This window comes from Cellvibrio sp. PSBB023, from assembly GCF_002007605.1.
Classification (GTDB): domain Bacteria; phylum Pseudomonadota; class Gammaproteobacteria; order Pseudomonadales; family Cellvibrionaceae; genus Cellvibrio.
On the sequence record NZ_CP019799.1, the window covers coordinates 4,608,870 to 4,666,540 of the forward strand.

Consider the following 57,671-nt stretch of genomic DNA (forward strand, 5'->3'; position numbering starts at 1 on the left):
TCAGCAAATCTACATCATCACCTAATACCACTGTTTGGGCGGCAAATGCTGCCGAACGTAACGCTCGTCTTAGGCTTTGGGGATTTTCACCGCCACCAACAACAATATTTTCACGTGTCGAAATGATGTCGAAGTTTGCATGACTAACGAACTGCAAAACCTCGTCCAGCGGATGATGATACATCGCCAACGGAGCATCTTTCAGACGGTTTCGCCAAGCGGGACGGTCAAAGACTTCCTGCAAGGTATCCCGCAGGGCAAATCCTTGTGCACGGGGTTGGCCACAGCTCCACTGCAACACCAAATGGCCATCAGGCGCTACGGTATTCGTTAATTGCTGCAGGGTGGGGCGCACATCCTCCAGCCAATGAATCATCCAACAAGTTGTAACCAGCTCGTAGTGGCGCGGAGTAAGATTGAGTTGGCGTGCATCGCATACATTAAGCGTAACAGGTAAGCCATGGCAGCGTTTCCGTGCCGCCAAAACCATTGATTCAGATACGTCATTCCCATCGACTTGCCAACCGCAACGGGCAAGCGCTTCAACAAGCCGCCCGCTGCCACAACCGACATCGACTGCGCGACCTGGTGGTAGATCACTCCAAACGCCAATAGAGGCTAGTGCCTGATAGGCGGCTTGAAACTGACCATCGTTACCTGCTTCATATTCATTGGCGAGCCACTGCGGTGCGAGACTGGTTGGTTCGCTCGCAGATTGATGGTGGGTATTATTTGTGGGTTCGCAAAGGGCATCTTCAGTCATGATATTAATATTCCTTGTGTGTTGGTCTGCTGGCGGGATTGTTGAATGTGAGTGATAAGTTGTTGGCGCGCGATCTTGCCAACTGCGGTTAGTGGCAGTTGATCTACAAATTCCAACCGGTCTGGCAACATGAATCGTGCAATGCCTTCCTCGGTAAGAAAGGCGCGTACTTCGCTCAATGTTGGTTTTGGTGTGGCTTCATCAAGTACCAGAACAGCACATACTTGCTCGCCAAGTCGTTCGCAGGGTAAGCCGATGACTGCGACATCCCGAATCGCATCCAGTTGTGCCAGCAATGCTTCCAGCGCTTCTACGGATACAGTTTCGGCGCCACGACGAATAACTTCTCGGAGACGTCCTTCGACTACCAAATGCCCGGAACTGAGTTGCCGCACTAAATCGCCTGAGCGGTAATAACCATCCTCGGTGAAGCTGCGGCGATTAACCTCGTCTGCTTTGTAATAGCCTCGCAAGGTGTAGGGGCCGCGTGTCCAGAGCTCTCCTTGTTTCCCGCGAGGAACATCTTCACCATCGGCATCAACTATGCGGATTTCATCAAGTGGTGAGAGTGGGTGGCCTTGTGTTCCCTGTATTAACAGATCAGGATCCGAGGACCGTGTGTAGTTAAGAAGCCCCTCGGCCATCCCGAATACTTGTTGTAACGCACAGCCGAGTTCAGGGCGGATGCGACGAGCTGTGCCCATATCAAGCCGTGCGCCACCCACTTGCAACAAGCGTAAGCTATTTGGTGGCGGGCCCATTTTACTCGCGTATTCAAGCCAGACTCGCACCAACGGCGGTACGAGAGCTGTTACCGTCACACCGGCTCGTGCTATGTATTCAAAGGCTGTTTCCGGGCTTGGGGAGGGACACATGACTATGCTTGCTCCGCTATTTAATGCGCCGAGCAATCCAGGGCAGGCCAGCGGAAAGTTGTGCGCTGCTGGTAGTGCCACCAGATAACAATCACTTGGGCCAAGTTCGCAAACCCCGGCACTGGCGGCCGCGTTATACAGATAATCGCGATGGGTGCGAGGAATCAGCTTGGGTAGGCCGGTTGTGCCGCCGGAACACAGCAATAATGCGATGCCTGCAGGATCAACAAAATGTCCGGGCAGTTTTTCATTGCTGATATTGTCTTTGAGTAAAGAGGCAAGTGTGAGGTGAGGCCCTGCGTCAGTCGTGTCGATGATAATGTGTTCGAGCTCTGGAATTGCATGGCGCAACTGATTGCCCAGCGCCTGAAAATCCATACCTGCTTCACCTTCACTGGCGAGCCAGGCACGCGCATTGGTCAGGCGAACAAAATGTTCAATTTCACGGCGTCTGTGTCCCGGCAGGGCCATCACTGGAATAACCCCCAGTTCAAGTAATGCAAAGAGGGTGACAATAAAAGCATTGCTATTACCCATTTGCAGAACAACGCGGTCACCGCGCGATAAGCCAATATCCGCTAGCCCAAATGCCAGACGTTTAATCTGCTGTAATAATTCCCCGCCTGATAATACTTGCCATGGTGTTGCTGCGAATCCCGGGCCGCTCAATACAGTGTCTTGTTGACGACACAATAATTTGGTTTCAAGCCATTGCGTCAGATTTGCTTCGCCCCAAATGCCGTTGCGACGATAATGTTCAATCAATGCTGGTGGCCAGGGCGTCAAACCATCGAAAGCTGGATCTGTATTTTTCATGATGCGGCCTCATCAAATTCAGCGATCAGTGCTTCATCATCAAGCGCCATAATTTCACAATAAATGGTAGCAATATGGGCGATGTGCTCAGGGTCTCCGCTGGTGCTGATGACCTCTGCCAGGCCGGCAATCGTGGGTGAGTTAAATAAGCGTTGCATGTCCAGTGCGGCAACACCAAAAATTTCACGCAGTTGTGCAACCAGGGTATTCGCCAGCACCGAATCTCCCCCTGCCGCAAACAAATTCTGGTGAATATTATTGCCATCACCGCCAATAACAGCGCACCAAACGGAAGCTACTGCTCGTTCTATTGGCGTCCTGGGGGCTGCAGCAGGTTTATTTTGTAGTGTCGGGGCATAACAGGTGACTTGCGGGCGCACGCGTTCTGTTGGTAATGCGTCTGCAAGGCAGTTCGACCAGGCTACTTCCGTAGCGGCAAGTGCCTCAACCGATTGACGGAAAAATGTAAACATTACATCCAGAACGCCATCGACAAATGCGTCTTCACGGCAATCCCAATTGAGTAACAATCCATCATCCAGTTCGGTAACTTGGGTATCGAGTAAAACCTGTGGGCCTTGCGAGATAATCCATATTGGATCACCAAACACACGTCTGACGGCAGGATCGAATAATTCCCCTAAATTAAGCGCGCTAGTAAAAACTACTGGTGCAATTACCTGCCGTCCTTTCAGGCGGCCGAGATCGCGCAGCACTTGTACGCCGTTATATTCAGCGTGAGTGACATCCTGATGCAGCCGGTGTTGAACATGTTTGGCTCGCTCATGGAATGCATCGCGTCCGCTTAGATCAACATCGAGCATCACTGAACTACTGAAGTCACCAACGACACCTGATAAATCCTGATTGCCCATTGGGCGGAGGAAGAGTGGAACATTGAGCAGGAAACGGGGTTCGCTGCTCCAGCCCGCCAGTGTTTCGGCTAATACGGTTGCCAATACTGCTGCCGGCGTCAAGCCGCGCTGAAGGCATTGTGCGTAGAGCTGGCTACGCAGCTCAGGCGAGAAATAAAAATGACGTCGTGTGGTCTGGGGGTGGCTATAGGGCGAATTATTCAATGGTAGCTGTGGCCCCTCCGGTAGCTCACTCAAGCGATCATGCCACCATTTTCCATCGGTTTCTTTGACGGTTGGCCAGCGCTTTTCACTTGCTTCGCGAAAATCCCGATAGGTAGCAACCAGTGGTGGTAAAACGGTATCGATATTTTCATAAAGCAAGGCTAATTCACGTAGCAGCGTTCGGTAGCTAACGGCGTCGGCGGCAATCATGTCCACATCCAAATGCAATCGACTGCTGCCGTCAGGTAGCAGGCTGAGCGCAGCGGCGAGCACTTCGCCTGCCTCAATGTTAAGCATTTGTGATGAATAAAGATGGCGTGTTGCGTCAAGTTGTTCGTTGGCTTTTTCTGTCGTTGTTTTGCGCAAGTCGTTAACTTTTAGCGGTATTACTTGCTCAACAGGTAAGTGAAGTTGTTTGCCGTCGGTTGTCACTTTCAAGCGTAATGATGGGTGACGTTCTGCTAATTTTCGCAAGGCACTCGACAGGCGTTCCGGATTGATACTGTGTCCGTTAGTTGTATCGATACGGCGTTGAAATTCGGTGTAAAGGTGAGCAGATACTCCACCGAGTGGTTGCTTTGGATCGCGCCCCAACCAATAGGCGTATTGCATGGGGGCCAGGGCAAATGGCTCATTATGTTGTGTGGGTTTGCGTGTTGTTAGTTTGTTGTTTATTGAGCCCTGCGTATGTGCAGATGGTGTCAATGGTAAGGAGAGATGACGTACCCACGCGTTAGCACGTGGCTCATGAGCCAGTGTTGCAAAATCGACTTGGTGCCCGGCTGAACGCCAAAAGGCGACGAACCCCATGAGTGTTATGGAGTCCAGACCTGCAGCAAAGAGGTCGGTATCGGCAGACAGGGTATCCGCATCGACATTCAGTTTTACGGCAACCAGCGTGAGTATTTCATTCAGTAATTTTTGTGACACTAATGCATCATTCATACAGGCAATCTCCTTCTCTATTTTTCGTGTGTGATGATTGGGTTGTAACGGTCAGTCGCGCATGCAGCAAATCCAGTCGTCGCTGATGTGAGTTCTGGTGTTGTTGCGATCGCCAATGTTGTAGCAACGCCGATTGATCGAGTTTTCCATTGACGGTTAATGGCAGAGTCTCGAGATAAAGAAATGTGGAAGGCAAGCAGTGCACAGGAAGTTGTGCGGTGAGGTAGTGACGCAGTGTTAATGCATCGGGCAGGGCACTCATGTTTGGCTTGGCAATCAAGAATGCGATTAGTCCATCAGCAGTTTGTGCATTGTTGGATGGTTGAGGGAGTATGGCGCAGCGTTGAATCGCAGGGTGTGTTTCAATGGCGGCTTCAACTTCGGCGGGTTCAATGCGAAAACCACGAACTTTCAATTGTCGATCAGCACGCCCAACATAAAATAGTTGGCCTTCACGCCTTATGGCTAAATCTCCAGATCGGTATAAGCGCTCTCCTGGTTGGAAGGGGTTGGCAATAAAGCGGCTTGCTGTCAAATCCGGTCGCCCTAAATAACCCAATGCCAGTTGTTGTCCTCCAACATACATTTCGCCGGGCTCTCCGTCGGCAACATGGCTCAAGGTGTTATCCAGCAAATAAACGTCAAGCCCCGGAATCGCTTCACCGATTGGACTGCCATCTGTCTCAGCCATGTTTGGTGTCAGTTCAATCCAGGTGACATGAACGGTTGTCTCGGTAATACCATACATATTAATCAGTCGAGGTTGCCCCGGTGAATAACATGTCCACCAGCGCTTGATCTGGTGCATGTTGAGCGCCTCGCCGCCAAAAATGACGTTGCGTAATGCCAGTGCTGGCGCACCTTGTGCACCTATGCGACTTTCGGTTTGGGTTAACGCATAAAATGCAGAAGGCGTTTGATTCAGAATTGTGACCTGTTCTTCGCGCAACAGTGTGGAAAACGAATCAGGTGACCAGGCAATATCTTGAGGGACTATGCACAAGCGTCCGCCAGTCGTGAGCGCTCCCCATATTTCCCACACCGAAAAGTCGAAGGCGAGTGAATGGAACAGTGTCCATACATCAGTGTGATCACAGCGAAGTTTGGGGATCACCGCATCAAGTAGGCTTATCACTTGATGGTGGCCTACAGCTACACCTTTTGGTTTGCCGGTGGAGCCGGAGGTAAAAATAATATAGGCAATGGTTAATGGATTACCGGTGTCTGTGTTGTTCAGTGATGGAAGGGCGCTGCGCTCTGAATCAGCTATTGTTCGTGTGATGGATAAGCTCTCATGGGTATCTACCCATAAAACCCGTTTACTCAAGGACTCTGGAAGCCCTGTCTCCCATAAACGATCACAGATATCGGGCTGTGTGAGCAGGCAAATGGGGTTGCTGGATTCAAGCATCCATTCGACCCGCTCCACAGGATAATTGGGGTCTATAGGCACGTATCCTGCCCCCGCTTTCAGTATCGCTAACAGTTGGATTACCTGATCCAAACCGCGAGGTAGCATCAGCGCCACTAAATCGCCAGGACAAATACCGGCTGAGCGTAATTGTTCCGCGCTTGCATTCGCTTTCTGATTGAGTTGCTGATATGTCAAATGTTGGTTTCGGTAGCTCAGCGCAATCCGTTGTGGCCAATGTGCTGTTTGCTGTTCAAAACGGCCATGCAAACTATCGTTGTGTGCATATAAGGTTTTTTTATCCTGCGTCATGATGCCTTGGCTCCATCTGTTTGCCGCAGGGAATAGGGGCGTAAATCTGTCCAGTGAGTGGACAGCCAGTCCAGGCAATGCTGGCGCGATGTTGGCCCCAAGGTGTGGTGCCAACCATTGGGAATGGGCAGCATGTCCGGCCATAGTGAGTACTGGTATTCATCATTGACTAAAACCAGAAATGTAAGCGAATCATCGTCAAATACACTGTCACTCATGCTCAGTCTCCATGTGAGTTGTAAGTAGCGTCGGGGGTGTGCGCGTTGTGGGCCGGAGAATGGGCTGCGCTCATGGCGTTTGATGAGAGTCCATTAACCAGTTGTTGAAGCTGGTGTTTGAAGCTATCCAGTAAATTGCTGGCATCACGGGGTGTGATGGCGAGTGGGTCATAACACAGTCGAAGAGTGATTGAGTCTCCGGGGTAGATGAACAAGCCTGCAACCTGTCCGATGGAATCTCGCCAGCGCTGTTCTCGCACTAAGGACAGGGGATTTCTGGGTGAGATAGCTGCAGGCACAGGGGTTATGGATGCATGGGCTTCCATTTTTGCGTCGGCGTCGAGCGCATTTTCGATGATGAGCAAGGTATCGAAAAACTCACCAAAACGATGAGCGACTGCCAGGTTATCCAGCCTTACAGGTGCTTGTGCCTGCCATTCAAACTGCCGGGCTTGCAGCGCTTGCAACTGCGCTTCAATCGATTGTGGATTTGCCGTATCAATACGCAAAGGAAGTAATTGCGTTACCAGACCAACAAGAGATGTCACACCATCAATAGGGATAGCGCGCCCGGAATCAAATAAGCCGAAAACAACATCGGCGTGGCCAAGCTTAACTGCCAATGTTTTTGCCCAGGCTAATTGATAGAGCGATGCAGACGATACTCCGGCGGCTCTCACGGCATTAATTAAATCCCTGCTGTGGTGCGGAGAGATTGCAGCGCACACATCCTTGCTGGGGCTGCGTGTATGGCGAGAGGGGCGTAATAATGATGGGAGGGCTAATCCTTGCAAACTGTTGTTCCAATAGCACTGGGCGAGATGGCGCTCTTGGGTTTGTAACTCATCAAGATAATTTGTCCACCTCAATAAGGGTTCTTCTGTTGGGGGCATGCCACAGGCGCCGCCCAGCCATTCATTCAGGATGCGAGGTACGGACCAGCCATCCAATAACAAATGATGGCTGTTGACCAACAATCGCCAATGATTATCTGTGTGGCGTATTGCCATAAAGCGCAATAGTGGTGGCCGATGGAGTTGGAAGCGGTGCTGATACCACTCTTCGCGCAACGGAATGAGCAGCTCCTCTTGCTCTGCTATTGGTTTATGGCGCCAATCCAGACTTTGCCAATCAAGGTTTACTGCGTGTGGAATAAAGGTTGCTGCCTGATTAGGCAAAAATCCTGCGCGCAATGCCTGATGCCGGACGAAAAGTTGCGCGGCACTTTCCTGCAACGATAGGTTGGTAATTGGCAATTCGGGTGTTGATACAAGGTGCAGCTCCAACTGCGTTGTCCAGGGGTCGTTTTCTTCGTCGCATTGCCGCAGCATTTCATATTGCAGTGGCGTCACTTCCTTGAGTTCGGTGTGTTGGGTATCGATGGGTATTGAGTGCGGCGATTTTTTTTGCGTGCTGTCCTCGTCGGCTAGCTGATCAAACAATTGCTGTAGTGTTGCGAACAATGTTTGTAACGATGCAGAGTTGATAGTGGCGGCAGGTCCCATTGCATCAAATTGCAAGACACGGTAGTCGTCACGGTAACAATAGTGTGCACTGACATCCAGGTCATGGAGTAATGGCCAATGATCTCCGCAGGACTCTACCAACACATCCATACGTGGTTGTGGTGTCCAGCAGGTTGGTTTGCCTGAAGTTCCAATATCACCCAGGAAATTAAAACCCAGTTGCCATTCACGCGTTGTTGATGATTCCGCTAACCCTGATTTGTTTTTTGTGCTGTCAATTTCACTGCACCATTGACGCAGGAGTTGGCTTAAGGATTCTGCATCTTCACTGGATGTGTCGAGCATAGGCAATGGCAGCAGATGCTCCCTGGCAAACCATCCTACCGTGCGTGACAGATCCTGATTGGGTGTATTGGGAACGCGCCCATGATGCTCCAATACCAGGTTAAGAGACGATTGTTCGGGAATCAGCCTGGCCTGCATCACGGCTAATGCCGTCAGAGCGGGTAGCAGGCTGGATAATGGCAACCCGAGGCGCCGTGAAATTGCAGCGGCAGGACATTGCCCCTCATGCAGGGGGAGTTCCCAGCTCATCCGCTCTGCGGTGGCGAGCGTGCCATGGTATATGGCGGGGACTATTTGCGTGTGAAGGGCGGGGTCTAATCCGGCAGACCAATTTCTCCATGCCGTGGCAACTGGTGGCAAATGAATTGGTTGATGCCGCTCTTGCGCTAAACGTCCCAATGCAAGATCGCTAGCGAGTATATGCCAGGAGCTGGCATCCATGACCAGATGGTTGATTGCCAGCCACAGCGTGGATTGATTGTCTGGTCCATCGTATAAGCGTGTTGCGGCAAGCATAACGCCTTGTGTTGGATCCAGTGCATCGCACAACTGCCTTGCCAGTCTGCCTGCGTGTGTATCGTCACGATTGGTTGCTCCTTGCAACTGCTGTAACTGCACCGGGGGCGAATCGTCGATGGCAGGGATTGCTAATACGGGCAGTGAATCTGCAGGCCTGATCAAACGCGCTCGCAACAAGGCGTGACGTTGCAGCAATGCATTGAGTAATGCTTCCAGTTCATCGTCGGTGATGGTGGATGGCAACGGCAGGCTGACAATTTGGGCAAAGCGCTGTAGCGGAATATCCAGTGACAGGTAGCGCGCCATCAAGGGGGTTGGCAGGGCCAGGCCTGTATCGGCATTGTCGTGTGTATTGGTAAATGATATTCCTTGGCTATCGGGTGATACCAATAGCGGCGCGAGCCTGGCAACCGAACGCGAGTCGAAAACTTGCCGTGCAGTCAAGGTGATGCCATCGCGGCGGGCAAGGCTCACCAATTTAATCACAGCAATACTGTCGCCGCCCAACTCGAAAAAACCGTCATCGATACTCACCTGTTCCAGCCCCAGCACGGTCGCAAAGAGTAGGCAAAGTTTTTGCTCAAGTGCAGTGCGAGGCATGCGCCCGGGTGCAGTGTCCAATCCCTCCGGCATTACCAGCGCCCGGCGATTAATTTTGCCGTTAGGTAAGTGGGGGAGTTTTGGTAAGGGGATGACAAATGCAGGCAGTAAGTGCGCTGGAAGGTTGTTGGCAAGCCGTTGAAGTAAAGTATCGGCATCAAGTGCGCGTGTTGATCGTTCTGCTTGATTTGCGCTATCGCCGGTTTCGACAAAACACAGCAATTGCATTGTGCCCACACTATTTTTTCGCGCGACAACCGCACAGGGGAGCTGCACCAATTTTTCTACCGTGGCTTCCACTTCCAGTGGCTCTACCCGGAATCCCCGAACTTTTACTTGCTCATCGATGCGCCCAATGTAATCCAGTCGACCGTCCGGCAACCAGCGCACACGATCACCGGTGCGGTACAAGCGCGTGCCGGGCTGACCATGTGGATTAGCAATAAATTGCGTGGCTGTGAGGTCGCCGCGCTGCAGATAGCCACGCGCCAAACCTGCGCCAGCAATTGCCAATTCACCCGCTACTCCGGGAGGGGCAAGTTGTAAGCAAGAATCCAGAACATAGACTTGTGCACCCGCAATGGGCCCACCAATATTTGGCGGACTACCTGTGTCTGCCTTGGCAATCATCGAGTCTACACATGCCTCTGTGGGACCGTAGAGATTAAAACCCGCGGTGTTTTCCAGTGTGAGGATGCGATCCCAAAGAGCTTGTTTTACCGATTCGCCACCAAAGGCGAGGATGGTGGGTAGGTGAGCTGGCAGGTGTTGCCCACTGGCATCGGTAAGGCCGGATTGTAACCACGGCAACACTTCATCCAGCATGCCCGGCGTCAATTCAATAAAATCCAGACGACGTAAAATAATTTCACGAGCTAATGCAATCGGATCCTGCATGGTATCAACATCCAGCAGATGCAATGTATGGCCGTCAATCATCCACAAGGTTGGTTGCCATGAAGCATCAAATGCCAATGACCAAGCGTGACCAATTTGTAATGGAGCGTTGGCAGTCCGTCGGTAGGCTTCGTGATACAAATCATTGCGATGGCTAGTGAGCAAATTAACAAAGGCAGAGTGAGGGACAACAACGCCTTTAGGTGCTCCAGTGGAGCCGGATGTAAATACAATGCACACCGGGTGAGCGGATTGTAATGGGCTGCGACGTTCAGTGTTGGAGAGATCATTATTTGCCAGCCCTAACGCTTCAGCGGCCTTTTCCGCTACCGCCAGGCTAATAGAGTTCTCCATTGCAGAGTGCTCTAGCGCGTCTACAAACTGTAATACAGGCTGCGCCAGCGTGATGACGCGATGAATGTATTCGGCTGGGTAGGATGGATCGATAGGGACGAAGGCCGCGCCCGCTTTGAGTATTGCTAACATCGCAACAAACCATTCAGACCGACGGGGTAAAGCAATAGTAATGCGATCTTCAGGGCCGATGCCTTGAGCAACGAGCCAGCGCGCCAATTTATTGGCCCGTGCATTCAATTGCGCAAACGATATTCCCCGTTGCGGCAGCTGTTGATTTTCTACACCGAGCGACAAGCTAGCCAATGCTATGGCATCGGGTAGTTTACGAACCCTATTCTCAAAACATTCGACTAATGTTTTTTCACTGCTTGGAAGAGCAGCACGTGTGCCCCAGGAAATTAATTGTGAGTATTCTTCGGGTAATAGCACACTGTGTGCTGACAATCGTGTGTCGGGTGTTGTCACACATGTCTCAAACAGGCGCACCAATCGGCGCATATGGTTTTGCACCGTGCCCTGCTGGTATAGGGCGCGACGCCAGGTGGCTTGAAGCTGCAAATTGCCATCGTGAAGTAATGCATCAAACGATAAATCGATTTGCGAGGTGCCATTGAAATGTTTTTTCCAATGTACTTCCAGACCATCCATGGTTGGTGATTCCATTCCATGGCTAAGAAAGGTCACCATGGTATCCAATAACGGATTGCGCGTTGCGCCGCGAGCAATATGCAAATGATCCAGTAAATGCTCAAAAGGAATCTCGGCATGCGCAAATGCTAAGCGACATTGTTTTGCGCAATGATGGGCAAGCTCGCGAAAACTCCAGTGGCTTGCAATCGAAAAACGCAAGGGCACAACATTGCCAAAATTGCCAATAGCGTTATTGAGCTCAGGCAGGTTTCGATGAGAAGCAATGGTTCCAATGGTGATTTCCGAAGCGCGAGACAGGCGTGTCATCAATAAAGCAATAACAGCGATGATGACTTCAAACGGCGTTAATTGTTCTTGTGTAGAAAATGTGAGAAATGTTGCGGTTACATTTTTATCTAAAGATTCAGTACACCATTCGCCAGATTCATCATCAACAATGCCTCGTTCAAAATCACGGGGGAAATCCAATGGTTCAGGTAGGGGCGATAGTTGCAATTCCCAGAAAGCCAATGCTGCTGCACGTTTTTCTGAATTAATGTCCCATTGCAATCTATGCCAATAGGCAAAGTCCACATATTGCAATGGAATTGGTAGGGGGTGGTCGTGCTGCGCTCTGAGAAAAAGATTGTAACCAGTGGCCAGCTCATGTGAAAAAATGCCAAATGAAGGCCCATCCCAAACAATATGCTGGCCAACCATCACCAATACATGGTGTGCATGATTTAGCTTTACAAGCACCAGCCTTAATGGGCTTTTAGACATTAGATCAAAAGGTGCTGTGCTGGCTTGTTGTGCAATCGCTTGTAAACCTATTTCCTGCTCGGCAGGTAAACATTTACTGATGTCTTCTGTATGCCAATCGGGGGGAAGGTGCGGCAGAATTTTTTGCCGTGCATTACCATTCTCATCAACATAATAAGTCGTTCGAAATATGCTGTGCCGCTGTGTGATTTTCTCCGCACTGTGCTGTAGGGCGACGGCATCCAGATTGCCGTGTAAATGCCACAAGACACAAACATTATAGGCCGAGGCGGCTGGATCCAGTCTGTGTAAAAACCACATTCTTTCTTGTGCATTTGAAAGTGGTATCTCCCTATTTTCAGGTGCAACGGGAATAGTGCGCCCAGCGATTCCATCGTTTTTTCCAAGTGCATCATTAGCCAAAAGCAGCCCGCGTGATGCTGCCAAACGCTGTGCCAGTTTCCGTCTTAATTCATCTGTTGCCATTGTCACATCCCGTTGCAAAAACAATCTTAATCTACATGAAAAATTGTGTCATTTAATAAACTTAATGCTAGTTGTAATTAAAATAATAATCATTTACATTTGAAAATGTACACAAGATTTTCAAAAAAATATTGTTTTGTCGCTTAAATCATTAAGGAGCCTTGCAGAGATGACAGTTGATATATTGGAACCATCAAAAAGCTTCGTATTTACCCAATCACAACGGCTCGAATATGCCGCCGCTCTCGCCAACAGTAATATGTTTCATGATTATTTAATTTATGAGCAGGGTGGCGAGTGTTGGTTTGGTGGTGGCGTAGTACGTTCAATTACTTTGTTTGCAGATCGCTTGGAAAGTCGTGATGGCGATGTAACAACAACTCATAAAGTGAATAGCGAAGATCTCTGTCAGGCACTTTCCAAAGAATTGGCAAGGTGGCCTGGCCAATGGCAGGCCGGTGGTTGGGCGTGCTTTGAGTTGGCATACGCACTGAAAGCTCCTCATTTATTGACAGAGGAGGAGCGGATGGGAGCTGTTCCTCTTCTGTATCTTTGTCAGCCTGAAGTTTCTGTGTCATTAAACAAAGATGCCACTCGTGTTGTAACAGAGAGTCCGCATTTGGAGCGACAAGTGAAAGCGTTGCTAAATCGCTTGCCATCCCAGCCTGGGTACTCCGCCGCAAGTGTGGAAATTACAGATGACCCAATGTATCTGGATGCTGTTAGCAAGGCATTGGATAGCATTCATGATCGAACACTTGAGAAAGTAATTCTCTCACGAAAGTTAATACTTGATTTTACACCGGATTTTGTCACTACCTGGTTGCTTGGCCGTCGGCAAAATAATCCGTCGCGCTCATTTTCATTACGCCTTGCAGGTTGGCAGGCGAGTGGATTTAGTCCTGAAATTGTCGTGTCTGTTGACAGGAATGGCTGCGTCACTACTGAGCCGCTTGCTGGAACCCGGCGTATGGATGGTTTAGCCAATGAGGATTTGTTGCGTTTTAATGAATTGTATAGTGATCCAAAAGAAACTCATGAACATGCAATTTCAGTGCGTTTGTCGTTTAGTGAAATGCAGGAGGTGTGCACATCATCAACCGTGGCAGTTCGTCAGTTTATGGAGCGAAAAGAGCGCGGTTCAGTGCAGCATCTTGCTTCAACAGTGTGTGGCGAATTAAAAGCTGACTTCAACGCATGGCACGCATTTGCCAGTTTGTTTCCTGCCGTTACGGCTTCTGGTATTCCAAAGCGAGAGTCATTTGCAGAAATTCGTCGTCATGAAAATGAGAGTCGTGGTCTTTATGCCGGGGCCGTTTTACGTGTTGGTCATGATGGCGCGTTGGATGCGGCACTTGTATTGCGCAGCTTATTAGGCCATAAACAAAAAGCATGGTTACAAGCTGGTGCTGGTGTTGTTGGTGCCTCTCACCCTGAACGAGAACTGATGGAGACAACAGAAAAACTAGGCAGTGTTGCTCCTTGGGTTGTGAAACCTGCCCAATAATATTATGGGGTGATTAGGAAATAATCGAGCTGCAGAATATTTGATTTCGGTTTTACAAAAAAACATAGGCAGAGATAATGGAAAATTCTAAGGAATCAGTAATTTATGATCTGGTTGGCGTTGGATGCGGCCCATCAAATCTTGCTTTGGCTATTGCTTTGGATGAAAAGAAAGAACGTTATCAAGCATTGAATGCGGTTTTTCTTGAGAAGCAAGCCAGTTATTGCTGGCATGGCAATACCATGACAAGCCAAAGTGATTTGCAGATATCCTTTTTGAAGGATTTGGTTTCGTTGCGCTCTCCTACAAGTCCATTTTCATTTATTAATTATTTACACGCACATGGTCGGTTGGTTGATTTCATCAATTTGGGAACGTTTTATCCAAGCCGCCTTGAGTTTAATGATTATCTGTGTTGGGTTGCCCGCCATTTCTCCCGACAATGTTGTTATGGCGAAGAGGTGATCTCGATAGTGCCAGTGATATCACATGGAGAGGTAAAAACATTGAATGTACTTTCATGTGATAGTCACGGTAAAAAAACGGTGCGTGAAACACGATCTTTGGTGGTTAGTGCAGGTGGATCACCTAATATTCCGGAGATATTTCAGCGTTGCGGGACGGATAAACGAATTTTTCATCACGCTCATTATTTGTCTGCAATGACTGATATAAAGCAGAGCGGTATTGCTCCTTTGAGAGTAGCAATTGTTGGTGCTGGGCAGAGTGCTGCTGAGGTGTTTTTGGATTTGGATAACAACTATCCTTCTGCCAAGGTGGATTTAATTACCAGAAGTTTCTCACTAAAACCTGCCGATTCCAGTCCCTTTGTTAATGAAGTGTTCGCTCCTGCTGCGACTGATCTCGTATTCAAGCAATCCTCTGCCGAGCGTGAGCAGTGGTTGCGCGAATACCGGCACACCAATTATGCCGCTGTAGATATGCCTATGATTGAGCAGATATATCGCATCCTTTACAAGCAAAAAGTATCTGGTGTTATTCGTCATTCATTTCGCAGTTCAAGCGTGATTGATGGTGTGAACACCACAAACAAATGTGTTGAGTTATCGATTAATAATCTTGCTACCGGTGCGCGAGAGCACCATGAATATGATGTCGTGATATTGGCGACCGGTTATCAACGCCAGAAACACCGCGAATTGCTTGCGCCGTTAGGCGAATTTATGAATGGCTGTGAGGTTGATCGTAACTATCAAGTAAAAATGAGGGAAAACTTCCATGTACCTATTTTCCTTCAGGGGTACTGTGAGTCCACTCATGGATTAAGTGACACATTGTTGTCTGTGCTGGCTATTCGCTCAGATGAAATATCATCTTCACTCTATGCTTTGCTGGGAAAGGCAAGGCACAACTCTAAAACCTCTACCCACAATCTGGATGCGATAGAGTTACTTTGATGGCAGTTGACCTTAGCAACAGCGAATCTGATCGCTAGCGTCGTTTAAACCGAATCGCCGTGCCGCCGCCGGGCTTTAAATCCAGCTCTAGCGTCGTTTTGGCGGTGACGTTCATGCGTTTAATTTCATAGGACTCAGGGTTGGTTTCCCAGTCGGCATCTTTGCCGTCGCGGTAGATCTGCGCTTCATAGCGCGCCTTGGGGTCAAGGAAATCCAGTTTGACCTTGAGCTGGCGTCCGTCCTGATTGGTGATGGCGCCCAGGTACCAATCCGGGCTGCGTTTGTCCTGTCGCGCGACTACCAAATACTCGCCCGCTTCACCTTGTAATGCGCGGCTCTGTTTCCAGTCGGTGGGGACATCGTCGATAAATTGGAAAGCGGGGTGACCGGCATAGTTCTCGGGTAAATCTGCCACCATTTGCAGCGGGCTGTAAATCACCACGTAGAGCGCCAGTTGATTGGCAAGGGTGGAGGGCACGCGGTTGTGGGGGCGATGTTTTTTGTAGTCGAAGTTGAAAATGCCGGGGGTGAAATCAGTCGGGCCGGACAGGCCACGGGTGAAGGGGATAATAGTCGTGTGGTCGGGCAGGTTGCCGGTGTCCGGGCTGCCGCCGTTGTACTCCATGCCGCGTACACACTCGCGGGTCATGAGGTTGGGGTAGGTGCGGCGCAAGCCGGTATCGGTCACGGTTTCATGGGCGTTAACCATCACCTTGTGCTGCGCGGCGCTATCCACCACGCGTTGGAAATGGTTGACCATGTATTGGCCGTGGTGCCATTGGTCGCCGTCGATACGCGTGCCCACGTAGCCCATTTTCACGCTGTGGATGCCGAGTTTTTCGTAGTAGTCAAAGGCCGCGTCCATCTGTTGTTCGTAGTAGGTCACACCGGCAGCGGTTTCGTGGTGGCCGATAATTGCCACGCCTTTATCGCGGGCGTAACGGGTGACTTCCTCCAGATCCAAGCCGACTACCGGTTCATCAAAAATAAAGGTCGGTGCACGTTTCCACCACTCGCCTTCCCAGCCCTTGTTCCAGCCTTCGATGAGTACACCGCTAATGTCGTGCTGTGCGGCAAAGTCGATGTATTCCTTGGCGCGAGCGGTAGTGGCGCCTTGTTTGGGGCCGGGGCTCCAATCCTTTTCGCCAATGTGCATCTCCCACCAAATGCCCATGTATTTACCGGGTTTAATGTAGCTGTTGTCGGCTGTAAGACTTTCCGGTGCGGGCGCTTCGTTCAGGTTTAAGGTCAAGTAAGAGTTGAGCAGGTCGATGGCCTTGGGCGCAATTTGAATCGTGCGCCAGGGGGATTGCATGGGAGCGGCGGTGCGTACCTTGTCGCCATTGGGCCAGGGCACCAAATCCACCTTCAGGGTTTTGGTGTTATCGCTCATCAGGCGCAGGGTCATGCTGGCGTAGTTCACCAGGGCGGCCTCGTGAATGGCCAAGGCATAGTGGCGCGCTTCCAACGTAATGGGCGTGAAGGCGACATCCACCGAGCTGAGGGCCGATTTCAAATACTGGTATTCCGGCCCCCAGTTGCGATAAGCGGGCAACCACCAGGTGTGGCTGTTTTCAGCCAGCGCAAATTCAGTGAGTTCATCCTCAATCACAAATTGTGTGAGGTTTTGTTGGGCGGGAATTTCGTAGCGCAGGCCTATGCCATCATTAAAGGCGCGGATGACCAGTGTTAATCGCCGCTGGCTGGCGGTGGTTTCAATCAGTTCCAGCCGCAATTCGCGGTAGTGCTCGTTGATGGTTTGCTGTTCGCCCCAAGGCTGTTGCCAGTTCTGGTTGTATTCGCGCTCGTGTTGTTTGAGCAGCGCCATGTGCTCGCCCAATGCCTGTTGCCCTTTGATTTTCAGCCCGAGCCGGGAGCTATTCATCACCGCTCTGCCGACGTAATCAACTTGGTAAAACAGCCCGTCGGGGCGCAGATCTACCTGCAGTTGGATCTGTTTATCCGGCGAGCTAAGCGAATAACGGGATGCGGTTTCGGCGTGAGTCAGGCTTGCCAGCAGGGCAAGGGCGCAGCCAAAAAAGATAAATGAAAAGCCGTTGCGCATCTGGATATCCTCGCGGCAAGGGGGATGTGTCGTCCCGTTTTTATGGTTTAGGTTGTTTTCTGTAAATTATTAAACCAATGTTATTAAGTGTGGGCAAGTGAATCTGCAACCGGTTGTATGGTTATTGTTAAAAAAACAACTTATGATGCCAAATGGCTTGGATAAGACTTTCACCTGTGACGACTTTTGCTATGACCACACCGGAACCACCCGTAAAGAAATCGACGCTGAAGATGACCGACCTTGCACGTATGGCCGGAGTGTCCAAATCGACTGTATCCCGCGCCCTGCAAAACAGTGAGCTGGTGAATTTGGAGACGCGTGAAAAAATTCAGGCACTGGCCAAAGAGCATAACTATCGCCTGAACACCCAGGCGCGCAATTTTCGCCTGAAAGAATCGCTCACTATTGGTGTGGTTATCCCCTCGGCCGAGAATGCCCGCTGGCAAATTACCGACCCCTTCTTTCTGGAATTGCTGGGTTCTATCTCCTTCTGTTTGATTGAGCAGGGGCACGAAATGCTGCTGTCAGGCTTGAGTCTGCATGCTGTCGCCAGTGGTCACGACGGCCTGCGCCGTATTAACTGCGACGGGTTGATTGTGATGGGGCAGGCTGACTGCCATGAGGATTTGAACCGCATTGCCGATGGGCATACGCCTGTGGTGGTGTGGGGTGCCAAGTTGCCGGATCAACGCTATTGCACTGTGGGCGGGGACAATGTGCGAGGTGGTTTTATTGCTACCCGCCACTTGTTGGAGCAGGGCTGCAAGCAGGTGGCGATTATCGGCGATTGGGGTTCACCTGAAGGGCAGTTGCGCTATGAAGGCTACCGTCAGGCCTTATTGGCGGCAAATATCGCTCCGCAGCCCGCGTTGGAAATGGGGGTTGGCAACACACGTGACGCCCATCGCCAGGCCACCTTGAAACTGCTCGCCAGCGGCCACCCGTTTGACGGGCTATTTTGCCTGAGCGACGCCATGGCCATGGCGGCGATCAGTGCGCTCAATGAGCATGGGGTGGCCGTACCCCATAAAGTGGCAGTTGTGGGGTATGACGATATCTCCCTGGCGCGCTACTACACCCCATCCATCACCACGGTATATCAGGATCGTGAGCTTGGTGGTCGTTGGCTGGTAGAAAAACTGCTGAAAATTATTGATGGCGATAATGTGGAATCTGCACTCTTGCCTACCGAATTGGTGCCGCGCAATACAAGTCTTCGCGAAGCATTGAATAGAAATATTTAAGATTCACTAGCCCAGAGTCGAGCTAGTGAATATCACTTGATTACTGTCTATCAATAAAACGTTTGAAGCCTGTTGCAGCATCATCGTGATAATTTTTTACAATTTGAGGGACTGAATTATCGAAAGGGCCAAGACCTAAGGATTTTCGCTTTTCCTCCAGTTCAGAATATATTTCTGCACCTCTCGCTTTGATATATTCATCATCTTCAGGCGTTAATTCGAGCTTTGATCTGGTTCGGTTAACTTGCTCCAATACCTCTCTATCACCACGAATCAAAGCCACTTGATAAATCGAAAGCGCCTCAAGCATTTCCTTTTTATAAAGTTGCTCACCATCTTCACCTTGGAACCTTGAAAAGCTTGGGTCAGTTGAAGCCATGATTCCAGCCCACTCTAACGCCTGCGAAGACCCGAGAACGGCTGCCTCAAGATATATGTTGACGATATCTTGTTTTTTGCCGGTACCTTCGGAAACTTTCAATCTGGCAAGTTGATAGAGAGCCTTAATATCACCGCCTTGAGCTAGTTGTTTAATAGTCTCAGCACTGTAACTTTTGTACATGTCCAAATCAGCGGCTGAGTAATATCCTCTACTTTCCTTCCACTTCTCAACCTCTTCAAAATTAGCTGGCGAATGCCATGGATTTACAGCATTCGCTAATTTCTCAGTCTCGATAGGATCAGCTTCTAATTTTTCCTGATCATCGTTGGTTTCGCGGCTGATATTTTCTTTTTCAGGATTTTGATTAAATACTGTATTACTTGGATTTAAAGCTTCAGTCGTTTCTGTAGTTTCATATTTAGGTTTGAACCAAAGATAACTAGCAAAAGCGACCATGGCTACAACAATAATGAGCACTGTAGTTTTTAGATTTTGCATGGCCTTTCCGAAAAAATTCTGATTTTAATTACACTGAATTTGTTTAATACAGAGTGATTTGTTTGTGGCGAGAAACAGATCGCAATTGGAAACAAAAAATATCAAATTGATCCATTAGTCTCGCATAGCAAAAAACCTGCTGGATTGCCAATCTCCATATTTTATTAATTAATAGATGCTGACAACGAAAAATATTTTCGCTTTTCAATTGAGAAAAACGAGGTTTTTTTAAATTTAACCCAGATAGGAGAAGTGTTGGCAGTGAGAATGCCGGTCAACGCTATGCCAGGGTGTAAGGCTCCTACCACAGGAATGAGCTCTTAACACTCAGTATTCTCCGAAACGGGTAAAAAGCCCCTGCAACAATTCTGCAGGGACTAATTAAACTGGAGCTGGTACTACAGGCCGAGCTCCGACAGACCGGGATGATCATCCGGGCGGCGCCCCTGTGGCCAGTGGAATTTGCGCTCGCTTTCTTTGATGGGCATGTCGTTCACGCAGGCAAACCGGCGATGCATCAAACCATCTGCTTCGAATTCCCAGTTTTCATTTCCGTAAGAGCGGAACCAGTTACCGGAATCATCGTGCCATTCGTAGGCATAACGTACGGCGATGCGGTTCTCCGTGAAGGCCCAGAGTTCTTTGATCAGGCGATAATCGAGCTCTTTCTTCCATTTGCGCGTGAGGAACGCCTTGGCTTCTTCACGGTTGGTGGCGAACTCGGCGCGGTTGCGCCATTTGGTATCCAGGGTATAAGCCAGCGAAACTTTCTCGGCGTCGCGGCTGTTCCAGCCATCTTCAGCAAGTCTCACTTTTTCAATCGCAGTTTCGCGAGTGAAAGGCGGAAGTGGTGGGCGAGTTTGGGCATTAGGCATGATAGTGCCTCCAGTAATTTGGATGGATAAGTTAGGGAGTGTCTTTTGGAGCCCAGGCCTTTATCAGGCCTGTTTTAACAGCATCTGCGCAACTTCCCGTGCGCTGTCGGCGGCACTGTAATCGCCCATGACTCGCGCCATAGTGATTGCACCTTCGATCAGAACGAGCAACTGTTTAGCTAATGCCTGCGGTTGCCCAATATTCAACTGCTCAGTTAATTCGAGCGTGTACTCCAACAACTTTTCTTTATGCAGTTTTGCTAGCTGACGAATGGGGGAGTCAGGATCGCCAACTTCCCCAGCCGTGTTGATGAAAGCGCAGCCGCGAAAGCCGTCTGATTCGAACCAGCCTTTGAGGACGGTGAACATACTCAGTATGCGATCTTGCGGCGTATCTGCTTTGTTGCACTCAGTTTTAAACCAGTACATCCAGCGTATATCTCGCGCCTTAAGTGCGGCTTCCGCTATATCGTCTTTAGTTACGAAATAGCGATAAATGCTTTTCCGGGCTACGCCTGACGTTCTCACTAGAAGATCCATGCCTGTTGCATGAATTCCATTCTGGTAGATGAGCTGTTCAGCGGTTGCGAGGATTTTTTCTCGGGTGTCGGTAGTTGTCTTGTTCATGGGTCTAATGTAGAACGATCGTTCTCCCTCGTCAAGCGATATTAACAAGCTAGGGGGTATCCCACTCCCCCAACAGGTTGCGCAACGCCGCCGGCTCCATAAATTGCTCAATAATTGTTCTCAAATAGCAACTAATGTAACCACTGTGGCTTTTTGTCGCTTAATGCAACCGGTTGTTTCTTTGCGTAGCACTGGATTAGTCGCTTTCATGGATAGCCCTGTAACCTTCAGTAGCATCGATAAATATTTTTTGAACTTTTTTGGCATTCCCCTTCATTTGCTCTAAATTACAACCGGTTGCAAAGCATTTTTGCAGCCTATAAAAACATCGGGAGAGAGACATGAAACACAGCACATTATTCAGGCCGGCGTTGTTGTCATTAGCAGTTGCAGCAGCGACGGCGGGTTCAGGAACAGTTTTAGCGCAGGAATCGAAGGCTCAAGATAACTCTAATCTGGAAGAGGTGATGGTCACCGGTATCCGCGCAAGCTTGATGCGCGCCCAGTCGATGAAAATGGAGAACACCTCCATTTCCGAGGCGCTGGCTGCGGAAGATATTGGTAAGTTGCCAGACTCATCTATCGCCGAGTCCCTGGCGCGCTTGCCCGGTTTGGCCGGTGAGCGTCGCGGCGGACGCGTGAGCGGTATTTCTGTTCGCGGCTTTAAGGAAGACTTTGTGGGCACCACCCTGAACGGCCGCGAGCTGTTGGGCATTGGCGACAACCGCGGTGCAGAATACGATTTGTATCCCTCTGAAATTATGTCGGGCGCGGTGATTTACAAATCGGCCGAAGCCAAGTTAACCACCACCGGTATCGGCGGTACCGTGGATTTACGCACCGCGCGCCCACTGGATGTATCGCCCACCGTCACCATCAATGGTTCCTATGAATTGAACTCACAGGGTTCCGATAACCCGGAGTTCGATGACAATGGCAGCCGCTATGCCATTGGCTTCTCGCAAAAGTTTGCCGACGACACCATTGGCCTGGCCATGGCCTATGCCTCTACCGAATCGCCCACCAACCAACGTAAATACGGTGTGTGGGGTTACAGTGAAGACGAAGATTCCGGCCGCTTTGCGCCAACGGGTCTGGATATTATGGCTATCTCCTCGGTGTTGGAGCGCGACACTGTGTCTGCGATTTTCCAATACCGTCCCAATGAAGATCTGGATATCGTGATCGATGCTCTGGATATCGATTACAAAGATTACGGTGTGATTCGCGGTTTCATCGAACCCTTCTCCATCGGCACCATCACCGCCGGTTCTGGCCCCTTTGACGCCACTGGTACCCAGGTGAATGCCAACCCGGTATTGCGCACCGACCCCAAAGAAATTCTAGGCGATCTGCAAACCGTAGGCCTGAACCTCAAGTACAAACTGAACGATGTCTGGTCGATTCATTTGGATGTGGCAGACAGCGAATCCAGCAAAACCGATACCCGTGGCGAAAGTTATGCAGGCTTGGGGCGCTCAGGTTCTTTGACCAACAGCCAACTCGGTTCACGTGACTTTGTGATGAGCCAGGGCGGTGTGTTCTTTACCGGTATTAGCGGTATGGATTTCAGCGACTTCGATGCCATCAAACTTACCGGCCCACAAGGTTGGGGCGGTTCATTGGCTGCCGAGGCGGATGTATTTGCCTCTAACGTGCAAAAAGCGGCAGGCGGTGGCGTCTACACCTATGAAAACGCGCAGGACGGTTTCCTGAATAGCGGCCGTTTTGATGAGTCTCTGACTACGGTTAAGTTTGAAGTAGCCGCCGAGCTTGATACCAATTTCCTCACTGGCGTGACACTGGGCGCCTACTACAGCGACCGCGAAAAGTCCAAAGTGAACGACGGCTTCTTCGCCACCTCGCCAACCTATCCCTATGGCAATGGTACGGGCGTAGTGGATGAAGTGATTCCTGAGAAATACCGTTTGGGTCTGGCAGATTTAACTTGGGCTGGTTTGGGCATGGTGGTGGCCTATGACGGCTACGCGCCCTATAAAGATGGCTACTACTATCAAACCTCTGCGGCAACGCTGGAGCCGGATCGCTTGGGCGATACCTACATCATCAACGAAAAAGTCACCACTTTTTACGTACAGGGTGATTTCAACACCGATGTAAACGGCTTCAATGTGTTTGGTAACGCCGGTTTGCAAGTGGTGGATACCGACCAATCATCCAGCGGTTATATCGGCCTGGTGGATGAAACCTTCTCGGTTGACCCCAACAGAACCGCCGAAGGTGGCGCCAGCTACACCAAAGTGTTGCCCAGCTTAAACCTGAGTGTGGAAGTGGCTGAATCCCAGTTTGTGCGTTTTGGTGCATCCAAAACCATCAGCCGCGCCCGTATCGACCAGATGAAAGCCTCGGGCTTTGTGAAGTACGACCAAAATATCGACATCTTGCTGTCGGAAGACTACACCGCCGAAACCCCATGGTCCAAGTTCCAGGGCGCGCCTACTTTGCGTCCTTTTGAATCCAACAACCTGGACTTGGCCTATGAAAAATACTTCGCGGAAGACGGTTATGTATCGGTGAGCTACTTCTACAAAGACTTGGTGAACTGGACACGTGAAGGTCAAACCGTTATTGATTTCACTAACGATGCCACCAACGGCGGCGCTAACTATTACATCCCGGCGTTCCACAATAAAACCGTGCAAACCGACGGTACCTATGGCCCGAATGATGTATTCCTGACGGCAGGCACCGTGGTCGCACCGGCGCAATTCCAGGGCTATTCCTCCTCCTTTGAAGATGGCCTGAAAGGCAAGGTGGATGGTTGGGAGTTAACGGCTAACGTGCCGCTGAGCCTGGTGAGCGATATGTTGGACGGTTTTGGTTTTGCCGCGTCTGGCTCCTTCATCGATGCCAAATTGGATGACGGCTCTGCCATTCCCGGTCAATCCGACGAGGTTTACTCGCTGACGGTTTACTACGCTGTGAACGGTTTTGAAGTGCGTGTGGCCGGTACTGACCGCAGTGACTTCTTAACCTATCAGCGCGGTGGCAGTAACAAAATCGAAAATGCCAATCGTAAAGGCGTGCAGTTGATTGACGCCCAAATCAGTTACGATTTCTCGGAATCCAGCATCACTTATCTGAACGGTTTGCGCGTGTCGCTGCAAGGCACCAACCTGACCGATGAAGACGAAGAAGATGTAGGTGAAGACGGCATAGTTAGCGCGCGTCGCGAGTTTGGTCCAACCTATATGGTTAACGTGAACTACTCCTTCTAAGGTTGGCGCGCGTTACTGGTCAGGAAAACCTCACAGAGCAATCTGTGAGGTTTTTTTGCAAACAGCGAATAAAAAAACATCTGCCCGAGAAAATAGCCGCTATGTTTAAGTGGTGCACATACGCGCAATATCATTAACTTATTAGTAAAAAAACAATGAATAAACCTATAAAAAAAATAGTGATTGCCGGTGGCGGTACCGCGGGTTGGATGAGTGCAGCACTGTTAACGAAAGTGCTAAAACAACGTGTGGATATCGAACTGGTTGAGTCGGAAGAAATCGGCATTATCGGCGTGGGCGAAGCAACCATTCCTCCCATCCAAACCTTTAATTCGGTGCTGGGGGTGGATGAAGCGGAATTCCTGCGCGAAACCAAAGCTACCATTAAAATGGCCATCCGCTTTGATAACTGGAAGCAGCAGGGCCACAGTTATTACCACACCTTTGGTGCGCCCGGTGCCACCATCGGTTTTAGTGCATTCCAACACCACTGGCTGCGCGCACGCCAGCAGGGGTTGAACACCACAATTTGGGATTACGATTTAAATTATCTCTGCTGCGAAGCCGGTGTGTTTGGTAAATTCGACGGCAAAGATCCAATGTACCAAATGCCCTATGCCTATCATTTTGATTCGGCACTTTATGGCCGCTACTTGCGCAAGCGCAGCGAACAGGCCGGTGTGGTGCGTACCGAAGGAAAAATTCGCGCCGCACACCTAAATCCCGACACAGGTTTTGTGCAGTCACTGTTAATGGAAGATGGCCGCGAGATTCACGGCGATTTATTTGTCGATTGCAGCGGTATGCGCGGCTTGTTAATTCAAGGTGCATTGCACACCGGTTACGAAGACTGGAATCACTGGCTGCCCTGTGATCGCGCGCTGGCTGTCCCCTCGGAGCGCTTCGAAAAAACCTTACCCTATACTCGCTCGATTGCACACAAAGCGGGTTGGCAATGGCGCATACCGCTCACCCATCGCAATGGCAATGGATTAGTTTACAGCTCACAGTATCTAAGTGACGATGAAGCAACGAATACCCTATTAAATAATCTGGATTCTGCGGCGCTTGCTGATCCCAAACCGATAAAATTTCGCACGGGTCGCACCCTGCAGCAGTGGAACAAAAATGTGATTGCGGTGGGGTTGTCGAGCGGATTTTTAGAGCCGCTGGAATCCACCAGCATTCACTTAATTCAATCGGCGGTTGTGCGCCTGTTAAAAAATTTCCCCAATCGTGGCATCAGTCAAGCGCAAGTGGATGAATACAATCGCGAGTCCAAACTTGAATACGAAACCGTGCGCGATTTTATTATTCTTCACTACCATGCCAATGAACGCGACGATTCGGATTTTTGGCGCAACCTGCGCACCATGGATATTCCCGATCGCCTCGCACACAAGCTCGCACTTTTCCGTGAAACCGGCACGCTCTTCAATGATCACGGCGATATTTTTCTGGATTCCTCCTGGCTGCAGGTAATGCTGGGGCAGGGCATTATGCCGCGCGATTATCACCCCTCTGCCGACATTCTGGACGCGGCGCAATTGCAATCCATGTTGGCGCGTATCGCGGCGGCCAAGCGTCAGCCACTGACACAATTACCCACTCACGATGCATTTTTGCAACACTACACCGGCGTGGTCTCCGCAGGAGTGCATCGTGGATAAACCTGTGCGCCTGGTGGTTTTAGGTGGCGGCACTGCCGGTTGGATGGCTGCCAATTTATTTGCCAAACGCTGGTCGCGCACGCAGGTGCACATTACCTTAATGGAGTCGCCGGAGATTCCTATTATCGGCGTGGGAGAAGGTTCAACCCCCTCGTTAAAACGCTTTTTTAAACAGCTGGATTTGACGGAGCAGGAATGGATGCCCGCCTGCCACGCTACCTACAAAACCAATATTCGATTTGCTGGCTGGAGCCCCGCATCGGGTGTGCAGGAATATTCCCACCCCTTTTATTCCCAACCCGATGTGTTTAATGAGCGTACTTTTTTTACCAATTGCCGCACACGCCGTCTGGGGTTGGATGTAATCACAGATCCGGAAAAGTTTTTTATCAACGGTGAATTGGCGCGGCAAGGCAAAATGCCCATCGCACCACCTAACTTCCCCTTTCAAATGGAATACGGCTATCACTTTGACTCGCAATTATTAGGGCGCTACTTGGCAAATGTGGCAAGGGCGCGCGGAGTTGTTCATCACCAAGCCACATTGGCAGAAGTATTGCGCAATGATCGCGGTGAAATCACTGCCTTGCAAACTGATGCCGGTGATTTGCTTGCCGGTGATTTTTTTATCGACTGCACCGGTTTTGCATCGCTGTTGATGCAGAAAGCATTGGCGGTTCCATTTCATTCTTACCAGCAACAATTATTCAATGACAGCGCCGTTGTTATGCCAACACCGGCATTGGCACAGCCACCGGTAGAAACCCGCTCCACCGCGTTAAGCGCGGGGTGGTGCTGGCAAATTCCGCTCACCCATCGCACCGGTAATGGCTATGTTTACAGCAGTCAATTTATCAGCCGTGATCAAGCGGAAACCGAATTTCGTGCGCACATTGGCATGAGTAATAGCAGCGAATCCTGCCGTCACTTAAGCATGCGTGTAGGGCAATTGGCACAGCACTGGTCGCACAATTGTGTGGGCTTGGGTTTGTCGCAAGGTTTTATCGAACCGCTGGAAGCCACAGCTTTGCATTTAGTGCAGCTCACAGTCGAAGCCTTAATGGATGCATGGGACGATCACCAATTTACCAGCAATGGGCGAGATCATTTTAACCGCACTGTTACCAATCACTTTGATGGTGTGCGCGACTATATTATTGCGCACTACAAATTAAATACGCGCGGCTTGAATAACACCCAAGGTAGCGACTACTGGCGCGCTAATCGCGACAACACTCAACTGCCGGAATCGCTATTACAAATTCTGGATGTCTGGTATCGCTGCGGTGACCTGACTGCCGAACTTGCCCAACGCACCATCAAGCCCGCGTTTAATAGCGCTTCCTGGCACTGTTTGCTCGCTGGCTATGGTGCATTTCCTCCGCTTGCTACTAATCAACCGGGGCAGGGCAAGGGCGATTTATACCGCGAGTGCAAGGTCGCCGATTTTGTAGAAGGCTGCGCAATGAATTTTCCGTTGTTTTTATAAATCTATCGTCGGGATAACACTATGAACCCTTCCAGTGAAAGTAAACGGTGTTTAACGCGTATTCTCCATGCCATCGATTTATCCTCGCTTTCAAAAACCGATCACAAGCTGTTGTTGTCCCGACTGGATCAACACTTTCCGGCACTGTTTGATTTGCTCTTGCAGGTGTACGACAAACACTACGACTTGCATTATCACCTGCAACAATTGGTGAAAACCCTCGCCAGTCAATTTGCCCAGCGCAATGCGCGCCTGAAAAAGAAAGACAAACAGCGCCTTGCTGATCCGCTCTGGCACAAATCGGAGCAGATGCTGGGTATGGCCTGTTATGTGGATTTAATCGCTGGCGATTTAAACGGTGTGCGTGAAAAAATTCCCTATTTCACGGAATTGGGGCTGACCTATTTACATTTAATGCCGCTCTATAAATCTCCAGAAGGGGATAGTGACGGTGGATATGCGGTATCGGATTATCGCTGCGTCAACCCGGTATTGGGCACAACAAAAGATTTGCAAATGTTGGCACAAGCTTTAAACGAAGCGGGCATTAGCCTGGTGTTGGACTTTGTGTTTAATCACACGGCTGACGATCACGCCTGGGCCAAGGCAGCCCGTGCGGGCGATGAGAAATATCAGGATTATTATTTAATGTTTGATGACCGGCAGCTTCCGGATCAATACGATGCAACCCTGCGTGAAATTTTCCCCAGTGTACGGCGCGGCAGTTTCAGTTATTTGCCAGACATTCAAAAATGGGTGTGGACAACCTTTAATAATTTCCAATGGGATTTAAATTACGGCAACCCCGCGGTATTTCGCGCAATTGTGGATGAAATGTTATTTCTCGCCAATCTGGGGTGCGATTCATTGCGGCTGGATGCATTGGCCTTTATTTGGAAAGACCTGGGCACTATGTGTGAAAATCGCCCCAAGGCCCATGCATTAATAAAAGCCTTTAATTGCTGCTTGCAAATCGTGGCACCGGCAGTGGTGTTTAAATCCGAAGCGATTGTGCATCCGGATGAAGTGGTGAAATACATCGCGCCCAACGAATGCCAACTCTCTTATAACCCCTTATTAATGGCGCTGTTGTGGAATAGCCTTGCCACGCAAAAAACGCGGTTGATTACCCAAAGTTTAAGCCACCGGTTTGCGATTAATCCGCAGTGTACTTGGGTGAATTATGTGCGCTGTCACGATGATATAGGTTGGACATTTGACGATGGCGACGCGGCGCATTTAGGTATTAATGGCTACAACCATCGGCTGTTTTTAAATCAGTTTTACACAGGCCGGTTTGAAAATTCATTTGCCGTTGGGTTGGGCTTCCAGGAGAACCCGGAAAATGGCGATTGCCGTGTGTGTGGTTCGCTCGCATCCCTCGCCGGGTTGCAACAAGCATTGGAGCGAAACTCGCCATCACTGATTGAATTGGCAATCAAACGCATGTTGTTATTGAACAGTGTGATATTAAGCATTGGCGGCATACCGCTGTTATACGCGGGCGATGAACTGGCCATGCTGAACGATTACAGTTTCCAAACCGATCCGCACAAATTGCACGATGCACGCTGGGTAAATCGTCCACGTATTGACGCACAAGCCATCGCATTGGCACATCAGCCTGGAACACCGCAATACCAGGTGAATGTAGGGCTGCGCAAAATGATTGCAACGCGAAAAAAATACCCGGTATTTGGTGCAGCGAGCACACAGGTTCTGCGTACAGGCAGCGACCATTGTTTTGCCTATTTGAGGCAAACGGATAACGGTGAGCGATTATTGGTACTGTGTAATTTCAGTGATAGCGAGCGCGAACTCAGCGCAGACATTTTGCATCACCTGCTGCCTGCGCGCGAAGTGACTGACCTGATTGAGCACCAGTCAGTTATGTTGGATTTCAGCAACCTCCTCCGGCTAACAGCCTATCAGGTGCTGTGGTTATATTTGCCAATAGCAGTGAACTAGCGAACAGGGTTATTGACGCGTTTCGCGGCGACGCAATAATTCAGCAACGGGATCTGCTGAATTGAGCTGTGCATCAATCAAATCCGCCTGCGCACGGGTTTGATGCAAGAGCGACATCAAGAGTCGCACTTCATCGTACATATCGCCGTGGGTTTCATTACACAGTCGACGCCCCATTTCTTGCGCAAGGCGCAAAATTTCAGCTAATTCACGCGCCGTTTCGCCCTGTTCTTCACGCAACCATTTTTCGTGGTTCATAATGTGGTGGCTCATAGTTTGTCTCCCATTAAACGCTGGCCTTTTGCCTATACAGCCTAGACCTTTGCATGGGGTTAAACAACGAGTTAAAACTAATAACCACCGGCGGGTATGCGTAAAAAGTTATTAAGAAAAAATGGGTATTGTGATGCTGTACTGTGCAATTTACACACTGAATCCCCAATGAGTCCCATTTGGTAATTCAATATCCAGGCGTAACTTTCCACCCGTTGCTTCTACATAGCGCTTCAAGGAAGAAAGTTTTATATCTCTACCGACCTTCTCCATTTCTGCAATCGTGGGCTGCTTAACGCCAAGCGCCGCAGCAATTTCCATTTGCGTTTTGTCTACGAGTTCACGTAACTCCGCTAAATGGATATTAAGCAGCATTGCATCTGCTTGCTCACGAGCTTGGGCCACGACCTCTGGTTTTTCGTTTGCAAGTATCTGTTCTAATGTTCTGGCCACAATGATCACCTCGTTTCCAATGTCTTTAAATGAGCGGTAAATTCTCTGTCTGCTATTGGGATCATGATTTTATAAAACCGTTTTTCATCGCCAGTTTTACAACCCGCACAGAGTAGAATTCCTCGGCGCAACGGGTCGAATGCAAAGAAGGCCCGAATAGGCTCTCCGTTACTCTGCACTCGTAGTTCCTTCATGTTGCCGTGAACTGAGCCCTTTACTGTGTCTGCGTAGGGCCTTGCGAGTTGCGGCCCTTTTTCCTTCAGTAGCAACAGTGAGGCGATTACGCTGGCCCTGTCGCTATCCTCCAATTCATCAAACCACTTATCAAAGGTATCGGTCGTCTCTATTTCCCACATTTGCCCTCCGGCGGTTACAGATTGTCCTTAATATAGGTTTAGACCTATTATTGATCTAAGCCTATGAAACTACTAATGGGGATAAGCTATGTATCAGAGGTTATCGATTTGTATTGTTAATCGATAAAAAGCCGGGCTTGGTGAGGCGGTTGATTACTTGATGCGCTTGCTTTGATAGCTATCCAATTCTTTGGTATCAACCATTGGCCAGCCTTCTTTATCCCAAGTGATGTTCATTATTTTTAGTTTCTGCAAATACTTATCTGCCGTTTCGTAGGCGTGCAGTACTAAATACTCTTTGCCGTCCCAGGAGTAAGCGCTGTTGTGGCCGAGGCCAACCCAGTTTTTGTTGCCAGTGATTAATAAACTGCCGCCACCTTCATTCATGTCTCTCCCAGCGCGATCAACGTAGGGGCCGGTTACTTGTTTGGAACGTCCAACCACTAAATGATAAGTAGAGTCTGCGCCTTTGCAGCACAGACCCCAACTAGCGAATAAGTAGTAGTAATCACCTTTGCGCAAAATAAATGGCGCTTCAATTTCGCCGGGACCTGCGTTGCTACTCGTGCCAGCCGGTACCTGATCGCGGCGCGCAATGGTGTGCCACTCTTGCGGTTCAGCAGGGCGGGTCAAGTCGCTGTTTAATTTAACTATTTTCAAACCGCCCCAGAAGGAGCCAAAACTCATCCAGGGTTGACCCTGCTCATCGAATATTACGGCGGCGTCAATGGCATTCCAGTTGTCGCGGTTGGGCACAGATTGAATCACTATGCCTTTGTCTTCCCAGCGATAGTCGGGGGATTTCGGGTTCAGTGTTTTATTCACCGTCACACCAATCGCGGAGGTGTTTTTGCCGAAGGCAGACACGGAGTAATACAAATAAAACAAGCCATTGTGCTGGATAATATCCGGCGCCCACAGGTGCCCGTTAAATTCCGGTGCGACTGATTTTGCCCAGTCCGGTTCGGCGGCAAACGCGCGATCGGAATAGCGCCAGTTCACCTTGTCGCTGGAGCTGTAAATAGTGATGCCAGGGCCAGTGCTAAACAGGTACCAGGTATTACCTTCCCGCGCCATGACCGGGTCGTGCACATCCACTTGCTTGGAATAACTCTGGCTGGCGATGAGCAGGCTGCCCAGCAAGAGGGCAAGCTTGCCAAACAGGTGACTACAAAGCTGCTGAAAGCGGTGTGGTAGGGGGCTGTTTACCATAGTTAACTCTCTTATAGGTCGATTTGTCTTAATATGTAATATAATATTATTCCATTAATAATAACAGTTAACCGGTGTAAAGGCCGGTTTCACAGAGGAGAGTAATCTATGACCAGTATCCAATTTCCCCCATGTTGCATCACGGCACTGCGCGCGGTCTTTATTCTTTTTACCAGTGTGCTGATAAGCGCATGCGGTGAGTCGAGCTCAACGAAGACGGCGGCGGTAAATGCATCTGCCGGGCAGGAATCCAGTTCGATAAGTAACGAGGCATTACCGGCGGCATTTATCCCCCAGCGCGCTGATCCACAAATTTATCGTACCGATTCAGGTCATTATTATTTTATTGCTACCGCGCCCAAGTTTGATCGCATCCAATTGCGCAGTGCCAGTTCCTTGCGTGGCCTTGCCAGTGCAGATGAAAAAACGATTTGGGAGAAACACGAGTCAGGCCCCATGAGTGACAGTATTTGGGCGCCGGAATTACATCGTTTTAATAACACCTGGTACATCTATTTTGCGGCGGGTGAGCAAGGTGTGGGCGGCAGTATTCGCATGTATGTATTGGCCAATGAAGCGGCCGATCCTATGCAGGGTGAGTGGAAAGAGCTAGGTCGTGTAAGCACCGCGCGTGATTCCTTCTCACTGGATGCCACCGTGTTTGAGCACAAAGGGCAGCGCTATTTGGTGTGGGCACAAAGCGATCCTGAGGGCACTATGAACTCAGCACTTTATCTCGCCACATTGGATTCACCCACTCAGGTTGGTGCGGTGGAAGTGGAAATTACTCGCCCCACGCTGGACTGGGAAATTCAGGGTTACAAAGTGAATGAAGGTGCGGCGGTGATTATTCGCAACGGCAAGATTTTTATCAGCTACTCTGCCAGCGCTACCGACCATCGCTATGCTGTGGGCTTGGTGTGGGCCGATGTGGAGGCGGATTTGCTGGACAAAGCCGCTTGGCACAAATCCCCCGAACCGATTTTTTTCACCAATGAAGCATTGAAACGCTTTGGCCCCGGCCACAACAGTTTTACGCTGGATGATGATGGTAAAACCGATGTGCTGGTATATCATGCGCGCGATTATGCAGAGCTGCAGGGCACACCGCTGACAGACCCCAATCGCCACACCTATATTCGCCGCCTCCACTGGACCAGCGAAGGTTTTCCGGATTTTGGGCAACACAGAACTGACAGCGAATGATCGCCGCGCTTGGCCATTACCATGATTAACCTACTACTATTTCAGCGATCGAGAGCTATTTTTTAATGAGCACATCTTCGGCAATTTCACAAAAACAATTCGGCACCACACCCGCAGGTGATGTTGTGACTGAATATACGCTGCGCAACAAACCCGGTAGCTGCGTAAAAATTATCACCCTTGGCGGCATCATCACCGAGTGGCATATGCGCGACAAACAGGGCACGCTGGCCGATGTGGTTTTGGGGTTTGATACCCTGGAGCCCTATTTGGAGGTTGGACCCTATTTTGGTGCTGTGATTGGCCGCGTTGGTAATCGTATCGCCAATGCACAATTCACATTGGATGGCGAGACTTACCATTTAACGGCGAACAACGGCAGCAATAATTTGCACGGCGGCCCCGTCGGTTTTGATAAAAAAGTCTGGAGTGCTTCCACCGCTGAAGATGCAAATGGGCCGATTTTAACATTGCAGTTGTTGAGTGAAGATGGCGACCAGGGCTTTCCCGGAAATTTGAGTGTGACTGTTACTTATCAATTCACACATAATGGTGAGTTGATTGTGGATTACTTCGCCACAACTGACAAAGCCACACCGGTAAACCTCACGCAGCACAGTTATTTTAACCTCGCCGCATTCAGTGCAGAGAGTGGGGGCGACATTCTCAACCACAAAGCGCAAATATTTGCCGATCATATTAACGCCGTTAATGAAGCACAAATTCCAGTGGGCGATTTAATGCCCGTGGCAGGAACCCCATTTGATTTCCGCGCGCCGCGTTTAATTGGCGAGCTAATTAATGCGGATCATGAACAAATCAAAAATGGCTTTGGTTACGATCACAATTTTATTATCAACCAAAAATCCTACAAAGAGCTTACCTTGGCTGCGCGGGTGGAAGAGCAAACCTCTGGCCGAGTGTTGGAAGTCTTTACCCAAGAGCCGGGCGTACAATTTTATTCCGGTAATTTTTTGGATGGCTCGCTCAGTGGCAAAGGCATCACCTACCAAAAACGTAGCGGCTTCTGCCTGGAGCCCCAACACCACCCGGATTCCATCAACCAATCGCAATTCCCGTCGATAGTCTTGCGCCCTGGCGATGAATATAAAACCCGCACTATTTTTAAATTGTCGGTGAAGTGATTTTTAATTAACGTTGCGATCTAAACAAAAACGCCCTGCATAAAGATGCAGGGCGTTTTTTTATTAGTGGCTGAATTCGTTCAATCCATCATTTCAAACTAGAGACTAAGTCGCGGCAAATAACCACCGGGAATAATCCCGAATACCGAAAGCACTATCAGGATCAGCATGATAATAAATAAAACCCTTACTACTTGGGCAACGGGTGACGGCAGGGGCAGCAGGGCTACCAACCACCAAATCAGGCCGAAGACGACCAGATAGACGATAAGGTTAATAATAGAGTCCATAGTGTTTTCCTTTATAAATTGCTAACGAGGGGCGGCCAGTGTTGGCCTGTAAGTTGTTCTTATCTTACGTAAAACCCCGTTTGCCGACGGTGCGTTAGCGAACCCAACCGGTGCTTGTCGGGTTTTATATTTCTCCTTTTGATTGTAAATATTCTTGAAAAGCCTTGGGCTGGGAGGATTTTTCTGGGTAAAATCAATTTGTCTTATAATATTAAGACAATATCAATCACAACCTACCGTCTAACAATAATCTACAGGTAATCATTATGTTTAAATCGATCTTAGCGGGGCTTGGCCTCTGGCTGTGTTGCTATGGTGCATCGGCTATTACACTTTCCGGGTTAACCAATTCCCATGATCCGGGCACCATCGTTAAGGATGGCAATACCTACTTTCACTTCACCACGGGTACGGGAATCTGGTACTCCACATCGACCAACCTCACCACCTGGACGGGCGGGCCTGCGCCGGTGTTTACCACCTATCCCAGTTGGATTTACAGCAAAATCCCCGGTTTTAGTGGTTCTTTCTGGGCGCCGGACATTATTCACATGAACGGCTATTACTACCTTTATTACTCGGTATCCACCTTTGGTACTTCGGTATCGGCAATCGGTGTTGCGCGTTCGGCGTCGCTCACCTCGCCAAGTTGGCAGGATCTTGGTTTGGTGGTGGAGTCATGGGGCGGCAGTGCGGAAATCAATGCGATTGATCCGGCGCTCTACCGCGATCACGACGGTAAGGTGTACATGAGTTATGGCTCATTTTTTGGCGGCATTGGTTTGGCGGAAATTAACCAGAGCACCGGGAAGCTCAACGGCAGTGTGACCAAAATTTACGGCGGTAATCACGCCGATATTGAAGCGCCCTATATTTCACGCAATGGTGATTATTACTACCTTTTTATTAATCGCGGCGCTTGTTGTAACGGCGCGAGCAGTACCTACTACGTGCAAGTCGCGCGCTCTACCTCCATTTACGGCCCTTACACCAATGTGCGTACCCTGTTGCCCAATACCGACGGCAAATACAAAGGCCCCGGGCACATTGGTGTATTGAAGCAAGATGGTTGTAATTACACCTCCATCCACTATTACGACTTGAACGATAACGGTAATGCCAAGCTGGATATTTTAAGCATGACTTACAGTAATGGCTGGCCGACATTGACGCGCAATTTTTCTGTTGCCAGTTGCGGCGGTGTAAGCGATGGCTTGTATCGCATTACTGCACGTCACAGCAATAAAGATCTTATGCCCGCTGCAAAATCGTCGGCCAATGGTGCCATGATTCAACAAGAAACCTGGAATAGTTATCGCGCACAACAATGGTATGTGATTAATCAGGGCACGGGTTACTACAGTGTGATTAATGCGGCTAGCCTGAAAAGTCTGGATGTGTACGACAACTCAACCGCCGCTGGCGCCAACATTGCTCAGTGGGATTATTGGGGTGGTGCAGGGCAAAAGTGGAGCCTGACGAATAGCAGTGGTTACTACACGCTTCGCTCACAACTGAGTAATTTGCCGTTGGATGTATTGAATGTAAGTACCGCCAACGGTGCGCAAATTATTCAATGGAATGCCACCGGTGCTACCAACCAACAATTCAGTTTGACCCGCTTGAAATAAAACTGGGTGGGAAAAATAACGCCTTCCAGTACTCATGTTGCTGGAGGGCGTTACGCTTTTCTAACCTGCATTAAAAAATAAATGGAGATATACGATGAAAAAAATAGCCAGTATTTTGCTTGTGATAGGTATAGGGGTTTTGGGTAGTGGGTGCAGTAAAAAGGTGCCAGACGTGATTACCAGCCCCGACACAAATATCAGTGTTAGCATATTTGTGACAGAGCAAAATACCCTGGCTTATTCGGTAACGCGTGCGGCGCAACCGGTGATTTTGCAATCAGATTTGGGCTTGCAATTAACCTCTGCCGATTTCACTCAAGGTGTCACTATTGAATCGCGTTCTCGCGTGATCCCCGTAAGTGATGATTACACCCTGCGTGTCGGTAAAAAAAGTCACATCACCTACCATGCCAATGAACAAACATTTTCAATTTTGAATGCGCAACAGCAAAAACTGATACTGACTTTTCGCGTATCTGATGATGGCGTTGCCTTTCGCTATGCGGTGAAGGATTCCCTTATCGCCAACAAAACATTTGTTAACGAAACGACCAGTTTTCAGTTCGCCGAAAATACCCGCGCCTGGTTGCAACCTATGTCCGTTGCTCAAACCGGCTGGAGCAATACCAATCCCTCCTATGAAGAGCATTATCAAATGGATATTGCCGTAGGTACGCCCTCCACTCTGGGGGCGGGTTGGGCATTTCCCGCGCTATTTAAAACCGGCGATAATTGGGTGTTGGTATCCGAAGCCGGAATCAATCGCGATTGGCATGCCTCGCGTTTGCATCATGAATCCCCCAATGGCGAGTACCGCGTTGCACCGCCACAATCTCCAGAGATTTTTATCGCCCCTAACGGTGAAAAAGGTGCTTTGCTTGCTAACAGCAGTGGCGATTTAATCTCTCCCTGGCGCATCCTGGCAATGGGTGATTTACCGCGCATTATGGAATCCACCTTGGGGACTGATCTCGCTGAGCCTGCTATCAGTGTGCCGGACGAAGCGATAAAACCCGGTCACGCTTCCTGGAGCTGGGCAATATTAAAAGATGATTTCACCACCTTTGATGTACAGAAAACCTTTATCGATTACGCCGCTGAAATGCATTGGGATTACACCCTGATTGATGCCGATTGGGATAAAAAAATCGGTTATGAAAAGTTGCAGGAATTGGTGGATTACGCGGCGCAAAAAAAAATCGGCATTCTGGTGTGGTACAACTCCTCGGGCGATTGGAATAAAACACCCTATAGCCCCAAAAGTGAATTGCTTAGCCATGAGCAGCGCAAAGCTGTATTTGCGCGACTGAAAAAAATAGGCGTGAAAGGATTAAAAATAGATTTCTTCGCCGGCGATGGGCAATCCATGATTGCCTATTACACCGATATCATGATTGATGCAGCAGCAGAGGGATTGCTACTCAATTTCCACGGTGCAACCTTACCGCGCGGCTGGCAGCGCACCTATCCCCATTTAATGACAGTAGAGGCGATCAAAGGCTTCGAATTCACCACCTTCTCTCAAGCCGATCAAGACTCGGTAGCGGCACACGTAGCAATGTCGTTATTTGCTCGCAACGTGTTTGACCCTATGGATTTCACGCCCATGGCCTTTGGTGATATTCCCAATATTAAACGTGTCACTGAAAATTCATTTGAATTGGCTGAGTCAGTATTAATGATTTCCGGCATCCAACATTTTGCGGAAATTCCGGAAGGCATGGCCACCGCACCTGAATACGTGAAACAGTTTTTACAAGACTTGCCGCGCGAGTGGGACGAGGTGAAGTTTATCGATGGCTACCCCGGTAAATACGCTGCTATTGCTCGTCGCGCCGGTGATGTGTGGTACATCGCCGGTATTAATGCGGAGCAAGACAATAAAACGCTGAATCTGGATCTAGGCTTTGCTGCTCATAAAAACGCCGTGTTAATTACCAGTGGTGATACTGAGCGCAGTTTTTCACAGCAAGATATAGGGGCGGCGACAACACTCACTATTACCTTGCGCCCCAGTGCCGGTTTTGTGATGGTGCTGAAATAAAATTAAAAATGAGAAACATAAATGTGAGAGAGGTGTTATGAAAAAATTATTATCCTTATTGTTATTGCCAACGCTATTGCTCGGCTGCGGTAAAGAGCCTGATGCGCCCACCGAAAAAAGCGCGGTATCTACCGCGCAAAGCGAATCAGGCCAAACAGCCGGGCAGTTGGCCAATACGTTTACCAATCCTATTTTTCCCAACAGTGCAGACCCATGGCTGGAATATTTTGACGGCAATTATTATTTAACCACTACCACCTGGACATCGCAGTTGGTTATGCGGAAATCCCCCACCTTGGGCGGCCTTGCAACAGCCACACCTATTAATGTGTGGTCTGAAAGTGATTTGGGGCGCTGCTGTAACTTTTGGGCGTTTGAATTCCATCGCCTGAATACACCAAATGGATACCGTTGGTACTTAATGTATACCTCAGGTGTTGCGGAAAATTTGGATCGACAGCATTTAAGCGTGATTGAAAGCCAGGGCGAAGACCCGCTAGGCCCCTACACCTACAAAGGCTCACCCATGCCCGATATTTGGAATATCGATGGCAATTACCTTGAGCACAATGGTCAATTGTATTTGCTTTGGTCGCAGTGGGTGGGTGATGAGCAAACTATTTGGATTTCCAAAATGAGCAACCCCTGGACCGTAGAAGGCGAGCGTGTATTAATTGTGCGCCCGCAATACGAATGGGAATTTTCTGGTCGTAAAGTAAATGAAGGCCCGGAAATTTTAAAACGCAACGGCAAAACGTTTATGGTGTATTCCGCAAGCTATTGCAACACGCCGGACTACAAATTGGGGTTGATTGAATTGGTGGGGGATGATCCGTTAAAAGTGGATTCCTGGCATAAATTTGACAAGCCAGTATTTAGCAAAGGCAATGGTGTTTACGGTCCTGGCCACAATGGTTTCTTTAAATCGCCCGATGGTACAGAAGACTGGTTGATTTACCACGGTAATGCCAGTGAGCTGGAAGGCTGTAGCAGTACGCGCTCTGTTCGCGCACAAAAATTTACCTGGAATGACGATGACACGCCGAACTTTGGTGAGCCAGTTGCCGCCGGTACACCGGTTGCATCTCCTTCTGGTGAGAATGGTCCTTTGATCACTACAGTGCAGGGCACACAAGTTTCATTGGTAAACAAAGCTGATAATAGTTGTGTGGTGTCTGACAATAATGGAAGCATTTCTGTTGCAGCTTGTGATGATACTAATGCCGGGGAGAATACAGCTGTAACTTGGAGTCTGGATTACACCACCAATGGCAATTACCGTTTAGTAAATAGTAGCGGACTATTTTTAACGGCTGGTGCTGCGCAATGTGATTTGGATAAAACAGGCGAATTAGCCGCCCTGCCGTGGCATAACCAACTCTGCCAGCAGTGGCAAGTAAAACCGCATTTGCTCGGCTGGGTAACACTGGTCAATGCACAAACCCAGGAAGAGTTGCGTTTTGCAAATTGTCAGGAGTCTAAGCCAAAAGAAGTAGCAAAATCAGTGGATGATATTCCTCAGTTTGTTACAGAAAAAGCGGCATGCGTGCAATGGCGTTTGCAACCGGAGCATGAGCTTGCCATCACCAGTATCCAAAGCGGCAGGGCCATTTCCATTGCTGCTAATAGCATTGTGCCGGGCAGTAATATCGAACAACGCGAGTGGCAAAATAGCGTCGGTCAGCGCTGGAATATAACGGCGGCTAATGAAGGCTATTTTTATATCCAATCCAGCGCTAATACACAGCTGTGTATGGCGGTTGCCGGAAAATCGATTGTCCCCGGCAGCAATGTCGAATTAGCGCAATGCGGTGAAGACTATACACAATGGCAAGTGGAATTCCTGGCTGATGGCACCGTTAAACTCGCTAATCGCAAAAGCGCCCTGGTACTGGACTTGGCCCATGGCGCCATTGCCGATCACGCCAATTTCGCACAAGCCCAATGGCTGAACAGCGACGGTCAACGTTTCCAACTCAAATCCATTCACTAATATTGACTAGAGGCGGGTAGCGCGCAAGTGCTACCCGCCCGGCAGCCTTTGTTTTGCACTTCATAAATGAACCGGTTATGCTGCGTTGCGCGGGCGCAGCAGCGGCTAGTCACTTGGGTGTGGCTAGGGGGGCGAGCTGATCTTGCGGTTTCTCTTCACTCCATACCAACCAATAAAATCAAGAACCGGTATATGCGCCCAGTTTTGTTATCCCTCTGGTTTGGCCTGTATATGGCCTGTTTGGTGCTCTGGGCTCCGCGTCTGTGCGCGCAGCCGCTTGAAGAGCAAAAGGTTGTTGCTTCGTATTTGTACAACTTTGCCAAACATATCGAATGGCCTAATGTTAAATCCCTTCGCTCGTTTAATATTGCCCTTTATGGTGATGCTGACCCCGCATTGGTGTCCGCATTAGCGGTGATGCGTGAAAAAGTAAAGATTCATGGGCTGCCTGTCAGCTATCAGCAGGTGACGGCAGCGGATGATTTGTCGACCTATCAGTTGGTGTATCTGGAACGCACCGATAAAAAAACCATCAGCGATATTTATGATGCCTTGGATGGCAAGCCGGTATTGCTAGTTACGCGCGATTACAACAATAAACAACTAGTGATGATCAATTTAATAAGCTCGACGCGCGGGCGTATTAAATTCGAGGTGAATAAACCCAATATTATTAATCAGGGGTTAGCGGTTCAGTCTGAATTGATTTTAAGTGGCGGTACCGAAATTGATGTGGCGCGCTTGTATCGCGAGGGACAAGCTTCATTGGCTGCCTTGCAAAAGCAGTTGCGCAACCGCGAGAAAATTTTAAAAGAATTAACGGCTTCCATCGATAATCAGGAGCGGATTAACCATAACCTGCAGCAACAGATGGCTGACTTGGCAAGGAACATTGATGCCAGTGATACACTGATCGCCGAGCAAAAAAGTCAGTTGCAACAGCAGCAGTCGCAGATTGAACTGAGCCGTCAAGAACGGGAAACGCTAGTGCATGAAGTGCAGTCGCGCACCGCTGAGTTGGATTCGCAGCAAGACTATTTGAAAAATATTCTGAGTGAAATTGACTCCCGTGAAAAGCGCCTTGCCTATTTGAATACGACGATTGGATCCTTGGAAAAAACCATTCTTGAACAAAAAAATGCGATTGTTGGTTTGGATCAGATGGTGGATTCACAGCAGGTCGCATTGCGTTATTTGTGGGGCTCTGTGGTTTTAGGGGTGCTGTTAATCATCACTGTTTTTATTGCCTATATTATCAAGCGGCGTGACAACCGGCGCTTGGCAATTCGCAGTCAGGATCTGCAGCTGGCGCAGGATCGCCTCGCTATTGCCAAACGTAAAGCGGAGGATGCCAGCCAAGCCAAGGGTGAGTTTCTTTCGCTGATGAGCCATGAATTGCGTACGCCGCTGCAATCGATTATTGGCTATACCGAAGTCGTTATTGAAGAGTTAAAGCTGGCCGACGATGAAACCCATATTAATGATTTGCAGCGTGTGATTAATAACGGTGAGCGCTTATTAAAGCTGATTAACGGCGTGTTGGATTTAGCCAAAATTGAAGCGGGTGGCATGGAGCTGGATCTCACGCCGGTGCGCCTGTCGCGTTTGGTGGATGAAGCGCTGGGTGCGGTTGGTCCGCTGTTGGAAAAAAATGCTATAGCCTTGCGCGTGGATGTGGATGATGGTGAAACCCTGCCCGCTGCCGATCCGGAAAAGCTGTTGCATATTTTAATCAACCTGTTGGGCAATGCGATTAAATTTGCTCCACGGGGTAAGGTGGAAGTGCAGGCTTACCATCGCCCTGAGCAAATATTTATCAGCGTGACCGATAGCGGAATAGGTATTTCTGAGGAGCAACAGGCGAGTATTTTTGATCCATTCAAACAAGCCGATTCCAGTACTACCCGTAAATATCAGGGCAGTGGTTTAGGTTTATCCATTAGTCGTCAGCTGTGTGAAATTATGGGCGGTACTCTTCGTGTGGAAAGCGAGTTAGGTCGCGGTGCCCGTTTTATTGTGGAGCTGCCACTGCCCATTAAACCGCTGATAACACTGCCGCATAAAGAACAATAATCGTGCTGCTGTAACCGGAAGAGCTGTGCTATACCTTGCGTTAGGCTAATAAATATTTGATGGATTGCCATGATGTATAAGTGCAAACATAAACTGCAATATCAATTACAACAGGCAGGAGTGTTCAGCTTGCTGGTAGCTGGCATGGGTGTGCAGGCCGCACCGCCGGAAACGGATTTTTACAGTTTATCCCTCGCTGAATTAGGCCAGGTTCAAATTGCGATTGCCACGGGCAATAACACCTCACTGGAGCATGCCCCCGCCAGTGCTTCGGTCATTTCAGCCGCTGAAATTGAGTCTATGGGCGCACGCACGCTGGATGAGGTGATTGGTAGTCTGGCGGGTTTTCATGTTACGCCCTCGGCACTGAGCCGCATGGATATCCTTTATTCCGTGCGTGGTATTCACACAGGTTTTAATTCACAAGTGCTGCTGTTAATGAATGGTGTACCTGTGCAATTCAGTTTGCAGGGTGGACGCCCCACTTTATTTCGCTTTCCCGTTAGCAGTATTGATCGCATTGAAGTGATTCGCGGACCGGGTTCTGCTGTTTACGGTGCTGATGCCTATGCAGCGGTCATTAATGTCATTACCAAAACGGCCAGCGCGTTGGAGAAAACCACAGTAGGCGCGCGCGCCGGTTCTTTTGGCGGGCGCGATGTGTGGTTGCAGGGCGCGAGTGAGTGGCAGGGCTGGGATATTGCGCTGAACATGGCATACAGCGAATCCTCGGGCGATAAAGGGCGGCGTATTAACCGCGATTTGCAAACGTCGCTGGATGAGTTATTCGGCACCCAGGCTTCCCATGCCCCCGGTGCGTTATCGACGCGTTATCAGCTACTGGATACGCATCTCAGTGTGACGGGGCAGCAACTGCGCATTAACTTGTGGAACTGGCAAAGTCAGGATGCCGGTTTGGGGGCGGGTGGCTCCCAGGTGCTTGATCCCGATGGCAGCAATGATGGCGATTTATGGATGGCCGATGCAACCTACGACTTTGATCCCGAGAGTAGTCAGTGGCAGAACAGCCTGCGCTTGAGCCATATGACATTTGCTGAGACGGTGAATTATCACTTGTTGCCTGCCGGATCTTTGGCGCCGATCGGGGCGGATGGCAACCTCAGCCTCACGCCCAATGCCGAGCTTGTTTATTTTGCGGATGGTTTGATTGGGCAACCCGGTGGCCGTGCACACGATAGCCAGATGGATTTTATTTCGCTGTTCACCGGTTGGCAGGCACATCGCTTGCGGTTTGCTGTAGGCATGCGCGAGCAGCGCTTGACCACAAGTGAGCGCAAAAATTTTGGCCCCGGTGTTAGCAATCCCGGTGGTCCTCTGGTTGATGTGAGCGATACAGCATTTGTCTATTTGCCGGATAGTCAGCGCCGTATCGGTTATCTCTCGTTGCAGGATGAATGGCAGCTGTCACCTGAGCTGCAATTTACCTTGGGCGCGCGCTACGACGATTATTCCGACGTGGGCAGCCGTGTGAATCCACGCATGGCATTGGTGTGGAGCAATAGTGAAAAACTGACCTCCAAATTACTGTATGGCAGTGCTTTTCGCGCGCCGTCTTTTGCTGAGTTACGTTTCCAGAACAACCCCGTCACTCTGGGCAATAGCCAACTGAAACCGGAGTTGATAGATACTCTGGAATTGTCGTTTAATTATTTGCTCAACACGCAATGGCAAACCACTGTGACGCTATTCAGTTATCAAGCGCGTGACATGATTGAGTTTGTTACGCGGCCGGATGAAACCCTGGTCGGCAAGCAAGCCAACAATGTGTTGGATGTTGATGGTGACGGTTTTGAATGGGAAGTGCTCTGGAAACCCTCTTCACAATTACACATGAGCGGCAGTTATTCCACACAGCGGGCACAGGATGTACGCACTCATCACCGGGTTGCCGATGCGCCGGGCGAACAAATAAAAATCATGCTGGATTGGGAATTCGCGCCCGAATGGTTTCTTAACCAACAGTTGCAGTGGGTGAGCGACCGCGTTCGTGCATTGGGCGATGCTCGCCCGGCAATTGCCGATTACACACTGGTTGGTTTAAGCCTGCGCCGCCATAATTTATGGCGCAATGTGGATGTATCGCTGGCCGCGCGCAATTTGTTTGATGAAGATGCACGCGCGCCCAGCAGTGGTGAAATTGCGGAGGATTATCCCCTGGAAGGGCGCAGCCTGTGGCTGCAAGTGAATTATCAATTTGATTGATGTTTTGCGGCGGTAATTTCTTCCGGCGTTAGCGGGTGGCCAATAAAATAACCTTGCACAAAATCCACACCCATAACTTTCAGGATATCCAGAATCGCCTGATTTTCAACATATTCAGCAACGGCTTTTTTGCCCAGTGTCTGAATAACCTGAATCATGGATTTCACCAGTGTCTGGTCAATTTCATCGCAGTCCAGGTTTTGAATAAACGAACCGTCCAGTTTGATGTAGTCGGCAGGCAAATCTTTTAAATAGGCAAAACTGCTAAAGCCCGAGCCAAAATCATCCACCGAAAAACTGCAGCCCAATTTGTGTAATTCCGCAATCACTCGTTGGGTAATATGCAGGTTAAACAAGCTGGCGCTCTCGGTTAATTCAAAGGTAATGCGCGTGGGGTCTACGCCGGTTTCTTCCAGGCTCGCCAGAATGGTCGGCATGAGTTGTTCATCTTTAAAGGCCTGCGCCGAGAGATTAATCGCAACGTGATTGAGCGCCGGGTAATCGCGCAGGTGACGAATGGCGAGTTTAATAATCCAGCGGTCGAGTAAATGCATTTCCCCTGAGGCTTCCAGGGCCGGAATAAAATTGCAGGGGCCGATAATCTTGCCATCCGGTTCGCGCAAGCGCACCAAGGCTTCGTAATAGGAGACGCGCTCGGCTTTTACATCCACAATCGGTTGGAAGTAAAGGGCGATGCGATCTTCCACAATCGCTTTGCGCACTTTTTGCGACATATTAATTGAGTGGCGCAACTCATCACTTTCGCTGTCTAGCGGGTTGTACAAATGAATCAGGTTGCGCCCACGCCCCTTGGCGACGTAGAGCGCAATATCGGCGCGCATTAAATGTTCTTCCGGGTTGTGAGTGCTGCCATCAATCAGGCTCATGCCAATACTGCTGCCGAGGTTGATCTGTTGCTCTTGCAGGGGAAAGCTGAAAGCCGCCACTATGGCTTGCACACTCAGTGCAAATTCCCGCGCTTCGCTGCTGCTGATGTCGCGCATTAAAATCGCAAATTCATCGCCGCCCAAACGGCAGAGAATATCGGTGCCGCGAATTTGCTGGCTGAGCAGTTGCGACATATCGCGCAGCACTTCATCACCTTTTTGGTGGCCAAAGGTATCGTTGATGACTTTGAAGTGATCCAGGTCGACATAAATTAAGGCGTGCTGGGTACTGGTGCGCACCGAGTCGGCGGTGAGTTGCGCGAGTGTGGTTTCAAAAAAGTGGCGATTGTATAAACCGGTGAGCGAGTCGTGCATGGCCAGGTATTTTAATTGCTCCTGGGATTCGCGCCGCTCGGTGACATTATCAAGGCACACGGTGAGGTTGGTGTGATCTGCCGTTTTGGTGGAGCGGCTGATTTTTAATTGCGCCCACAAACGCTGGTGACGACTGGTGCTGAAACAGAGTTCAATTTCCGGACAGGGTTTTTTCTGTTGCAGCGCTTTGCGAATTTTATTTTTAAACAGCGCAAATTGGCTGATGTCTTCTGGGGCGATGAAGTGATCCAGCTTTTGCCCGATGCAATCACCCACCCTGAAACCAAACATGGTTTCCCAGGCGTGATTCAAATAGTGAATGCGAAAATCCAGATCCAGTTCCATCACCACGGATTGCAAATCGTTGAGTAATTGGTGATGGTTTTCATAGAGCTGGCGAAATGCCAGTTCGCGCGCTTCCAACGATTTTACCCGCGCGGCAAATTGCGCATTGCTGACCAGAAAGTCCTCGCGGTGAATAGCGATGTCACACACGCGGCGCAATTGATCGGCGCGAAAGGGTTTGGGTAAAAAATCTACCGCACCCAGCAGCATTAATTCTTCCGCCTGATCGATGGTGGTGTGGGCGGTCATGATAACAACCGGCTGGTTGGGATCGGTGGCTTGAATGTCGATCAAAATATCGCGCCCGGACAGCTTGGGTAGCATCACATCCAGCAGCACCAGATCATGGCGGCCTTCGCGCCAGGCATGGAGGCCAGTGTCGCCTTGATCGGCGACCTGGATATCGAAATTGGTGGCTAATACCCGCTTGATCAGATCCGAGGTATCGGGTTCATCTTCAATTACCAGCAGGCGCGGTTTGCGTGTGCTGTGTTGCGGGCCCTGGCTGAGCTGCGCAATCACGCCCGGCAAGCGGTGCAGGTGATCCAGAGGGACTAGCTGGTTGATGCCGTATTCGCGCGCGGTGACTTCGGCAATGCGCTCACACCAGGTGTGGGCGGTGATAATAATGGGCATGTCGGCGCGGCAGTGCAAAATGCCGCTGCGCACCAAACGTGACAGGCGCCAGCCATCCAGATCAGGGGTGTCGACGTCCACAATCAAGAGGTCAATGGGTTGGTGGCGCAAGAGGCGCAGGGCTTTCTGGGCGGAGTCAACGGCGTGAATGGTTTGATACTGGGCATCTTCCAGGCAGGTGAGCAGGGCATCCAACGCGGTACTATCGCTATTGACGACCAGGATACTGATGAAGGCGTGGGGATTTTGTCTTAACTTATTATCATTCAGCACGCTATGCTCTCCGCGTTTCTTTGCGCGCAGACTAGCATAATCCGCCCCGGTTTTTGCATTTATCGCGACCGGGGCGGGTGCTTTAGTGGAGGTCAGGCAACGCTTTTGGCGGGGGCTTGTATGTCCTTATTGGCGGGTTTTTTGTCGGTACGTTTGGCGCTGATGGGCTCTACCTTGCGTTGTTTTTCGTAGAGGAAACGCAGTACAGCCGAGCGATAACCGTTGTACTCGGCATTGTCAGCCAATTCCAGGCGATTGCGTGGGCGCGGCAGGTGAACATCCAGAATTTCGCCAACGGTGGCGGCGGGGCCGTTGGTCATCATCACAATACGATCTGACAGCAGTACGGCTTCGTCCACGTCATGGGTAATCATAATCACCGTGTTGCCCAATTCAGTTTGAATCTCCATTAATGAGTCCTGCAGGTGCGCGCGGGTCAGGGCATCCAGAGCGCCGAAGGGTTCGTCCATCAACAACACCTGTGGCTCCATTGCCAGGGCGCGTGCAATACCTACCCGTTGCTTCATACCGCCAGAGAGCTCGTCGGGGCGTTTGTGCAGCGCGTGGCTCATGTGCACCAGCGACAAATTGTGTTCAATCCACTCGCGCATTTCCGCTTTGGTTTTTTTGCCCTTAAATACTCGCTTAACACCCAGCTCCACATTTTCATAAGCGGTGAGCCAGGGCAGCAGCGAGTGATTTTGGAATACAACCGCGCGCTCCGGGCCCGGTTCGTTGACCTCTTTACCATTGAGCAATACGCCGCCCTGGGTTGCTTTGTAGAGGCCGGCGATAATATTGAGCACGGTGGATTTGCCGCAACCAGAGTGGCCAATAAGCGAAACAAATTCGCCTTGTTTGATTTTTAAATCGACATGTTGCAGTGCGCAAAAAGGCCCCTTGGGGGTGGGAAACTCAATGCCGACTTTACTTAATTCCAAGTGAATTTGGCTCATGGTGTATTCCTCTGTGGCAAGGCTATTAACAATAAAAATGTCAGTTACTAGCCTCTATTCAAACACCATGCCAAGGTCGGCCATGCTATGAGATGGCGCAGGAAATCTATGTTCTTGTGCTGTTTTTCAGGCCTTTGCGCATTGCTGGGACACAAAAAATCCCACTGCATTTTTTTGGTGCTATGCACGCGCTATTGTGATTCTGTCGTCGGGTTCCGTATTGGTGATTGGTTGCACTTTATTGACGCAATGAGTGCAGCGCATGTGTTGTGGATGTGGAACGATTGTGCAGTGTGATCGGTGTTAATCGGAAAAAATTGTTTGGAGTCAATGCATTAGCAATGGCGATACCTGCACAGGTGGTTAGGTAGCGGCTATACTTCAATACGAATAAAACCCATCATAAGGAATAATAACGATGAAAATACTGCGGTTTTTGCTGGTTTCTGTGTGTTTTAGCTTCTGGGGTTGTTCCTCGGTGGTGCAAAAAGTTCCCTTTTTAAGTGAGCAGGGGCCAGTTGCCAAAGCGCTATCCGGCGAGTTGGTTCTCGGTCGCCATTTCACGGCGGCGGATTTACCGCAGCACGAATTATTTGATCTCACACCGGAAATGAAACGCTTTGCCACCGATGTGACCACAGGTATTACCGCCGCGGATAAAAAAGCTGAAGCCTTGCATCAGGCGTTGATGACATCGGTGCAGTTGGGCGGACGCGGCATTACCTATTCTGCCTACACCACCAATACCGGTATCGATGCGTTTGAACAGCGTCAGGCGAATTGCCTGAGCTACACCTTGCTCTATGTGGCCATGGCGCGTCACCTGGGATTAAAAGCCGAAGTGAATGAAGTGATGTTGCCACCCACATGGGATATGCGTGCGGGCGACACCTATTTATTTATGCGGCACGTCAATGCCAAGGTATTTATGCCGCAGACGCCCCGCACCTGGATTCGCGCTGTAAACACGGTCGATGTGAGCGATATAGTGGTGGATTTGGAAATGCGGCGCTTTCGGGCGCACTACAAACAAAATGTGATTGGTAAGGATTTAGTCGCCGCGCAATTTTATTCCAATCGCGGGATGGAGCTGGCGGCTGAGGGTGATACGCGAGCGGCCTTTTTGTATTTGCGCAAAGCACTGTTAATGAACGATACGCAAAGTTATATCTGGAGTAACTTCGGCAGTTTTTATCGCCGCCTCGGTTTTTCTGACGAGGCTGAAGCCATTTATTTACACGGGCTCAAAGTGAACCCGCGCGATTACACCATCATGCATAATTTGGCCGGTTTGTATAAAGACGCGGGCAATGAGGCGCAGTATCGCTACTATCAAGAGCGCGTGCGTAAACATCGCAATGCCAACCCTTATTACATCTACCGGCTTGCGTTGGAAGCAACGGAACAACAGGACTACAAAAAAGCCCTGTCACTCATTAACAAGGCGATTGGCAAAGAAAAAGATGAAATACGCTTTTATCGCTTGGCGGTAACCATTTATGACGCGCTGGGCGATAGTGAAAACGCTGAGCACATGCGCGATAAGGTATATCAACTCAACACTATTCGTTTTTAACAATCACCAATTGGATGCTGCCCACTTTGAAGCCCCACTTGCGCAGGGTGGATTCGTTGAGCAGCACCTTGTTGTCGACTTGCCACATCCAATCTTCAACGTGCAATTGCAAGGGCGAGCCTTTGTAGGCAATTTCCAATACATAATCCAACTGCATGGCATTGCCGCTAACGCTGGCCTTGCCGGTACCTATCACATCGCCAGCGGTGGCGTTGTAGCCTTTGCCGTTCGGCGTCAAGGTCCAGTTGCGGAACTGCACCTCGCCATCATTAAACACAAAACGCTCTTCCAACGTGCCTACGCCATTATTCCAATAGGCATTGATCGTAGCGTTGAAATAACGTGTAACTTTGCCGCTGCGGTCTTTGAGTACCCCGTGGGCGCTCAGTGAGCCATTAAAAAAAGTGGTGGGATCAAACACCGGTGAATTCTGGGCATAGTCATCAATGGTTGTGGTGGAGCATGAGGAGAGCATAAAGATCAGGCCTGATAAGAACAGCAATTTCCAAGAGGCGCGCATGGAGTTGAGCCTTTAATGAATGAATTATCCCCGGGTGATGCAGGGGTCATGAATAAATACGCCGCAGGGGGCATGCAAGATCATTGTTGCGTTAGGGTAAAAGACTGTAATTGTCCATTTGCCTATATGGACTCGGGGCGTCTCAGCCTCTAGTCTGCCGCTGCGCAGTGCCTGTCGACGGGTCGGTCTTATCTCCCGATAGGTGCGCTAGTTCATCCCATAACAACAAGCAGCGACAACGAGGAATCACAATGAAATTATCCCCTTTTGCATGGGCGAGCCTGATGGCTGTGCTGGTGGCGAGCAGTGCCCAGGCCGGTGAATGGCGCTCGCTGTTCAACGGCAAGGATCTCACCGGTTGGCAGCCCTACGTGAGTTTTCAGCCGGAGACCAATGCCCATGACCTAGTATCCAAACACACGCCCCGTGGCATCAATAATGACCCTAAACAGGTATTTACCGTGGTGGACGGCCTGTTGCGCGTATCGGGCGAAGAGTGGGGTGGTTTGACTTCGCAGGAAGAATTTGGCGCTTTTCATCTGAAGTTTGAAGTGAAATGGGGCGAGAAAAAATGGCCGCCACGGTTGGATGCCCCACGCGACAGCGGGCTCTTGTATTTTGCGGTAGGGCCAGAAGGTGCCCAGAGCCGCCACTGGCTGCGCAGCCATGAATTCCAGGTGCAAGAGGGCGATAGCGGCGATTATCACAGCCTGGATGGCGTGATTATCGATGTGCATGGAACCGATACCAACATTGGCGATTGGAAATTCTATGCTTACGATCCCAAAGCGCCCCTGCGCAAAGACATAGCGGCGCGGGTGTTGAAACGCGGCCTTTATGAAAAACCGAGTGGCGAGTGGGACACCATGGAAGTCATCGCCGATGGCGATACCCTGATCCACAAGGTGAATGGGCACGAAGTATTTCGCGGCTTTAATTCCCGTCACAAGGTGGATGGCAAATACGTTCCCCTCAACCGTGGCAAGTTACAAATACAATCCGAAGGGGCTGAGACTTTTTATCGCAATATCCAGATAAAAGCCTTGGATAAACCCGCCTCGGCCTATTAATGCGCGATGAGATCCCGTCGCCTGCTGCTGGCGCTTGATTAAATAGCGGCAGGCGTGCAGTCTGGGCTCATCCACACAAAAGGTGCGCGTATGAGCCCATTCTATTCTCTCTCCGCCGATTCCCTTGGGGGGCAACCCCTGTCCATGGCCGACTACCGCGACAAGGTAGTACTGGTGGTAAACACTGCCAGCCAGTGCGGCTTTACGCCGCAATATGCCGGTTTGGAAAACCTCTATCAAACCTACAAAGACCAGGGTTTTGTCATCCTCGGGTTCCCGTGCAATCAATTTGGTGGGCAGGAACCGGGTGATGCGGCGGAGATCGCCCAGACCTGTCAGATCAATTACGGCGTCACCTTCCCCATGTTCGCCAAAGTCAATGTAAATGGCAGCGATGCCCATCCCCTGTTTCAATGGTTGACGACTGCCGCGCCGGGAATGTTGGGCAATAGCATCAAATGGAATTTCACGAAATTCCTGATTGGCCGCAACGGCGAAGCCATTAAACGCTTTGCTCCCATCACCAAGCCGGAAGCGATTGCGGATGCGATACTCGCACAACTGCAATCCTGACGCTGTGTAACAAGCAGCTTTGACTCATGCGTTTGGTTCCTGCACTGACTCTCACACTGGCGGCGTTCGCGGCGGGGTTTTATGCGAGTGAATATCGTCACTCAACGCGACCACAAAGCAACCCGGTGGTGACTACCAATTACAGCGCGGCGGAAGCCGTAGCATCAGCTGCGCCTCAATTACCTGCTGAGGCAGACGCTGACATTTCACCTGTGCCCCTTCCGTCATACTCCAGCGCTTCGGCCCTGACACCGCTAGAGCAGGCTACGCGCTGGGTGGCAACGGGCAATTATGGTCAAGCCGTGCAACTGCTCGAACAGCTTTTACAATCCGATCCACAATTGGCAGAAGCCATGCGCTTGTTAGCGCGAGTCTATGAAGAGCAGGGACAGCATGAAAAAGCCGTCGCCATCTGGTTTCGCTATTTCAACGCGGAAACGGATGCGCAAAAAATCGATGTGGGTTTGCAATACCTCGCTAATTATTTAGTGCGCCTCGCCTCCAACCCGGTAGTGTTTGGGGAACGTCAGGCGTGGTTGAAACAACAACTAAATGATTTGATTCGGTTAACCCCCGACAATGGCGAATTGCATTTGCGTTTGGCCAGTATGCACCTGGATGAAAAAGACAAAGAGCTGGCGCAGTACCACGCGCTCATGGCCGCCAATCAAGTGAATACCCGCGCGCGCGCTGAAGCCTTGCTGCTATTAATTAGCGGCGATGGTTTGAATAATGTCGCGAGCGGTGAAGAAGTCATCATTGGCCTGCAGCGGTTTGGCAAACAATTTTTAGTTCCCGTCTCTATCGATGGTTTTTCCGCGCGTTTATTGTTGGATACCGGCGCCTCCATCAGTGGCCTCACCGCAACATTTGTGGAGCGTCATTACAGCCTTGTGCGCAACACCAAACCCATCAAGCTCAATACCGCCAGTGGCTCAGTGGATACTTATTTATTTGTGGTGAACAGTGTGACGCTGGAATCACTCGAATTCACCCAGCACATGCTCGCCCGCCTGCCCATGGATAATGCCAATCAATTTGACGGTTTGCTCGGCGTGGATATTCTTGGCCGGTTTGAATTTTTTATCGATCAGGAAAAAGCGGAGCTGCATTTACGTAAACGATAGACAAAAAGGACGTATTTTATGGGTAAACGGTACGATGATATTTCAGCTGCGTTGCAGGACTTTATTGCGCGGCAAAAATTGTTTTTTGTGGGCACGGCCACGGATTCCAGTCGGGTCAATATTTCCCCCAAGGGCATGGATTCATTGCGCGTACTCAATGCGAATCGGGTGATTTGGCTCAATGTGACGGGCAGTGGCAATGAAACCGCCGCCCACCTGCAAACCCATCCACGCATGACCATCATGTTCGCTGCATTTGAAGGGGCGCCTATGATTCTGCGGTTATACGGCACCGCGCGGGCGATTCATTATGGTGATGCCGATTGGGACATCTTGTACGCCCATTTTCCTGCAAATATCGGTGCCCGGCAGATTTTTGATATGCAGGTTGACCTGGTGCAAACCTCCTGCGGCATGGCGGTGCCATTTTTTGATTATGTGGAAGAGCGTGAGCAGTTAAATCAATGGGCGGCCAAAAAAGGGGAGCAGGGCATGCGTGAGTATTGGCGCGAGAGAAATCAACTAAGTCTGGATGGCGTACCTACCGGTATTGATAAGGTGCGGTAAGCCGGTAGGTAAAGAATGCAGTAAACACGCATAAAAAAGGCAGCGATTGCTGCCTTTTTTACTGTGGAAATCCCAGCCGTTAAAAGAAAATCCAGTAAATCAACCCAATGTATAAGCCGTACTGCAAAATGTAATAGAGCGGTTTATTGATGGTTTTAATCTTTTTGCCCATAAGGCTAATGCGATAGAAGAAACCAAAGATACGATTGAGGAAGCCGACCTTGTCACCTTTGATATTTTTAGTGGCAGAACCTGCCACCACAATGCGTGAGAAAATTTCGTTAATCCAATCCACCAAAAAGAAATTCACCGGGCGCTTTATATCCAAAAATAAAATAATGCGGTTTTGATCGGTTTTATTTTCAGCGTAGTGAATATAGGTTTCATCAAACATCACCGCTTCACCATCGCGCCAGGAATATTTCTGGTCATCCACACTAATGTAGCAGTCATCAGAATTGGGGGTGACCAAGCCAAGGTGATAGCGCAGTGAGCCCGCGTAGGGATCTCTGTGTTTACCCAAGCGCGAGCCGGGCGGCAGCATCGTAAACATGGCGCCTTTAATACTGGGAATACCACTGATGAGTGCAACTGTTTTGGGGCACAGGTTCTCGGCAGACTTCAAATTCGCGCCATACCATTTTAGGTAAAACCGCTTCCAGCCCGTGCGAAAAAAGGAGTTAAAACCCAAGTCATCCAGGTCGGTAGATGCCTTGATTTGCGCAGAGTTGTTCAGGTTGATGGCTTCATCGCGAATCATTTCCCAATTGTCCTGAATGACCTTAAGTTCGGGAAAATCCTGCGGGCTAATGAAAACCTGATTGCGGTCTTTGGCGAAGAGGTAGAAAAGGCAATTGATCGGTGCTAAAAAATTAGCGTGATCAGTTACCTTGCGGACAAAGCGATTATGTTGTGCCACACCGCGTTGCTGCACATAAATGGCGCTCACAACAAATATGGCCAAGACGATTAATCCCATAATTACAACTCCATAAGAAATTTTTGTGCAGGGTGGAACAAGCTATGCGTGGCTTGTTCCACCGTTTACCAACTGCTTCGGGTGTATCGCTAAATTAGAAGAAAATCCAATAAATCAGTGCGAGGTATAGGCTGTACTGCAATACATAATAAAGTGTGCTGTTAAAGCGTTTGATTTTTTTACCCAGAATACGAACCTGATAAAGCGTGCTAAAGGCGCGGTTTAAAAAGCCCACTTTGTCGCCGGGTAAATTTTTTGTGGCAGAGCCAGCAACAACAATGCGCGAGAAAATTTCGTTAATCCAATCCACCAAAAAGAAATTTACCGGACGTTTTACATCTACAAACAAAATAATGCGGTTTTGATCCGTTTTGTTTTCGGCGTAGTGAATATAGGTTTCATCAAACATCACCGCTTCGCCATCGCGCCATGCATAGGTCTGCCCATCCACAGAAATGTAGCAGTCTTCAGAGTTGGGTGTGACCAACCCAAGGTGATAGCGCAGTGAGCCAGCGTAAGGGTCGCGGTGTTTTACCAAGCGCGCGCCAGGCGGCAGCATGGTGAACATAGCGCCTTTGACATTGGGCAACTGATTAATAAGTGCCACCGTTTTTGGACACAATTGTTCAGCGGACTTGAGGTTGGCGCCGTACCATTTCAGGTAAAAACGTTTCCAGCCGGTGCGAAAGAATGAGTTAAAACCCAGGTCATCCAAATCAGCAGACGCTTTGATCTGGGCTGAATTGTTCAGGTTAAGCGCCTCCTCGCGGATCAGCTCCCAATTGTCTTGCAGGACTTTTAACTCGGGGAAATCCTTGGGGTCGATATAAACCTGATTGCGGTCTTTGGCGAAGATGTAAAACAAACAGTTCAGCGGGGCAAGGAAGTTGGCATGGTCAGACAGTTTGCGCTTGAAGTGTTCGTGTTGAACATTGCCTCGATTTTGCACGTAAATTGCACATACAATAAAAATAGCGAGAACAACTAATCCCATTCTGTGAGGCTCCGGTAGTATTAAGGTGGCAAGAATACCAGTGCCTTTGGGCAATTCAACCTGTGGATTGTCATAAGCTCGCGGCTATACGCGCATTTTACTGCGCGACCGGGATGTCAGTTATTGGGCTAAGGCTCCCACGTTTTGAGCGGCGTTAAGCTACCCATCATCATTGCGGGAGCAATAATGAGTAAAACGAATAAGAAACTCGGTTTTTTTGAAATACTTGTCAGTCAGATAGTCATTCTGGTTGTGGGTATAGTGGTTCTGCAGTTCGTCGCTATAGAGTGGCAGTTATGGGGATTCTCGCCCAAGGTGGATCTGCTCCTGGCACTCACAGCCGCGCTCCTGACCTACGGCGTCATCTACATGGTCTACCTCTATGGTGGTCGGTTTTCGGCCAGTTTACTGACCGATATGCAGAGGCTCGTCGTCCACTTCCACGACTACTCCTGGTTTAAAATCAGTTGCGTTGCACTGCTGGCCGGGGTAGGTGAGGAACTGTTATTTCGCATCGCCTTACAATCCTGGCTGGCAAATCATGTATCGGTCTATCTGGCTATTTGTGCACCGGCGCTGATATTCGGGCTACTGCACTTTTTGTCCTGGGCCTATTTTATTGCCGCAACGCTGATGGGGCTGGTTTTTGGCATTGCCTATTACCTGAGTCAAAGCGCCATGTTGGTGATTGCGTGGCATGCCATTTATGACTTGATCGCACTGGGCGTGATTATCAAATACCCCCACCTGTTGGGCTTACCGCCTCGGGCGGATAGCAATCGTTTTTTTTCTGATGTGTAACTATGAAAATTATTGAAACACTGGCTCCCCATCATGTGCCGCAATTGCATCAACTCTATTTACAGCAGTGGTGGTCTAACACCCGCACCTTGAACGAAGTAGAGGCCGTATTAACCGGCTCTTCCATTACCCTGGGAATGGTGGATGACGATAATGCCTTGATTGGTTTTACGCGGGTTTTGACCGACGGTATTTTTAAAGCATTGATTTTCGATGTGATAGTGAACCAGGAATACCGCGGCCATAAAATTGGCTCACAGTTAGTGCAATATGTAAAAGCACATCCCAAGCTCAGTCGTGTTAAGCACCTTGAGCTATATTGTTTACCGGAACTGCAAAGCTACTACCAGCAGTTCGGGTTTGTCGCCGATGTGGGCGGTATGGAATTGATGCGGCTGACAATGCGCTAATATTATTTTTGATTGTGTTGCTCAAACGCTGCTATTAATTTTTCAGCGGTATCATGCAAGCCTTTTATGTTGCATAGCTCAATAATGCATTCAATAGTGCACAAGCCGCCGGCAATTTGATTGCGACGCAAAGCAAAACTCGATTGTTGTATGGGTGAGAGTGTTGCTTTAGGTGCGCATTGCAAATAAGGGCTTTTATTCACTATTTTTTGCGCCTCTTGCCAGGTACTGTCAATAATAATAACCGTTTCAATATCAGCGATATTTACCCTGGTTGATTCTGTGGATGGATATAACAATACCGCCTGTTGATTGGCGAGCTGTTCAAGCAAGTGTTGGCTCGGCGCCGTCCTGCTCCACACAATGCGCTCCACTAACTCGCTGGCCAGTTGTAATGCGATTGAACCGGTATTGGTTTTCCGGTGCAGCTCGCGCTCGTGGGTTAATAAAATAATATGCAATGGTTTGTTCATGAGCCTATTGTACGGCGTCAACGCAATAATGTATGGATGAAATAGAGGTAAACCTGGCAGTGAAAATTATAAATTTACGATCGGCCCCCGAACACATCCCCACCATTGCCGAATGGCATCATGCACAGTGGGGCTATTTGAATCCGGGTGGTAGTGTGGCCACACGTATTGAACGCATGCAGCGCTATTTATCTGGTGTGGCTATGCCGAGCATGTATATCTGTGTGGATGGCGATAGGGTATTGGGCACAGCCGCACTGGTGGAAAGTGACATGGACAGCCACCCGGAATTATCGCCCTGGTTGGCAAGTGTGTATGTGCATGAAGACTATCGCAAGCAAGGCATCGGAGCGATGCTAGTGAATAAGGTCGTTGCCGTCGCAAAAACACTGGGGCATAACCCACTCTATCTATTTACCCCCGACCAGGACCACTTTTACCAAGGCTTGGGGTGGCAGTTTATGGCACAGGAATCCTATCGGGGTAGTGAAGCGACTTTGATGAAAATTGAGTTGGCCTAAAAACTTCTTGCTGTATAGTCTATGCACAACTCACTGAGGAGAATAAAAATGAATCGAAGGAAATTTATAGAAGCGATGGGAGTATTGGGTGCGGTAGCCGTACTGCCCATGTCAGGTTATGCAGCAACTCAAAAACCAAAATATAAAATGGGTCTTCAGCTTTTCTCCGTCAATGAAGATATGACGAAAGATCCCATCGGCACATTGAAAGCTGTCACTGCTA

44 protein-coding genes (2 of these 44 cut by a window edge) are annotated in these 57,671 nt (G+C 49.6%); 23 read left to right on the forward strand and 21 right to left on the reverse strand.

Annotation, left to right across the window (positions count from 1 at the left end):
* The 6 genes in view from B0D95_RS19925 to B0D95_RS19950 are tightly spaced (at most 2 nt apart) and all read right to left on the reverse strand, a layout consistent with a single transcriptional unit that may run on beyond the window.
* On the reverse strand, positions 1-763 hold the 5' portion of the coding sequence (locus B0D95_RS19925; RefSeq protein ID WP_078045504.1) for a bifunctional 2-polyprenyl-6-hydroxyphenol methylase/3-demethylubiquinol 3-O-methyltransferase UbiG. It extends 80 nt beyond the left edge of the window; only the first 763 of its 843 coding nucleotides appear in the window; the start codon lies at positions 761-763; its stop codon lies off the left edge, out of view.
* Positions 760-2,454 (reverse strand): (2,3-dihydroxybenzoyl)adenylate synthase, encoded by a 1,695-nt coding sequence (locus B0D95_RS19930; RefSeq protein WP_078045505.1) that lies wholly within the window; start codon positions 2,452-2,454, stop codon positions 760-762. Before B0D95_RS19930 ends, B0D95_RS19925 begins: the two co-directional genes overlap by 4 nt.
* Complete coding sequence (locus tag B0D95_RS19935; RefSeq protein ID WP_078045506.1) at positions 2,451-4,478, reverse strand: condensation domain-containing protein; 2,028 nt, start codon at positions 4,476-4,478, stop codon at positions 2,451-2,453. The genes B0D95_RS19930 and B0D95_RS19935 overlap by 4 nt, the downstream gene beginning before the upstream one ends.
* Positions 4,471-6,201, reverse strand: coding sequence for an amino acid adenylation domain-containing protein (locus tag B0D95_RS19940; protein WP_078045507.1), 1,731 nt, complete (start codon positions 6,199-6,201; stop codon positions 4,471-4,473). Before B0D95_RS19940 ends, B0D95_RS19935 begins: the two co-directional genes overlap by 8 nt.
* Positions 6,198-6,419, reverse strand: coding sequence for an MbtH family NRPS accessory protein (locus tag B0D95_RS19945; RefSeq protein WP_078045508.1), 222 nt, complete (start codon positions 6,417-6,419; stop codon positions 6,198-6,200). The genes B0D95_RS19940 and B0D95_RS19945 overlap by 4 nt, the downstream gene beginning before the upstream one ends.
* A 2-nt stretch (positions 6,420-6,421) precedes the next feature.
* Entirely contained in the window at positions 6,422-12,481 is a 6,060-nt protein-coding gene (locus tag B0D95_RS19950; protein ID WP_078045509.1) for a non-ribosomal peptide synthetase, read from the reverse strand.
* A 169-nt stretch (positions 12,482-12,650) separates the two neighbouring features.
* Here B0D95_RS19950 and B0D95_RS19955 point away from each other — a divergent pair, with 169 nt between their 5' ends.
* Together B0D95_RS19955 and B0D95_RS19960 are read left to right on the forward strand one after the other, a co-directional pair.
* Positions 12,651-13,988 carry a salicylate synthase gene (locus tag B0D95_RS19955; RefSeq protein WP_078045510.1) on the forward strand — a complete coding sequence of 446 codons (1,338 nt, stop codon included), beginning with the start codon at positions 12,651-12,653 and terminating at the stop codon, positions 13,986-13,988.
* Positions 13,989-14,065: 77 nt separating this feature from the next.
* Complete coding sequence (locus tag B0D95_RS19960) at positions 14,066-15,406, forward strand: lysine N(6)-hydroxylase/L-ornithine N(5)-oxygenase family protein (RefSeq protein WP_078045511.1); 1,341 nt, start codon at positions 14,066-14,068, stop codon at positions 15,404-15,406.
* 34 nt (positions 15,407-15,440) lie between these two features.
* Here the strand turns inward: B0D95_RS19960 and B0D95_RS19965 are convergent, their stop codons facing one another.
* Entirely contained in the window at positions 15,441-17,471 is a 2,031-nt protein-coding gene (locus tag B0D95_RS19965) for a glycoside hydrolase family 97 protein (protein WP_078045512.1), read from the reverse strand.
* A 176-nt stretch (positions 17,472-17,647) separates the two neighbouring features.
* Between B0D95_RS19965 and B0D95_RS19970 the strand changes: the two genes are divergently transcribed.
* Complete coding sequence (locus B0D95_RS19970; RefSeq protein ID WP_246841666.1) at positions 17,648-18,718, forward strand: LacI family DNA-binding transcriptional regulator; 1,071 nt, start codon at positions 17,648-17,650, stop codon at positions 18,716-18,718.
* 40 nt (positions 18,719-18,758) lie between these two features.
* Here B0D95_RS19970 and B0D95_RS19975 read toward each other — a convergent pair whose 3' ends face one another.
* The 3 genes from B0D95_RS19975 to B0D95_RS19985 all read right to left on the reverse strand — a co-directional run bounded on the left by B0D95_RS19975 (position 18,759) and on the right by B0D95_RS19985 (position 21,100).
* Complete coding sequence (locus B0D95_RS19975) at positions 18,759-19,598, reverse strand: hypothetical protein (RefSeq protein WP_078045514.1); 840 nt, start codon at positions 19,596-19,598, stop codon at positions 18,759-18,761.
* Between the two features lie 398 nt (positions 19,599-19,996).
* Positions 19,997-20,473 (reverse strand): nuclear transport factor 2 family protein, encoded by a 477-nt coding sequence (locus B0D95_RS19980; protein ID WP_078045515.1) that lies wholly within the window; start codon positions 20,471-20,473, stop codon positions 19,997-19,999.
* Positions 20,474-20,536: 63 nt separating this feature from the next.
* Positions 20,537-21,100: a TetR/AcrR family transcriptional regulator gene (locus tag B0D95_RS19985; RefSeq protein WP_078045516.1), complete on the reverse strand. Its 564-nt coding sequence runs from the start codon at positions 21,098-21,100 to the stop codon at positions 20,537-20,539.
* Positions 21,101-21,441: 341 nt separating this feature from the next.
* Here B0D95_RS19985 and B0D95_RS19990 point away from each other — a divergent pair, with 341 nt between their 5' ends.
* The 4 genes from B0D95_RS19990 to B0D95_RS20005 all read left to right on the forward strand — a co-directional run bounded on the left by B0D95_RS19990 (position 21,442) and on the right by B0D95_RS20005 (position 29,466).
* Positions 21,442-24,339, forward strand: coding sequence for a TonB-dependent receptor (locus B0D95_RS19990; RefSeq protein ID WP_078045517.1), 2,898 nt, complete (start codon positions 21,442-21,444; stop codon positions 24,337-24,339).
* Positions 24,340-24,494: 155 nt separating this feature from the next.
* On the forward strand, positions 24,495-26,009 hold the full coding sequence (locus B0D95_RS19995; protein WP_078045518.1) for a tryptophan halogenase family protein: 1,515 nt from the start codon (positions 24,495-24,497) through the stop codon (positions 26,007-26,009).
* Positions 26,002-27,498 carry a tryptophan halogenase family protein gene (locus B0D95_RS20000; protein WP_078045519.1) on the forward strand — a complete coding sequence of 499 codons (1,497 nt, stop codon included), beginning with the start codon at positions 26,002-26,004 and terminating at the stop codon, positions 27,496-27,498. The genes B0D95_RS19995 and B0D95_RS20000 overlap by 8 nt, the downstream gene beginning before the upstream one ends.
* Before the next feature lie 21 nt (positions 27,499-27,519).
* Positions 27,520-29,466 (forward strand): amylosucrase, encoded by a 1,947-nt coding sequence (locus B0D95_RS20005; protein ID WP_078045520.1) that lies wholly within the window; start codon positions 27,520-27,522, stop codon positions 29,464-29,466.
* 9 nt (positions 29,467-29,475) lie between these two features.
* Here B0D95_RS20005 and B0D95_RS20010 read toward each other — a convergent pair whose 3' ends face one another.
* From B0D95_RS20010 to B0D95_RS20025, 4 genes are all read right to left on the reverse strand, one after another.
* Positions 29,476-29,739 (reverse strand): hypothetical protein, encoded by a 264-nt coding sequence (locus B0D95_RS20010; RefSeq protein WP_078045521.1) that lies wholly within the window; start codon positions 29,737-29,739, stop codon positions 29,476-29,478.
* Positions 29,740-29,889: 150 nt separating this feature from the next.
* Positions 29,890-30,192 (reverse strand): helix-turn-helix domain-containing protein, encoded by a 303-nt coding sequence (locus B0D95_RS20015; protein WP_078045847.1) that lies wholly within the window; start codon positions 30,190-30,192, stop codon positions 29,890-29,892.
* 5 nt (positions 30,193-30,197) lie between these two features.
* The gene (locus B0D95_RS20020) at positions 30,198-30,548 is read right to left on the reverse strand and encodes a type II toxin-antitoxin system RelE/ParE family toxin (protein WP_078045522.1); all 351 of its coding nucleotides are present in this window, start codon (positions 30,546-30,548) and stop codon (positions 30,198-30,200) included.
* 153 nt (positions 30,549-30,701) lie between these two features.
* Positions 30,702-31,760, reverse strand: a complete 1,059-nt coding sequence (locus tag B0D95_RS20025) for an arabinan endo-1,5-alpha-L-arabinosidase (RefSeq protein ID WP_078045523.1) — start codon at positions 31,758-31,760, stop codon at positions 30,702-30,704.
* A gap of 108 nt (positions 31,761-31,868) precedes the next feature.
* Here B0D95_RS20025 and B0D95_RS20030 point away from each other — a divergent pair, with 108 nt between their 5' ends.
* Positions 31,869-32,966, forward strand: a complete 1,098-nt coding sequence (locus tag B0D95_RS20030; RefSeq protein ID WP_078045524.1) for a family 43 glycosylhydrolase — start codon at positions 31,869-31,871, stop codon at positions 32,964-32,966.
* A 65-nt stretch (positions 32,967-33,031) separates the two neighbouring features.
* Entirely contained in the window at positions 33,032-34,111 is a 1,080-nt protein-coding gene (locus B0D95_RS20035; RefSeq protein WP_078045525.1) for an aldose epimerase family protein, read from the forward strand.
* Positions 34,112-34,209: 98 nt separating this feature from the next.
* Here B0D95_RS20035 and B0D95_RS20040 read toward each other — a convergent pair whose 3' ends face one another.
* Entirely contained in the window at positions 34,210-34,401 is a 192-nt protein-coding gene (locus B0D95_RS20040) for a Thivi_2564 family membrane protein (RefSeq protein ID WP_078045526.1), read from the reverse strand.
* A 266-nt stretch (positions 34,402-34,667) separates the two neighbouring features.
* On the opposite strand from B0D95_RS20040, the gene B0D95_RS20045 reads away from it, so the two are divergent.
* The 5 genes from B0D95_RS20045 (at position 34,668) to B0D95_RS20065 (ending at position 44,365) form a co-directional block, all read left to right on the forward strand.
* On the forward strand, positions 34,668-36,032 hold the full coding sequence (locus B0D95_RS20045) for a family 43 glycosylhydrolase (protein ID WP_078045527.1): 1,365 nt from the start codon (positions 34,668-34,670) through the stop codon (positions 36,030-36,032).
* Between the two features lie 94 nt (positions 36,033-36,126).
* Positions 36,127-38,076, forward strand: coding sequence for a glycoside hydrolase family 97 protein (locus B0D95_RS20050; RefSeq protein WP_078045528.1), 1,950 nt, complete (start codon positions 36,127-36,129; stop codon positions 38,074-38,076).
* Between the two features lie 37 nt (positions 38,077-38,113).
* Positions 38,114-40,069: a family 43 glycosylhydrolase gene (locus B0D95_RS20055; RefSeq protein ID WP_078045529.1), complete on the forward strand. Its 1,956-nt coding sequence runs from the start codon at positions 38,114-38,116 to the stop codon at positions 40,067-40,069.
* A 192-nt stretch (positions 40,070-40,261) separates the two neighbouring features.
* Complete coding sequence (locus tag B0D95_RS20060; protein ID WP_168172498.1) at positions 40,262-42,142, forward strand: YfiR/HmsC family protein; 1,881 nt, start codon at positions 40,262-40,264, stop codon at positions 42,140-42,142.
* A gap of 69 nt (positions 42,143-42,211) precedes the next feature.
* Complete coding sequence (locus B0D95_RS20065) at positions 42,212-44,365, forward strand: TonB-dependent siderophore receptor (RefSeq protein ID WP_078045531.1); 2,154 nt, start codon at positions 42,212-42,214, stop codon at positions 44,363-44,365.
* Here the strand turns inward: B0D95_RS20065 and B0D95_RS20070 are convergent.
* Together B0D95_RS20070 and B0D95_RS20075 are read right to left on the reverse strand one after the other, a co-directional pair.
* Complete coding sequence (locus B0D95_RS20070; protein ID WP_149867958.1) at positions 44,353-46,881, reverse strand: EAL domain-containing protein; 2,529 nt, start codon at positions 46,879-46,881, stop codon at positions 44,353-44,355. The two genes, B0D95_RS20065 and B0D95_RS20070, sit on opposite strands and share 13 nt — an antisense overlap.
* Positions 46,882-46,973: 92 nt before the next feature.
* A complete protein-coding gene (locus B0D95_RS20075) occupies positions 46,974-47,837 on the reverse strand; it encodes an ABC transporter ATP-binding protein (protein ID WP_078045533.1) in 864 nt (287 codons plus the stop codon).
* A 418-nt stretch (positions 47,838-48,255) separates the two neighbouring features.
* Here B0D95_RS20075 and B0D95_RS20080 point away from each other — a divergent pair, with 418 nt between their 5' ends.
* Complete coding sequence (locus tag B0D95_RS20080) at positions 48,256-49,413, forward strand: transglutaminase domain-containing protein (RefSeq protein WP_078045534.1); 1,158 nt, start codon at positions 48,256-48,258, stop codon at positions 49,411-49,413.
* Here the strand turns inward: B0D95_RS20080 and B0D95_RS20085 are convergent.
* Positions 49,400-49,933, reverse strand: coding sequence for a DUF3833 domain-containing protein (locus B0D95_RS20085; RefSeq protein ID WP_078045535.1), 534 nt, complete (start codon positions 49,931-49,933; stop codon positions 49,400-49,402). The two genes, B0D95_RS20080 and B0D95_RS20085, sit on opposite strands and share 14 nt — an antisense overlap.
* Positions 49,934-50,184: 251 nt before the next feature.
* On the opposite strand from B0D95_RS20085, the gene B0D95_RS20090 reads away from it, so the two are divergent.
* The 4 genes from B0D95_RS20090 to B0D95_RS20105 all read left to right on the forward strand — a co-directional run bounded on the left by B0D95_RS20090 (position 50,185) and on the right by B0D95_RS20105 (position 53,270).
* Positions 50,185-51,003, forward strand: coding sequence for a DUF1080 domain-containing protein (locus B0D95_RS20090; protein WP_078045536.1), 819 nt, complete (start codon positions 50,185-50,187; stop codon positions 51,001-51,003).
* Between the two features lie 90 nt (positions 51,004-51,093).
* Positions 51,094-51,576, forward strand: a complete 483-nt coding sequence (locus tag B0D95_RS20095; protein ID WP_078045537.1) for a glutathione peroxidase — start codon at positions 51,094-51,096, stop codon at positions 51,574-51,576.
* A gap of 26 nt (positions 51,577-51,602) precedes the next feature.
* On the forward strand, positions 51,603-52,703 hold the full coding sequence (locus B0D95_RS20100) for an aspartyl protease family protein (RefSeq protein ID WP_078045538.1): 1,101 nt from the start codon (positions 51,603-51,605) through the stop codon (positions 52,701-52,703).
* A gap of 18 nt (positions 52,704-52,721) precedes the next feature.
* Entirely contained in the window at positions 52,722-53,270 is a 549-nt protein-coding gene (locus B0D95_RS20105; protein ID WP_078045539.1) for a pyridoxamine 5'-phosphate oxidase family protein, read from the forward strand.
* Between the two features lie 79 nt (positions 53,271-53,349).
* On the opposite strand, the gene B0D95_RS20110 is transcribed toward B0D95_RS20105, so the two are convergent.
* Positions 53,350-54,249, reverse strand: coding sequence for an aspartyl/asparaginyl beta-hydroxylase domain-containing protein (locus tag B0D95_RS20110; protein WP_210403656.1), 900 nt, complete (start codon positions 54,247-54,249; stop codon positions 53,350-53,352).
* Positions 54,250-54,343: 94 nt separating this feature from the next.
* Positions 54,344-55,243 (reverse strand): aspartyl/asparaginyl beta-hydroxylase domain-containing protein, encoded by a 900-nt coding sequence (locus B0D95_RS20115; protein ID WP_078045541.1) that lies wholly within the window; start codon positions 55,241-55,243, stop codon positions 54,344-54,346.
* Positions 55,244-55,429: 186 nt separating this feature from the next.
* On the opposite strand from B0D95_RS20115, the gene B0D95_RS20120 reads away from it, so the two are divergent.
* Positions 55,430-56,044, forward strand: coding sequence for a CPBP family intramembrane glutamic endopeptidase (locus tag B0D95_RS20120; protein WP_078045542.1), 615 nt, complete (start codon positions 55,430-55,432; stop codon positions 56,042-56,044).
* 2 nt (positions 56,045-56,046) lie between these two features.
* The gene (locus tag B0D95_RS20125; protein ID WP_078045543.1) at positions 56,047-56,454 is read left to right on the forward strand and encodes a GNAT family N-acetyltransferase; all 408 of its coding nucleotides are present in this window, start codon (positions 56,047-56,049) and stop codon (positions 56,452-56,454) included.
* A gap of 2 nt (positions 56,455-56,456) precedes the next feature.
* Here the strand turns inward: B0D95_RS20125 and B0D95_RS20130 are convergent, their stop codons facing one another.
* The gene (locus B0D95_RS20130; RefSeq protein WP_210403657.1) at positions 56,457-56,927 is read right to left on the reverse strand and encodes a DTW domain-containing protein; all 471 of its coding nucleotides are present in this window, start codon (positions 56,925-56,927) and stop codon (positions 56,457-56,459) included.
* 59 nt (positions 56,928-56,986) lie between these two features.
* On the opposite strand from B0D95_RS20130, the gene B0D95_RS20135 reads away from it, so the two are divergent.
* Both B0D95_RS20135 and B0D95_RS20140 read left to right on the forward strand, forming a co-directional pair.
* On the forward strand, positions 56,987-57,448 hold the full coding sequence (locus B0D95_RS20135) for a GNAT family N-acetyltransferase (protein ID WP_078045849.1): 462 nt from the start codon (positions 56,987-56,989) through the stop codon (positions 57,446-57,448).
* 48 nt (positions 57,449-57,496) lie between these two features.
* On the forward strand, positions 57,497-57,671 hold the start of the coding sequence (locus B0D95_RS20140) for a sugar phosphate isomerase/epimerase (RefSeq protein WP_168172499.1). The gene runs 719 nt beyond the window's last position; 175 of the gene's 894 nt are visible here — the first part of the coding sequence; the start codon lies at positions 57,497-57,499; its stop codon lies beyond the right edge, outside the window.

Coding starts and splice junctions, on each gene's coding strand:
- B0D95_RS19930 (WP_078045505.1), bottom strand. CDS start 2,454: ATGAAAAATACAGATCCAGCTTTCGATGGTTTGACGCCCTGGCCACCA.
- B0D95_RS19935 (WP_078045506.1), bottom strand. CDS start 4,478: ATGAATGATGCATTAGTGTCACAAAAATTACTGAATGAAATACTCACG.
- B0D95_RS19940 (WP_078045507.1), bottom strand. CDS start 6,201: ATGACGCAGGATAAAAAAACCTTATATGCACACAACGATAGTTTGCAT.
- B0D95_RS19945 (WP_078045508.1), bottom strand. CDS start 6,419: ATGAGTGACAGTGTATTTGACGATGATTCGCTTACATTTCTGGTTTTA.
- B0D95_RS19950 (WP_078045509.1), bottom strand. CDS start 12,481: ATGGCAACAGATGAATTAAGACGGAAACTGGCACAGCGTTTGGCAGCA.
- B0D95_RS19955 (WP_078045510.1), top strand. CDS start 12,651: ATGACAGTTGATATATTGGAACCATCAAAAAGCTTCGTATTTACCCAA.
- B0D95_RS19960 (WP_078045511.1), top strand. CDS start 14,066: ATGGAAAATTCTAAGGAATCAGTAATTTATGATCTGGTTGGCGTTGGA.
- B0D95_RS19965 (WP_078045512.1), bottom strand. CDS start 17,471: ATGCGCAACGGCTTTTCATTTATCTTTTTTGGCTGCGCCCTTGCCCTG.
- B0D95_RS19975 (WP_078045514.1), bottom strand. CDS start 19,598: ATGCAAAATCTAAAAACTACAGTGCTCATTATTGTTGTAGCCATGGTC.
- B0D95_RS19980 (WP_078045515.1), bottom strand. CDS start 20,473: ATGCCTAATGCCCAAACTCGCCCACCACTTCCGCCTTTCACTCGCGAA.
- B0D95_RS19985 (WP_078045516.1), bottom strand. CDS start 21,100: ATGAACAAGACAACTACCGACACCCGAGAAAAAATCCTCGCAACCGCT.
- B0D95_RS19990 (WP_078045517.1), top strand. CDS start 21,442: ATGAAACACAGCACATTATTCAGGCCGGCGTTGTTGTCATTAGCAGTT.
- B0D95_RS19995 (WP_078045518.1), top strand. CDS start 24,495: ATGAATAAACCTATAAAAAAAATAGTGATTGCCGGTGGCGGTACCGCG.
- B0D95_RS20005 (WP_078045520.1), top strand. CDS start 27,520: ATGAACCCTTCCAGTGAAAGTAAACGGTGTTTAACGCGTATTCTCCAT.
- B0D95_RS20010 (WP_078045521.1), bottom strand. CDS start 29,739: ATGAGCCACCACATTATGAACCACGAAAAATGGTTGCGTGAAGAACAG.
- B0D95_RS20020 (WP_078045522.1), bottom strand. CDS start 30,548: ATGTGGGAAATAGAGACGACCGATACCTTTGATAAGTGGTTTGATGAA.
- B0D95_RS20025 (WP_078045523.1), bottom strand. CDS start 31,760: ATGGTAAACAGCCCCCTACCACACCGCTTTCAGCAGCTTTGTAGTCAC.
- B0D95_RS20030 (WP_078045524.1), top strand. CDS start 31,869: ATGACCAGTATCCAATTTCCCCCATGTTGCATCACGGCACTGCGCGCG.
- B0D95_RS20035 (WP_078045525.1), top strand. CDS start 33,032: ATGAGCACATCTTCGGCAATTTCACAAAAACAATTCGGCACCACACCC.
- B0D95_RS20040 (WP_078045526.1), bottom strand. CDS start 34,401: ATGGACTCTATTATTAACCTTATCGTCTATCTGGTCGTCTTCGGCCTG.
- B0D95_RS20045 (WP_078045527.1), top strand. CDS start 34,668: ATGTTTAAATCGATCTTAGCGGGGCTTGGCCTCTGGCTGTGTTGCTAT.
- B0D95_RS20050 (WP_078045528.1), top strand. CDS start 36,127: ATGAAAAAAATAGCCAGTATTTTGCTTGTGATAGGTATAGGGGTTTTG.
- B0D95_RS20055 (WP_078045529.1), top strand. CDS start 38,114: ATGAAAAAATTATTATCCTTATTGTTATTGCCAACGCTATTGCTCGGC.
- B0D95_RS20060 (WP_168172498.1), top strand. CDS start 40,262: ATGCGCCCAGTTTTGTTATCCCTCTGGTTTGGCCTGTATATGGCCTGT.
- B0D95_RS20065 (WP_078045531.1), top strand. CDS start 42,212: ATGATGTATAAGTGCAAACATAAACTGCAATATCAATTACAACAGGCA.
- B0D95_RS20075 (WP_078045533.1), bottom strand. CDS start 47,837: ATGAGCCAAATTCACTTGGAATTAAGTAAAGTCGGCATTGAGTTTCCC.
- B0D95_RS20080 (WP_078045534.1), top strand. CDS start 48,256: ATGAAAATACTGCGGTTTTTGCTGGTTTCTGTGTGTTTTAGCTTCTGG.
- B0D95_RS20085 (WP_078045535.1), bottom strand. CDS start 49,933: ATGCGCGCCTCTTGGAAATTGCTGTTCTTATCAGGCCTGATCTTTATG.
- B0D95_RS20090 (WP_078045536.1), top strand. CDS start 50,185: ATGAAATTATCCCCTTTTGCATGGGCGAGCCTGATGGCTGTGCTGGTG.
- B0D95_RS20095 (WP_078045537.1), top strand. CDS start 51,094: ATGAGCCCATTCTATTCTCTCTCCGCCGATTCCCTTGGGGGGCAACCC.
- B0D95_RS20100 (WP_078045538.1), top strand. CDS start 51,603: ATGCGTTTGGTTCCTGCACTGACTCTCACACTGGCGGCGTTCGCGGCG.
- B0D95_RS20105 (WP_078045539.1), top strand. CDS start 52,722: ATGGGTAAACGGTACGATGATATTTCAGCTGCGTTGCAGGACTTTATT.
- B0D95_RS20110 (WP_210403656.1), bottom strand. CDS start 54,249: ATGGGATTAATCGTCTTGGCCATATTTGTTGTGAGCGCCATTTATGTG.
- B0D95_RS20115 (WP_078045541.1), bottom strand. CDS start 55,243: ATGGGATTAGTTGTTCTCGCTATTTTTATTGTATGTGCAATTTACGTG.
- B0D95_RS20120 (WP_078045542.1), top strand. CDS start 55,430: ATGAGTAAAACGAATAAGAAACTCGGTTTTTTTGAAATACTTGTCAGT.
- B0D95_RS20125 (WP_078045543.1), top strand. CDS start 56,047: ATGAAAATTATTGAAACACTGGCTCCCCATCATGTGCCGCAATTGCAT.
- B0D95_RS20130 (WP_210403657.1), bottom strand. CDS start 56,927: ATGAACAAACCATTGCATATTATTTTATTAACCCACGAGCGCGAGCTG.